Raw genomic sequence first — 56,418 nt, 5'->3', positions numbered from 1 at the left:
GCTAGAGTTTGCCCTAAGCTTGGTTGAGCAACTGTGTGGCGCGTCGACTCGCAAGCAGGTAGCCGAGGCCATGTTGGTTGCTCACTAACTTTGAGCTCGCAGCTTAAGTGCGACCAGCAAAGGCCGATAACAGCAACAGTATTGCGAGTTTAATATCCCGTTTAGCGTTCTCTGCCCCTGGATGAGGTTTTCATGAAGTTATCGCTTGCCCGTTTGATTGGCTTGAGTACAGCCGCCTTAAGCAGCTTGGCTCTGTTGTTGAGCGTGATTGTATATGGGCAGATCAACGACCTGGATGAGCTGGGGCATGAGCTCAAAACCTACGGCAGTGCGATTTTTCGCGCCTCTGAGCTGCGTTACAGCACGGCACAGATTCAACAGTTCTACACCGATGCCAGCTTGACGCTGGATGCAGAGCCTGCGGCTGAGGCCAAGAGTCACTACCAGCAAGCGTTGCAGCTGCTTGATGAGTTGCAGCGCGAAGCACCAGAGTTCGCCACGCAAATATCGGCACTGCGCCCTGCGATTGAGCGGCTGAACCAGGTTGGCGCGCAAATGGTTGATGCCTATCGGGATGCCGGTAAGGCGGGTGGCGACAAGGTGATGGAAGACTTTGATGGCCGTTCGGCTCAGGTTATCGAGTCATTCGGGCTGCTTTTTGCGCCGTTGCAGAAGCGCTATCAGGATATTGAAAACTCAGCCGAGGACACGCGTACCAGTCTGCTGACCAGTAGCCTGATTGCCTGGGGGCTGGTGATCGTGGTGGTGTTGAGCAGCATGGGGCTGATTTATGTGCGGGCGCTACCTCCTCTGCGTCGCCTGCAGCGTTCGTTGCTGGATCTGGGCTCTGGCGGCGGTGATCTTGGCCGGCGCTTGAGAAAAGACCGTGATGATGAACTCGGCTCCGTGGTGGATGCCTTCAATGGCTTTGTGGCCAGCTTGGCTGAGCAAATGAGCACCGTCACCCAGGTTGCGCATAGCCTCAATGGCGCATCTGACTCGTTGGTGCGTGATGCGCAGCTGTCCGAGCGCAATGCCGAGAGCTTGCAGGCGGAAGTTGAGCAGGTGGCCGCAGCGGTCAACCAAATGTCGTCGACCGTGCAAAACGTGGCACAAAACGCGCAGGCCAGCGCCGAGCAAACGCGTGATGCAAATAAACAGTCGGTGGCTGCCCTGGAGATCGTCAATGCCACCATTAGCGATGTTCAGCAACTGGCTGATGAAGTCGGCCGCGCCGCCGGTGTGATTCAGGCGCTAGAAGGCAATACCCAGGAAATCGGCGGGGTGCTTGAGGTGATTCGTACCATTGCCGATCAGACCAACTTACTGGCGCTCAATGCGGCGATTGAGGCGGCCCGTGCAGGTGAGCAGGGGCGTGGTTTTGCGGTTGTTGCCGATGAAGTGCGCACCTTAGCTAACCGTACGCAGCGCTCCACCGAAGAAATTCACAGCATGATTGAGCGCCTGCAAAAGGCTGCGCGTGATGCGGTTGCCGTGATGGAAAGTGGCCGTGCGCATGCCGAGCAGGGCGTGCACAAGTCGCAGGATGCAGGTAGAAGCTTGCAGAGTATTCGCGCGTCCGTTGAGTCTGTGTCGGCCATGAGCCTGCACATTGCCGAAGCAGCGCGTGAGCAAGCGAGCGTTACCGAAGAGATCAATCAGCGCGTGCATAGTGTGTCTCAGGTTGCCCAGCAGAGCCTGCAGCAGGCTCACCAAACCCTTAGCAGTGGCCGCTCGGCCAAGGACAATGCGCAGTTGCTGGATGGCATTGTTGCGCGGTTCAAACTCTGATCGAGTAGCCGTGGCAAGTCGCAATGGGCTCGCTGAAGCCCGTTGCAGCTGTTATCCAGCGTGCGAGTTATCCCTCTTCTTGACTCACCAATAGCGGCTGCCCTCTAGGTGCGGCCCTCTAGTTGCGCCTGCTCAGCCCCTGCCACGCGTGTCAGGCCAGCTCACGTGACAATCAACCACAGCAGAGCTTTCTGGCTAAAGCGCTACTCTTTACTCACCTCTTGATCTGCATCAATACCTTGGGGTTTGGGCTGTGATGGCTCTTTCCTGCCTGGTGATTGTCTGACCAGAACAATAACGTTCTTGAATAACTGCTTGAGGCTGGCATGTGCGCCCGTGGCCGTGCCCCGTACCACCTGACTGAGGAAACGCCATGTTTGGATTGGAGGCTCTTGATCTAGCCAGAATCCAGTTCGGTTTCACTATCTCCTTTCACATCATCTTTCCGGCCATCACTATCGGTCTGGCCAGTTATCTGGCGGTGCTTGAAGGCCTGTGGCTGAAAACCGGACAGGAGGTGTACCGCGATCTGTACCACTTCTGGGCGAAGATATTTGCGGTTAATTTCGGCATGGGTGTGGTCTCCGGCCTGGTTATGGCCTATCAGTTCGGCACTAACTGGAGCGCCTTCTCTGACTTTGCCGGAGCGGTCACGGGGCCGCTGCTGACCTATGAAGTGCTTACTGCATTCTTCCTTGAGGCAGGCTTTCTCGGCGTGATGCTGTTCGGCTGGAACCGCGTCGGCCCGGGCCTGCACTTCTTTTCGACGGTCATGGTCGCCGTCGGCACGTTGATCTCGACCTTCTGGATTCTGGCCTCCAACAGCTGGATGCACACCCCACAGGGCTTCGAGATTATCGATGGTCGGGTGATCCCGGTGGACTGGTTTGCGGTGGTGTTCAACCCATCGTTCCCCTATCGCCTGTTGCACATGGCAACCGCAGCGTTCCTTGCTACCGCGTTCTTCGTCGGTGCCTCGGCCGCTTGGCACTTGCTGCGCGGTCGCGATAACCCAGCGATTCGCAAGATGCTCTCGATGGCCTTATGGATGGCGCTGATCGTGGCACCGATTCAGGCCGTGATCGGCGACTTCCATGGCCTGAACACCCTCAAGTATCAGCCGGCGAAGATCGCCGCGATTGAAGGTCATTGGGAAAACCACGGTGACGAGCCGACCCCGCTGATTTTGTTCGGCTGGCCGGATATGCAGCGCGAGGAAACCCGCTTCAAGATCGAGATTCCGGCACTCGGCAGCCTGATTTTGACCCACAGCCTGGACAAGCAAGTGCCGGCGCTGAAGGAGTTTGCCAAGGAAGATCGGCCAAACTCGACTGTGGTGTTTTGGACCTTCCGCGTCATGGTTGGCCTCGGCATGCTGATGATTCTCACCGGCCTCTGGGGGCTGTGGCTGCGTATGCGCGGCAAGCTGTTCCAGACTCGGCCGTTCCTGCATATGGCTGTGTGGATGGGGCCATCGGGGATCATCGCGATTCTTGCGGGTTGGTATACCACCGAGATCGGTCGTCAGCCCTGGGTTGTTTACGGCCTAATGCGCACCGCCGATGCGTCATCGGGGCACAGCTTTGCGCAGATGAGCCTGACGCTGATCCTGTTCGTAGTGGTGTACTTCGCCCTGTTCGGCGTGGGTATTGGCTACATGATGCGTCTGGTGCGCAAAGGTCCGGTTACCGATGAAGGCAAGGAAGTTGCCGATGGTGGCCCCGGCCAGCAACGTACACCATCGCGGCCCTTGTCAGCGGCCGACGAAAATCTTGATGACGGCGAGACTGATCTGCCGGCAGGGAGGAATTGAACATGGGTATTGATCTCCCACTGATATGGGCGGTGATCATCGCCTTCGGGGTGATGATGTATGTGGTCATGGACGGTTTCGACCTGGGCATCGGCATTCTCTTTCCTTTCATTAAAAGTGAAGGTGAGCGCGATGTGATGATGAACACTGTGGCCCCGGTTTGGGACGGCAACGAAACCTGGCTGGTGCTTGGCGGTGCGGCGCTGTTCGGTGCCTTTCCGCTGGCCTACTCGGTGGTGCTCAGCGCGTTGTACCTGCCGCTGATCTTTATGCTGCTGGGGCTGATCTTCCGGGGCGTGGCATTTGAGTTTCGCTTCAAGGCCAAGGCGGCCAAGCGGCACATCTGGGACAAGGCGTTTATCGGTGGCTCGCTGACGGCGACCTTCTTTCAGGGGGTGGCGTTGGGGGCTTATATCGATGGCTTCGAGGTGGTTAATCGGGTGTATGTCGGCGGCGCACTGGACTGGTTCACGCCGTTCTCGTTGTTCTGTGGCTTGGCGCTGATTGCCGCCTACGCATTGCTCGGCTGCACCTGGCTGATCATGAAAACTGAAGGCCGGCTGCAGCAGCACATGCACGATCTGGCAAAGCCGTTGGTCTTCGTGCTGCTTGGCGTGACTGGCATCGTCAGTTTGTGGACGCCGCTGGCGCACGCCGACATTGCCCAGCGCTGGTTCAGCCTGCCGAATATCTTCTGGTTTATGCCGGTGCCGCTGCTGGTGCTGCTGTGCACCTGGGCGCTGCTGCGCGCCGTCGCGCGTAACGCCAACTATGCGCCGTTCCTGTTGACGCTGACGCTGATCTTCCTCGGCTACAGCGGTCTGGGTATCAGCCTGTGGCCAAATATCATCCCGCCGTCGATCAGCATCTGGGACGCTTCCGCACCGCCGCAAAGTCAGGGCTTTATCCTGGTCGGCGCGCTGTTCATCATCCCCTTCATCCTGATGTACACGGCCTGGAGCTACTACGTGTTCCGCGGCAAGGTGACGGAAGAAGATGGCTACCACTGAGAACTGCAAGATGAGCGAGATCGACGAGAAAAAGCCGTTGTGGCAACGCCTCGGTTGGCTGGTGGCGATCTGGGCCGGTAGCGTGCTGGCCCTCGGGGCGGTGTCCTATCTGCTGCGCCTGTTTATGCACGCAGCGGGAATGGGCACGCCGTAAAGGCTGTGTCGCGTAGCTAGGTGCTTTTGTAGGGTGGGTTAGGCGCGCAGCGGCGTAACCCACCAATGTATCCCAGCCTATTCGGCTGATGGGTATCGCTGCGCTCAACCGATCCTACGGCGATGCTTATTTGATCGCCTTGAGCACCACAAACTTCGGTGTGGCCGCCACTTGTTCGACGCCACGGAACAGCCGCTTTAGCTTGGCGTGGTAGCCCAGGTGGCGGTTGCCGACTATCCACAGCTCGCCACCGGTTACTAAGGCGGCGCGAGCTTGCTGGAACATGCGCCAGGCGAGGAAGTCGCCCACCACCTGCTGCTGGTGGAAGGGCGGGTTGCATAACACCAGGTCCAGCGAATCCTCTGCCTGTTCGGCCAGACCGTCGCCGGCGCGAATCTCTACCGGGCGCTCGCCGAGCGCGGTGCGCCAGTTCGTTTGTGCCGATTGTACGGCCATATACGACTCATCCACCAAGCTCAGTTCAGCCAGTGGGCTGCCCAGGGCATAGGCGATGCCAAGTACGCCGTTGCCGCAACCGAGGTCGGCTACGCGTACGCGGCTCAGGTGTTTGGGTAGGTGTGGGAGAAAGGCCCGGGTGCCGATATCCAAATCTTCACGGCAGAACAGGTTAGCGTGGTTGCACAATTCAATGGCCGGTTTGTCCAGGCGGTAGCGCGTGGGGTAGGGCGATACCGGCGCTGGTTTTGATTCAGGTGTTGTGATTAACAGTCGAGCTTTTTTCACCGCCAGCGAGGCCTGTACCGGGCCAATATATTTCTCCAGCAGATCACCAGCAGCGCGCGGCAGGTGCTTGACCATGGCCGCGGCAATCACCTGTGCGCCCGGGGCGAGCTGGCCGTGCAGGCGAATCAGTTGCTCCTCCAGCAACGCCAACGTCTTGGGTACGCGGATTAGCACCCGATCAAATGGCCCCTGCGCGCTCGCGCTGGCCGGGACAAACTCCACGGCCTCTGTTGGTAGCAGGTTGCGTTGCAGGTTGACCTGCAAGCCCAGGTGGCCGAGGTGCGAGTCGCCACTGCTGCTGACCTGCGCATGGCCAGCCAGGCTGGCCGCTAGCGCGCCGAAGCTGTCATTCAATACCAATACCCGAGCGCTATTCGCCAGCCCTTGCTGGTGCAGATGGTTGAGCAGGTATTCGTCTGCTGCATCGAACGCTTGCAGCGGTTCGTGTGGCTGGTCGGGTTGGCGAATCAGGTCGAGTTGGGCAAATGGCGTAACGAATATAGGCATATAGGCTGCTGGTGTTTGTTCGAGGCGGTTTGCGGGACACTGGGCAGAAGTCACCACAGTGGGAGCCAGTATGACTGTCAGCGAAGACAAGTTCACCCAGCAAACCCTCACCAGCGTTCACGCCTGGTCGCCCAGCCTGTTCAGCCTGCGCTGTAGTCGCGATCCAGGATTTCGTTTTCGCGCCGGGCAGTTTGCTCGCCTGGGCGTGCAGAAGGCCGACGGCACACAGGTGTGGCGCGCCTATTCGATGGCCTCAGCGCCTCATGATGAGTTCCTTGAGTTCTTCTCTATCGTTGTGCCGGGCGGTGAGTTCACCTCTGAGCTGAGCCGGCTGCAGGTCGGCGACAGCCTGTTGGTGGAAAAGCAGGCCATGGGCTTTCTCACCCTTGAGCGTTTTGCTGATGGCCGTGATCTCTGGCTACTGGCAAGCGGTACGGGTTTGGCGCCTTTCCTGTCAATTCTGCAGGGGCTGGAGGTTTGGCAGAGTTTTCAGCGGGTGCTGCTGGTGTACAGCGCGCGTACGGCCAGCGAGCTGGCTTATCAGCCGTTGATTGAGGGGTTGATGCAGCAAGAGCATTTGCAGGAGTACGCCGAGCAGTTTGTCTATCTGCCGCTGGTGACCCGTGAGCAGGTGCCTGGCTGCCTGCATGGGCGCATCACCACATTGCTGGACAGTGGTGAGTTGGAGCGCGCGGCCGGGGTTGATCTTGATCCGCTGCATTCGCGGCTGATGATCTGCGGTAACCCACAGATGATTGATGACACGCGCACGCTGCTCAAGCAGCGCGACTTGCAGCTCAGCCTGACGCGGCGGCCGGGGCAGGTGGCTGTGGAGAATTACTGGTAGCGGTTACTCAGGTAAAAAAGCACCCTAAGGTGCCTTTATCAATACTTGCCAGGTGTTATTCCTTGGCTTGTTGGGCCTTGAGCAAGTCGCGGATCTCGCTGAGCAGCTCTTGGTCCTTGGTCGGCGCGGCAGGTGCTGCCGGGGCGGCTTCTTCTTCGCGTTTGAGTTTGTTGAGCACCTTGATGCCCATAAAGATGGCAAAGGCGACGATCAGAAAGTCGAGCACGGTCTGGATAAACTTGCCATAGGCCAGTACCACAGCGGGCAGGTCACCTTCAGCCGCTTTCAGGGTGATGGCCAGGTCGGTGAAATCTACGCCGCCAATCAGTACGCCTAGCGGTGGCATCACCACATCGCCAACGAAGGACGAGACGATCTTGCCAAAGGCAGCACCGATGATGATACCGACAGCCATGTCGACCACGTTGCCCTTGACGGCAAAGGCTTTGAATTCACTGATTATGCTCATGTTGCATTTCCTGGTAGATGAAGTTGCGCTGAGTGTAATTCAGCGTGCGCCGCTTGCCAGCCAGTTATTAGCTCGGCAGGTGCACATCGGGAAGCGCTTCGAAAGCCGGTTTTGCCAGTAGATAGCCTTGGAATAACTCCACGCCCATGTCTTGTAATGTTCGCAGCTCACCAAGGCTTTCGATGCCTTCGGCAATCACCCGGATATTCAATTTGCGGCACATTTGCAGGGTGGCATCGACCAGAATCTGCCGCACGCTGTCCTGGTCGATGTTGCGGATCAGTTGCATGTCCAGCTTGATCAGGTCGGGCTGGAAGTCGGCCAGTAGATTAAGGCCAGCATAGCCAGCGCCAAAATCATCAATGGCGGTCATAAAACCTTGCTTGCGATAAGCCCGCAGAATGCCGGAAACATGGTCGATATCCAGCACCTGCTCTTGTTCGGTGACTTCGAAGATGATGCGTTGCAGTGGAAAACTGAGCCGTTGTGCGGCCTCCAACGTGGCGCGGATGCAGGTCTCGGCTTTATATACCGCGTTGGGCATAAAGTTGATCGAGACCATGGCCGGCACTTGCAGTTTTGCTGCCCACTCTAGTGCGGCAATTCGGCAGGCTTGGTCGAACGGGTAAAGGTCGTCCTTGCTCAGCCGGCCCAGCAGGCTACCTGCGGACTCGCCTGCCGTGCCGCGCACCAATGCTTCGTGGGCAAAGATAGCGCCAGTACTCAGGTTGACGATGGGCTGAAAGGCCATGCTGATGGGGAAGCTCAGTCCCTTACCGTCACGGCAAGCCGAACATCCTGATGCTGTACTCATAACCTGTTCTCTTGATGGGCGTAGTGCTCGGGCAACGATAGCAGAAGTTACCCGAGCGCTCGTGTTTCAAGGCATTCGGCAGAGCCGTCGCGACTGGGCTAGGCTCTACGCAGGCCCGTCATGAGGATGCCGTTATGCCCTTGGAACATCATCCGCTGCACCGCGAGTTTCCTGAGTTCATTACGCAGTTGCACGCTTTGTTGTCCAGTGACGGACATTTCGCTCGCCTCGCCGAGGAGTACGAAGAACTCGATAAGCGCATCTATGAGGTGGAGAGCGGGCGTGTTGCCATTGATGAAATTCTTCTCCTCGGCCTGAAAATGCAGCGTGTCAGCCTCAAGGACGAGCTCGCGGTATTCCTGAGTAAAGCGCCATAACCTTGTTGGCTTGATCCGGGTCAAGTGCTGAGCCCGGGTCAGGGGATAGTCTGTAGGCAATGATTATCCCTAAGGAGTGCCAGCATGCACGTTGAACATCACCCGTTGGTTAAAGACTTCCCTGAGCTGCGTGGTGCGCTGCATGAGCTGCGCGTCAACGACGCCGACTTCGCCCGCCTAGCCGACAGTTACGAGACGCTGGATAAGCGCATTTGCCGTATTGAGGCAGGCAGTGAGTTATTGGCCGATGATGTGCTGTTGTCGCTCAAACAAGAGCGAGTCGGTCTTAAAGACGAAGTGGCGCGTCGACTCAAGCGGTCTGCTGGGCAGTGTTGTGGATGCGGCAATGGCTGCAAATCCTAAGAACCTGCTTACGCTCTGCTGCGAGGCGGTCCGGTATGGAAAGCAGGTTATAAAGTTCTAGAGCTGTAAATATATCCAGCTATTTCGTATGATCCGGGCTCAGCATTTATAGGAGTCCGGTATGGCCAAGGCCAAGCGCATGTATGGCTGCACCGAGTGCGGCTCGACCTTTCCCAAGTGGGCTGGCCAGTGCGGCGAGTGTGGGGCCTGGAACACCTTGGTCGAGACCCTGCTGGAAGCCAATGCGACAACCCCCAGCGGGCGCGCTGGTTGGGCGGGCGAGCAGGTACAGATCAAAACCCTGGCGGAAGTCAGTGTTGAGGAAGTACCGCGCTTTTCCACTGCGTCCGGTGAGCTTGATCGGGTTCTTGGTGGCGGCTTGGTGGATGGCTCGGTGGTGCTGATCGGCGGCGACCCCGGCATTGGCAAGTCGACCATTCTGCTGCAAACCCTGTGCAATATCGCCACGCGCTTTCCTGCGTTGTATGTCACTGGTGAGGAGTCTCAGCAGCAGGTGGCCATGCGCGCTCGGCGCCTGGGTTTGCCGGAAGACAAGCTTAAGGTGATGACCGAAACCTGCATCGAAAGCATCATCGCCACCGCACGCCTGGAAAAGCCCAAGGTGATGGTGATCGACTCGATCCAGACGATCTTTACCGAGCAACTGCAATCAGCTCCCGGCGGCGTTGCCCAAGTGCGCGAGAGTGCGGCGTTGCTGGTGCGCTTTGCCAAACAGAGTGGCACGGCGATCTTTCTGGTCGGCCATGTAACCAAGGAGGGCGCGTTGGCCGGGCCGCGTGTACTCGAACATATGGTCGACACTGTGCTGTATTTCGAGGGCGAGTCAGATGGTCGCCTGCGTTTGCTGCGCGCGGTGAAGAACCGCTTCGGTGCGATCAACGAGCTGGGCGTTTTTGGCATGACCGATAAGGGCCTGAAAGAGGTGACCAACCCTTCGGCGATCTTCCTCACCCGTGCTCAGGAAGAAGTGCCCGGCAGCGTGGTGATGGCCACCTGGGAAGGCACTCGGCCAATGCTGGTGGAAGTACAGGCGTTGGTCGATACCAGTCATATGGCCAATCCGCGCCGCGTAACTTTGGGGTTGGATCAGAACCGTTTGGCCATGCTCCTGGCCGTACTACACCGCCATGGCGGCATCCCCACCTATGACCAGGACGTGTTCCTTAACGTGGTCGGCGGGGTCAAGGTACTGGAAACCGCCTCAGACTTGGCGCTGATGGCTGCGGTGATTTCTAGCTTGCGCAACAAGCCGCTGCCGCATGATTTGCTGGTTTTCGGCGAGGTGGGGTTGTCTGGGGAAATTCGCCCGGTGCCGAGCGGTCAGGAGCGCTTGAAAGAAGCGGCCAAGCACGGTTTCAAGCGTGCCATCGTGCCTAAAGGCAATGCGCCGAAAGATCCGCCGCCCGGTTTGCAGGTGATTGCGGTAACGCGCCTGGAGCAGGCGCTGGATGCGCTGTTCGAGTAGCGCAGCAGTGGGAATGAAAAAAGGAGGTCTAGGCCTCCTTTTTGTTTACTCGTCTTCGCCGAGTGCGGCGAGCTCACGTTCTAGCAGGCTGTCATCGCCGAGGTTGAGTTCCACTAGGCGACGCAGGTGGCTGATTGAGTCGAGGTCGATATGCCTGCAGACGAAACCGAGCAGGTTGTCCTGGGTGCGGGTCAGTACCACTTCCATGCGCACACGAGTGTCGTCGGCCAGTTGAATGTTGGCTTCGAACGGTTGGTTTGGGTCGCCATTCCAGTCAGTAGGGCGTTTGATCAGTAGACCTTTCAGTGACACGTCATGCAGTTCGACTGTCCAACGCCGTTCGCCTTGGACGATCTCGGTCGGTGCGTCGAAAGCGATGCGGTGAAAGCGCCGACGCTCATTGTCTGTATCGCTCATGCAAAGAAACTCCTGCGAGGTTTCATTCACTATAGCCAAGGCTGCTGCCGATGGCTTGGTTTTATCTAGGCAGCGACCCGGCGGTATGGCCACAAAAAACCCGCCAGAAGGCGGGTTTTCAGTCGCTGATGCTGCTTATCAGTTGCCGTAAACCGGGAACTTGGCGCAGACCGCTTTGACTTGCTCGCGTACGCGAGCTTCAACCGCTTCATCGCCCAGGTTGGCGAGGATTTCGCAGATCCAGCCAGCCAGTGCGCGGCACTCGTCTTCCTTGAAGCCGCGAGTGGTCACGGCTGGGGTGCCGATACGCAGGCCCGAGGTGACGAATGGCGAGCGTGGATCGTTCGGTACGCTGTTCTTGTTCACGGTGATAAAGGCGCGACCCAGGGCGGCGTCAGCGTCTTTACCGGTGATGTCTTGCTTGATCAGCGAGAGCAGGAACAGGTGGTTTTCAGTACCGCCGGAAACCACGTCGTAGCCGTTTTCGATAAACACGCTGGCCATGGCCTGAGCGTTCTTGATCACTTGCTGCTGGTAGGTTTTGAACTCAGGCTGCAGGGCTTCTTTGAAGCACACGGCCTTGGCCGCGATGACGTGTTCCAGCGGGCCGCCTTGGCCACCTGGGAATACTGCGGAGTTGAGTTTCTTCTCCAACGCTTCGTTGGCACGGGCGAGGATCAGGCCGCCGCGTGGACCGCGCAGGGTTTTGTGGGTGGTGGTGGTGACCACGTCAGCGAACGGCACCGGATTCGGGTACACGCCAGCGGCAACCAGGCCGGCTACGTGCGCCATGTCGACGAACAGGTAAGCGCCAACTTTGTCGGCGATGGCGCGGAAGCGTGGGAAGTCCAGAACCTGCGAGTAGGCGCTGAAACCAGCAATGATCATCTTCGGCTTGTGCTCAACAGCCAGGCGCTCGACTTCGTCGTAGTCAATCAGGCCAGCGTCAGTGATGCCGTACTGCACCGCGTTGTACATCTTGCCGGAGAAGCTGACGCTGGCTCCGTGGGTCAGGTGGCCGCCGTGGGCCAGGCTCATGCCCAGTACGGTGTCGCCGGCTTCCAGCAGGGCCATGTAAACGGCGCTGTTGGCTTGGCTACCGGAGTGCGGCTGGACGTTGGCGTAGTCGGCAGCGAACAGTTCCTTGGCACGGTCGATGGCCAACTGCTCGACGATGTCGACGTATTCGCAACCGCCGTAGTAACGCTTGCCTGGGTAGCCTTCAGCGTACTTGTTGGTCAGTACCGAGCCTTGGGCTTCCATCACCGCTGGGCTGGTGTAGTTTTCCGAGGCAATCAGCTCGATGTGATGTTCCTGGCGCTGGGCTTCTTGCTCCATCGCGGCAAACAATTCGGCGTCATAACGGGCAAGAGTCAAATCACGGCTGAACATAGCATTCCCCTGAGAAAATCAGCTGGGCGGTAGAAAGAGGGGGCGAATTCTACCCCATACGCTATGACCTGGCATATGAAGCTTGATCATCTGTCGGACAAACGCGGCTCATGCTCAGGGCGTTTAGCCGAGCATAAATAGCGCGCTACCGGTGAACAGGGCGGTGAATTGCTGCGCGGGCATCGGCCGGCCGAGTAGGAAGCCCTGTACTTCATCGCAGTCATGGCCGCGCAGGAAGTCTAGTTGTGCCAGGGTTTCTACGCCTTCAGCGATAACCGTAAGGTTCAGGCTGTGCGCCATGGCGATGATGGCCCGGGCGATTTGCCCGTCTTGTTCGCCATGCGGCAGGCCGTCGACAAAGCTGCGATCAATCTTCAGCACGTCAATGGGGAATTGCTTGAGGTAGTTCAGCGACGAGTAGCCGGTGCCAAAGTCGTCAATGGCGATAAATACCCCAAGTTTTTTCAGGCGGGTAAGCGTTTGCATCGCGTTGGATACATCCTCCATGAGGATGCTTTCGGTCAGTTCCAGCTCCAGGCAACTGGCAGCAAGCGTGCTTTGTTGGAGAATCTGGGCCACACGCTGATCTAAATCACCTTCAGCGAACTGGCGAGCGGAAAGGTTGACGGAGATCTTCGGTACGCGAATTTTCGCCTGGCGCCATTCCACCATCTGCCGGCAGGACTCACGCAGAGCCCAATCGCCTACCTGAACAATCAGGCCGAGCTCTTCCAGCACCGGGATAAAGTCGGTTGGTGGCACGAGCCCGCGTTGCGGATGCTGCCAGCGTAGCAGCGCCTCGGCGCCCGTTAGGCGTTTGCCATCGCTGGAAAACTGCGGCTGGTAATACAGTTTGAATTCACCCTGCTCTAGGGCGTGGCGCAGGTCGCTTTCCAGTTCCAGGCGTTGCAGGGCGCTGGCGTTCATGTCGGCTTGGTAGAACTGGAAGTTGTTCTTGCCGCGTTCTTTGGCGTGGTACATCGCCGTGTCAGCATTCTTCATCAGTTGACTGAGCTCGTTACCGTCCTGTGGGCTGAGGGCGATACCGATACTGGCTGTGACGAAAAACTCGCGGCCTTCAAGAATAAACGGCTGCGCCATGCTGGCGAGAATCTGTTCGCCGACATGAATAGCACGGGTCATCGCACCACTGCGTTGCGGCTGAGAATTCAGCAGGAGGGTGAACTCATCGCCGCCCATACGCGCCACCGTGTCGTCGCTGTTGACGCAGGCGCTCAGGCGCAAGGCCACTTCCTTGAGCATGCGATCACCAGCAGCATGGCCGAGGGAGTCGTTGATCGGCTTGAAGCGGTCAAGGTCGAGGAACATCAACACCACCCACTCCTGATGCCGTTCACCGTGTAACAGTGCGCTGTGTAGGCGGTCCTGAAACAGGGTGCGGTTAGGCAGTTGGGTCAGGGCGTCGTAGTAGGCCAGCCGATGAATGCGCTGTTCGCTGGCTTTGCGCTCGCTGATGTCGCTAAAGAAGCACACGTAGCTGACCAGGTCACCTTCATCGTCTTTGATCGCGGTGATGCCGACCCAGGCCGGGAATTTCTCGCCGCTTCTGCGCTTGAGCCACACCTCGCCTTCCCAGCTACCTTGCTGGTTGAGTTGCTTGATGACATAGGACAGGTGGCTGGCCTGTTGCGTGTCGGCGGTGAGGGTGTTCGGCAACTGATCAAGGATCTGCTCTGAGGAGTAGCCACTGACTCGGCTGAAGGCATTGTTGACTTGAACGATATAGCCCGCAGGGTCGGTAACCAGAATCGCCGCCGTGGAGTGTTCAAATACTGTGGCGGCCATGCGCAGCTCTTTTTCTGCGCGGCGTTGCAGGCTGATGTCGCGGCCGACTCCGAGTAGGCCCTCGAAGCGTCCGCTGTCGTCCCACATCGGCACCAGGCGCAGTTCCACGGGAATCTTCTTGCCGTCGGCACGTAGCGCGTCAAAGACGAACAGTTGCGGCAAGAACTGCTCGCGCAACTCAGCCATTCGCTGCGGGTCACCCAGGGCGTTGCGTACACGCTCCAGTAGCGCGTAGAAACCTGACAGTTGACGTGGGTTAGTGGCTAGGCTGTGGAAGCCATTGGCCAAGGCCCATTCGCTGTCATAACCCAGTACCGGCATTACCGAGGGACTGACGTAGTTGGGCTGCAGGTGGTTGTTAGTGGAGAAAATTACGTCGCTGATACTTTCAGCCAGCAGGCGATAGCGCTGTTCGCTGGTGCGCAGCGATTCGCTATGGGTGATCTGTTCGGTGATGTCTTTGGCTACGCCAATCAGTCTGCTGACGCGGCCTTTGTCATCGCGCGCCAAGGCCTGTTCGCGAATGTCGAACCAGTGCCAGCTGCCGTCACGGTGCCGCCAGCGCAATTCGAACTGCATCAGTAGACCGTTGCCGACCACCTGTTGAATATTGCGCATGCGCTGATACAGCTCGACATCATCAGGATGCAGGAGCTTTTCCCATAAGCGCTCACCGAACTGATGCATTTCGGCTTTGCTGTAGCCCAGTTGCGGGCCAAGGTGGTTGTTGCTGAACATCACCCGCTTACTGGCAATGTCGTGCACATAAATGGTGTCTGGCACGGCGCTGACCACATCTGACCAGAAGCGCTCGCGCTCAATCAGCGAGGTCTCGGTGCGTTTACGATTGGTGATGTCGCTGATGCTCAGGGTTACAGCTTGTAGGTCGTCGACATTTTCCGGCAGACGCAACAGCAGCCACAGGTGGCGCTCGTCGTCCTGAGGTGTGCTGATTTGGCGCTCCATTTCCAGCAGGCCGCTGCCATTGATCAGGGTGTGGAGCAATTGCATGCGGAAGCCGCCAGGACTTAGCGGGCCGCTGTTGAACAGGTGTTGCCAAGCCTGTTGGTTGGACTCCACACCGAGCAACTGCAGGGCTACCTGATTAGTTTCGGTCAGGCGCATACGCTTGCAGAGCTCGGCGTGCCGCTGTGGCTCTTGGTCCAGCCAGTGCTGCAACTCGGCTGGGTTATGCAGCTGCTGTTGCTGTAAATAATGATGCAGTTCAGCAAGGTCAAGTACGCACAAGGCTGTACCTGTACCGTCGAAGATGTCCTGATAGCGCCGGCGAGTTTCCTGCAGCACGTGCGAGGCATGCTGTTCTTCGGTGACATCACGTAGCACCCAGACAAAGCCAGCGCGCTTGTTGTCTTCACTGAGGTCGCTGCGGCTGATGTCATACAGATGAGGGCGGCCGTTCTGTTGGATTTCTACCAGGTCGGGGCCGAGGTCATTGTGCAGCGCGGTATCGTGCAGCAGCAGGGGGTCGAGGCGAGGTAGCAGCTTGAGCAGGTGCCAGTCGCGTGCGTCATCGCTACGCAGACCGAACATGGCCTCAGCCTGTGGGTTGAGGTACTGCAATTGGCCGCTGCTATCGGTGACCAGTACTCGCTCCTCGATAGCCCCCAGCACGCTGGCGGCTTGTTGCAGGGAACGCCGTGAGGCTGTGTTGAGGGCGTGCAGGGTGCGTTGTTCATGTAATAAGCGATACAGCGCCAGCAGCGTCAGGGTGGCACAGAGGATAAAGAGCAGCAGTTTGCTGGCCTGTTGTGGCAATTGTTCGGCGCGCACCTTGCGCTCGTTGAACAATGCGCGCAGTTGCCAATCGCTACCCTTGAGGGCGATCTCCTGCATGCTTTGATCGAGGTTCTCGGCTGTTACGGGCAGCGCAATGGAGGTGCTGCTTTCGGTGCCGGTTATATTGCTGGCAATTACCCGCTGCACATTGAGGTCTTCCAGCAACCATTGGTATGAGCTTTGATGGTTCTCGTGCAACCAACTACGCAAGGCTTGATTGCTCAGGCGTAGTACCCAGAAGTTACTGTCTGGGCTCTCGGCGTCTTGGCGCAAAAGTAGGTAGATGCGGCCCTTTTCGTTAGCGCTGAATGCGTAGAAAAAACCTTCCCCGCGCCCGCGTTGCACCAGCTCGTGCAGGTACAGCGCGTCCTCTGTGGACGTGTGGCTGTCGGCGGTTACCTCGCCGCGAGCATTTAGCCAGGCCAGGCTGCGCAGTGTCGGGAAAACTCCGCGCAGGGTCTGCAGGAGTTTTTCCTGCTTGTCGGCGCTGGTTGGCGGCTGGCGATGATTTTGCAGAAGGGCCAGGCCGGCGCTGGCCTTGAGTTCCATGTTCAGACTGAGATGGTTAGCCAGCTGCGAACTGTAGGCTTGGCCTAGTTGGCGCTGGTTCTCTAGCAGTTGCTGAGACTCCTGGCGCAGTTGCCAGAGCAGCAATACCAGCATGCTTAGCACCAGAACCACTAGTGCCATACGTGTCGGCCCACGCATCGCTTCAGCCGGCGCAGTGCCGGGTGTGCGCGGTGTGGTTGGGGGCGTGACAGTAGACAACGACTTGCATCCTGAGCTGGGCGGCTATGGGCTGGTCCCCGGATAGGGCGCGTTAGGGGCGGCCACCAGGGGCCGCTAGCATGCCATAACCGTGGCAAAGTGCCAGCGCCGCCGACGAGCGTTGTTTGTCCTGTGTCAGCTATGTCGACAGTTTCTCGAAGGTTATCTCAGTTGCGGTGGGTCTTTTTTATTCGAGAGCATTTCTTTCGATGTGTTTTGTTCAGCGAAGGTTTTTGCCCCTGACGACAATGCCTAGCCAGCACATTCTGCGCGCTAATTTGTTGGGCGCCTGCTGATGCGTGGTGGCGCTCGTCGACTACTCCAGGCAGCAGCTCGGCAGCAGACTAATAGTGTGGGGGAGAGTTCAGGCAGGAGTCGCTAGTGAGGGCGACGAGTGGCATATTTTCTCGATGCAATCTTCGCGCTCAAAGGTTTTGGCTTGCTCTTCCAGCCACGCGCAGAACGTTTGGATAGACGGGTTGTTTGCGAGCTTCTTCAGAAAAACGGCATAGACGCCGTCGTCTTCAACGACATCTTTGAATAGTGGGATCAAGTGTCCGTTGGCAACCTCATCGGCGACCAGAACGTGCCGTCCCAGAGCTACGCCTCGGTCGTTTAAAGCGGCACCGACGATCAAGTCCGCCTGGTTGAAACGGTAACCGCCGCTGCAATCAATGTGGTGAATGCCGCGTTCAGCCAGCCATTTTTGCCAAGACGTGGCGAGCTTGGCTTGTGGCAGTGAGTCGTGCAGAAGTATTGCCCGGCTGAGGTCTGCCGGCTCGCGCAGTTCCAGTGTTTGTTGCAGTGAGGGGCTGATGACTGGGTAGACATAATCGCGAAACAGTAAGCGCTGTTCCGTGCCATGTTGATCGGCAAAGCCATGACAGATGCCGATATCGACGGTTTCGTTATGGAAGTTAGGCTCGTTGAATTCGGCAATCAGGTGCAGATCAATATGCGGGTGCTTGCTGTGAAAGTCCTGCAACCGTGGCATTAGCCAGCGGTTGGCAAACGACGGCATGCAATAAACAGTCAGTTTGTTGCGCTGGGTTAGCGCGCCGATATTACCCAGCGTTTCACTGAGCAGCCCCAGGGCCGAGTGCACTGCCGGGTAGAGCCGCGTGCCAGGGGCGGTCAGCAGCAGGTGGCGCGTGCGGCGCTCGAACAGTTTGTAGCCCAGGCGCTGCTCAAGCTGGATGACCTTCTGACTCACCGCACTTTGCGATATGCACAGTTCGTCAGCGGCCAGAGTAAAGCTCAGGTGGCGCGCAGCGGCTTCAAAGTAGCGCAATGATTCGAGTGGTGGAAGGCGAAGGGACACACAAGCTCCTGGGACACCGGTCAGTCCGTTATCGGTAAGCGTTAAACGAGGCGACCCAACAGCCAAGGCACGCAACGTGCCAATCAGCCATAGCCCACTGTTGTGCGGGCTCAGGTGCTGCTGGCGCTGCTCTTTGATCTGAAATGGTGCATTAGCGCTGCTTATGTGTGCGGATTAGCAAATAGCGTTTGTTGAGCGCTTCGCCGGTTCACACAATGGCTGCAACCCTTAGCCATCAAGCGCGTCGCTGGAGAGCCTGAAGATGACAATCGCACCCGTGCTATATCTGAGAAAACTACTCTGTGTTGCTGGCGTATTGCTGGTTACGCAGGCCCAGGCCCAGGCCGATTTGCTTGATGAAATCAAAGCGCGCGGTGAGATCGTGGTGGCCACGGAAGCGCGCTACGCGCCGTTCGAGATGCTTGAGGACGGCAAGATCGTTGGCTATGGCAAGGATATGCTCGATGAGATTCTCAAGGATCTGCCTGGGGTTCAGCTTAAGCAGCTGGACTTGCCGTTCCAGAGCATCCTGGCTGGCCTGTCAGCCAAGCGTTACGACATCGTCGTTACCTCTCTGATGATCACGCGTCAGCGCCTGGCCGCTTATGCCTTCACCAACCCGATTTCCGATGCCTCGGTAGCCATACTCAAACGTAAGGCGGATGACAGCATCAACAGCCCTGAAGACATGGCCGGCAAGGTCATTGGTGTTCAGGCCGGTTCGGCGCAATACACAGCAGTGCGCAAGTTCGAGAGTGAGGTGCTTGCCGGCAAGGGTCTGAAGGTCAAGGAGATCAAAGAGTTCACTGACTACAACGAGGCATACGCCGCACTGGCCTCGCGTCGCGTCGACATTGTGCCGCAGGCATTGCCCAACCTGTCTTCGGTGGTGAAGTCGCGGCCGGATATGTTCGCCATTGTGCAGCCACCTTTCGGTGACAAGAGTTATTACGCCTGGGCTGCGCGCAAAGATGCGGAGTCGGCTTCCCTGGTGGCCTTCTTCAACGCCGGCATCCTCAAGCTGCAGAAGAGCGGCAAGCTCGCGGAGCTGCAGATGAAGTGGTTCGGTTTCACCATGGATGTGCCAGAAGGCGTTCTGCCTGAACCTGCGAACTAAGCCCGGATTCGCCTGCGCCTTGCGGCGCAGGCACGCTCTCGACTGCTATGCGGCTGCGCCGCTGGAGACACCATGCCTCACGACCCCAAAACCCAGCCGCGTTACACCGGGATTGCCACGTTTATGCGAACCCCTTTCAGCCCGACATTGGCGGATGTGGACATCGCCCTGGTCGGTATTCCCTACGACGGTGGCGTGACCAACCGTCCGGGTGCCCGCCATGGCCCGCGTGAGGTGCGCAATCAATCGAGCCTTATGCGGATTATCAATCAGGCCAGCGGTGTTGCCCCGTTCGATCTGTGTCGTGTGGCTGACGTTGGTGATGCGACGCCGGAAAGCCCGTTTGAACTGACTGCCGCCCATGCCGCCATTCAGGCGTTTTACGAACCGCTATGCGCCGCTGGCATCGTGCCCTTGTCGGTGGGCGGTGATCATTCGGTAACCCTGCCGGTGCTGCGCGCTCTGGCCAAGGATGGCCCAGTGGCGTTGGTGCATTTCGATGCCCACTGCGATACCGGTGATTTCTACCTGGGCTCGCGCTTCCATCACGGCTCGCCCTTCAAGGTTGCGGCCGAGGAGGGGCTTATCGATCCGATGAAAACCATCCAGATTGGTATCCGTGGCAGCGTCACCGACCGCGATATCTGGAAGTTCAGTTATGACAGCGGTATGCGCGTGATTAGCATCGAAGAGTTCTACCAGATGGGCTTGAGCGCGGTGATCGAGGAGATTCATCGGGTGGTTGGCGACAGCCCGGTGTATGTCACGTTCGATGTCGACGGGCTTGATCCGGCCTATGCACCCGGCACGGGGACGCCGGAAATTGGCGGGTTTACCCCCTTTGAAGCGCAACAAATGATTCGCGCGTTGGCCGACCTGGACATTATCGGCGCTGATGTCGTGGAGGTATCCCCGCCGTTCGACCCTAGCGGCAACACGGCTTTGGTCGGCGCCACACTACTGTTCGAGTTGCTCTGCGTCAGCGCTCTGGCTTGGCAGCGCCGGCAGGTGCATCAAGAGGCGTAACGATGCTCGATATGATGGTGGTGCTTGATTACCGTGGTGCGTTGCTCAACGGCCTGTGGATGACGGCCTGGATTTCTGCGCTGGCAATCGCCCTTGGTTTTGTTATCGGCGTACTGGCAGGTATCGCACGGGTGTCATCGCATGCGTTTTGCCGCAGCCTGGCTGCTTTCTATATAAGCGCGCTGCGCGGCACGCCGCTGCTGGTGCAGCTGGCGGTGATCTTTTTCATGTTGCCGATGATTGGCCTGCAGCTGCCCGCGTTGCTGGCAGCCATCATCGCGCTGGCGCTCAACAGTGGTGCTTCGCAGGCGGAGATATTGCGCGGTGGCTTTGACACCCTGCCGCCCGGGCAGACTGAGGCCGCCTGGGATATCGGTTACACCCGCTGGCAGGTGCTGCGTTATGTGCAGCTGCCGCAGGTGATTCGCGCGACCATTCCGGCGCTGGTCAACGAGACCATCGACATCATCAAAAACTCCTCGCTGGTTTCCACCATCGCCGTGACTGAGCTGATGCGTGTGGCGCATACCTATTCCTCCACCACATACCGACCGATCGAGTTCTTTCTGGCTGCCGGGTTGCTGTATCTCTTGCTGACGTCGGTTGTTAGCTATGTGGGCAAGTACCTTGAGCGGCGGTTGAGCAATGGCTAAGGGGCGCTCATGAACCTACATCTGTATGTGGACTATGCGCCTCTGTTGCTACGGGGCGTGCTCTTCACTGTTTATGTCAGCCTTGGGGCGTTGTTGATTGGCGTGCTCGCGGGGCTGCTTCTTTGCTTGCTGGGCCAGATGAGCAATCCCTTGCCTCGACTGTTCTACCAGCTCTATGTCACGTTGTTTCGCGGTACGCCGCTGCTGGTGCAGATCTACCTGGTGTTTTATGGCGGGCCTTTTGTCGGCATCGAGCTCAGTGCATTGCAGGTGGGTATTGGTGGTCTGGGGCTGTATTGCGCGGCCTATTTTGCGGAGATTTTCCGCAGTGGCTTTCTCAGCATTCCCCGTGGGCAGATCGAGGCGGCCCGTGATCTGGGCTTCTCCAACTGGCAGGTACTGACTCAGGTGAAGTTGCCGCAAATGTTAGGGCTGATTTTGCCCGCCTCGGTCAACCAGACCATCTTGCTGGTGAAGGAATCGGCGATCCTGTCGGTGATTACTGTTCCGGAGATGATGAGCGCGGCTAGTCGGATGTCCACCGAGACGTTTACCTTTATTGAGCCTTATCTGTTTCTGGGCCTGAGCTACTGGCTTATCACCTTTGCGTTGGCCCGTGCCGCGCGACTGCTGGAGCGGCGCACACGCCGCTACATCGCTCGAACCTGAGGAGGCATTCGCGAGATGGCGAACCCGATAATTAAGCTGATTGACGTCAAAAAGCGCTTTGGCGATAACGCGGTGCTCAAAGGCATCAGCCTGGAAGTGAATGCCGGTGAGGTGGTCTGCATCATCGGCGGCTCGGGCTCTGGCAAGAGCACGCTGCTGCGCTGTATCGACTTTCTTGAACACTATGACAGTGGCGAGGTGCTGGTGCAGGGCCGCATGATCGGTTACGGCTCAGACCCGAGCGGTAACTTTACCCGGCTGCCCGAGCGCGTGGTGCAGCAGGACCTGGCCAACGTGGTTATGGTGTTTCAACAGTTCAACCTGTGGCCGCACAAAACTGTGCTGGAAAATGTCATGGCACCACTGTGCCTGGTTTCCCATATGGATAAGGGCGCGGCCAAGGAACGCGCATTGGCTGTGCTCGGCAAGGTGGGGATGGCGCATAAGGCCGATGCGTACCCCAATACCTTGTCCGGTGGGCAGCAGCAACGAGTGGCGATTGCCCGGGCGTTGGGGCGCGAGCCGAAGATCATGCTATTTGATGAACCTACCTCAGCCCTTGACCCGGAGCTGGTGGGCGAGGTGCTAAAAGTCATGCGCGCGCTGGCTGACGAGGGCATGACCATGGTGGTGGTCACCCATGAAATGGGCTTTGCGGCGCAGGTTGCCGACAAGGTCATCTTCCTTGCCAACGGACAGATTGAAGAGCAAGGGCCGCCAGCGGCCTTGTTTGGTGCGCCGCAGTCGCCACTGCTAAAGAGTTTTCTCGCCACCTGGTCAGAGCGTAACGCTGGGTTCGTTGGCGTCTAGCTCTGCCGCGAGTGTTGGATAGTCGTGGTTAAGTGCTGTTTGCCCTGTGAAGGCGAATCCGGTAGCTTTGCCGGGATGTACGCTAGGGTTTGCGTACCTTGCGGTGGCGGACTATTTCAACCGTCCGCCCTGCGCCTTCGACCGCCCCTCGCGCTTCATGCGCGACTGCCCGCGGTGACTATCGTCTCTTGTCTAGAACCAAGGTTATCCATGGCTCAATACGTCTACACCATGCATCGGCTCGGCAAAGTAGTGCCGCCGAAGCGGGAAATTCTCAAGAACATCTCCCTGTCGTTCTTCCCAGGCGCGAAGATCGGCGTACTCGGCCTTAACGGCTCGGGTAAATCCACCCTGCTGAAGATCATGGCCGGCGTCGACACCGAGTTCGACGGCGAAGCCCGTCCGATGCCGGAGCTGAATATCGGCTACCTGCCGCAGGAGCCGCAGCTCGACCCGAGCAAGACCGTGCGTGAAGTGGTCGAAGAGGCCGTGAGCCAGATCAAGGACGCCCAAGCGCGTCTGGATCAGGTCTACGCCGCTTACGCCGAGCCGGATGCCGATTTCGACAAGCTGGCCGCCGAACAGGCCAAGTTGGAAGCCATTCTGCAGACCAGCGACGGCCACAACCTGGAGCGTCAGCTGGAAGTTGCCGCCGATGCCCTGCGTCTGCCGGCTTGGGATGCCAAAGTTGCCGTGCTATCTGGTGGTGAGAAGCGCCGCGTGGCCCTGTGCCGCCTGCTGCTGTCGGCCCCGGATATGCTGTTGCTCGACGAACCAACCAACCACTTGGATGCCGATTCGGTGGCCTGGCTGGAGCACTTCCTGCACGATTTCCCGGGCACCGTGGTGGCAATTACCCACGACCGTTACTTCCTGGATAACGTCGCCGGCTGGATTCTCGAACTCGACCGCGGCGCTGGTATTCCGTACGAGGGCAACTACTCGGGTTGGCTGGAAGCCAAGTCCGATCGTCTGGCTGCCGAATCCAAGCAGCAGTCGGCTCACGAAAAAGCCATGAAGGAAGAGCTGGAGTGGGTGCGCAAAGGCGCTAAAGCCCGCCAGTCGAAATCCAAGGCCCGTTTGCAGCGCTTCGAGGAAATGCAGTCGCAGGAATTCCAGAAACGCAGCGAAACCAACGAGATCTATATCCCGGTTGGCCCGCGCTTGGGCGACAAGGTCATCGACTTTGTAGGTGTCAGCAAGGGCTACGGCGACCGCGCGCTGATCGACAACCTGTCATTCAGCATGCCTAAAGGTGCCATCGTCGGCGTGATCGGCGGTAACGGTGCGGGTAAATCGACCCTGTTCCGCATGCTGATGGGCAAGGAACAGCCGGATTCGGGCAGCATCGAGATCGGTGACACCGTGCAAATGGCCTGCGTTGATCAGAGCCGCGACGACCTCGACGGCAGCAAAACTGTGTGGGAGGCCGTTTCCGATGGCTCCGACATGATCAAGATCGGCAACTATGAAGTGCCGTCGCGCACCTATGTAGGTCGCTTCAACTTTAAGGGCGGCGACCAGCAGAAGTTCGTCAAGGACCTCTCCGGTGGTGAGCGTGGCCGCTTGCACCTGGCGTTGACCCTGAAAGAGGGCGCCAACGTGCTGCTGCTCGACGAACCGTCCAACGACCTCGACGTGGAAACCTTGCGTTCGCTGGAAGAGGCGCTGCTCGACTTCCCAGGCGCAGCCATTGTGATCTCTCACGATCGCTGGTTCCTGGATCGCGTGGCGACCCACATCCTGGCGTACGAAGATGACTCGCATATCGAGTTCTTCGAAGGCAACTACACCGAATACGAAGCAGACCGTAAGAAACGCCTGGGCGAGGCTGCTGCACAGCCGCACCGCGTGCGTTACAAGAAGCTGGCGCAGTAAGCCACGCCGTACAACAAAACGGAGCCGCAAGGCTCCGTTTTGCTATGGGGCTGGTCGTGCTCATGCAAGCTAGGTAGTCTTGATAACTCTTATCGATTAGATCTGCCGTGTGCTCTTGTAGGCAGGCACGAGACTTTGTTTATTTGGGGAATGGCATGGCGGCACTAGGACTGCGCGGCAAATCGCTGCTTGCGCTGCTGTTTACCTTTGGTTTGGCAATCCTGCTCGCAGCGCTAGTGGGGTATCAGGCTTTACAAGGCGTGCAGAACCGTTTTGCTGATGCTTATGCACGTAATGTGGTCCAGCTTAATCGCGAGCATCTGTTTGCTCCGGTCATGCGTGAGCTGGCGTTGGCGCAGCGCTTGGCCGAATCACAAATCACCCGTGCGTGGCTGAGCGACGAAGAAAACCCAAGTAAACATGATCTGTTCTTTCGTGAGGCGGCTGGCTACCAGCGCGCCTTTATTGATCATGCTTATTTTGCCGTGTCGGCGCTTAGCAATGCTTACTACTCCAACAGCCCGCTCCAGGATCCCAGCGAAGCGCCACGCTACCGGTTAAGCCCGGACGGCGAGCGGGATGAGTGGTTCTACGCCATCTTGAACTCGGATGTGCCTTACCACTTGAACGTTGACCGTTCGGAGGTGACCCAGGACATCAAGGTCTGGTTCAACATCGCCGTTCGCGATGGCGCGCAGGTGCTGGGCGTTGTGGGCTCTGGCATCAGCCTGAATGCGTTTATTAATGACTTCATCAAGGTTGATAAAGCAGGCGTTGAATCAATGGTGCTGGATAGCGCGGGCGCCATTCTGGTTCACCCCGATCCCAATCTGGTAACCCTGAACGCGGAGACCCAGCAAGGTCGCTCGCTGGGGACCAATATTTTTGGTCTGCTGGGCAATGTTAATGATTCAACGGCCTTGCGCCAGTTGATGGCGCAGAGTCGTGAGCAACCGGGCAGTGTGGCCACCATGTCGGTCATGTTGGACGGCGAGCCGCGCCTGCTGGCATTGACCTGGATCGATGAGTTGAAATGGTTTGTGGTCAGCTCGGTGGATCTGCGCACGGCTCAGGTGGTTGATTTCACATCACTGTTACCGGTCATCGTGTCTGTGGTGGTGTTGTTCGTGCTGCTGATTCTCGCGGGCGCCTGGATGGTCGACCTGCGCGTGCTCAAGCCGCTGCGTCAACTGCGCAAGAGCGCCCAAGCCATCGCTGCAGGCCAGTATGGTGTGCAGTTGCCTGTCGAGCGCGATGATGAAATTGGTGAGTTGAGTGCCGCTTTTGGCGTTATGGCGCAGAAGGTGCACAACCATACGAGCGAGCTGGAAGACCGGGTTCGCGAGCGAACTCAGGCGCTGGAGCAAGCCAATAGCGAAATGGCGGCCGCGCACAAGAAAATTGATGACTCAATCGATTACGCGAGCTTGATTCAGCATGCCATTTTGCCGCAGCGGCAGTTGGTCAGTGCGTTAAGCGAGCGCCATGCCGTGCTCTGGCGTCCGCGTGATGTGGTCGGTGGCGACTTCTATGTGTACCGGGCAGGTGAGGGCGGTTGCCTGCTGGGGGTGGTCGACTGCGCTGGGCACGGTGTGCCGGGTGCGTTGATGACCATGCTTGCCCATGCCGCTATTGATCAGGCGATCAGCGAAACTGGCCTGGCCGACCCTGCCAGTGTGCTCAGTCGCACCGATCGCATCGTCCGCACTATGCTGCGCGATGACAGCAACCGCCAAGTACTGGCCACTAATATGGATATTGGCCTGGCCTACGTCGATTTTGCGCGCCGTGATGTCACCTTTTCCGGGGCCAAGATTGCGCTCTATTACAGCGATGGCGAGCGCGTTGAGGAGTTGCCGGGCGGGCGCCGTGCGATTGGCGATAAGCGCGTTGGTGAGTACGCCAATGCCCAGGTTGCGCTGCAGGCTGGACGTACCTTCTATCTCACCACCGACGGATTCCTTGACCAGGCGGGTGGCGAATTGGGTTATGGTTTTGGCAATAGCCGCTTTGCCGAGATGATCCGTCAGCATGCTCGGCGACCACTTGCCGAGCAGGGCGAGGCGTTCAGCAAGGTCTTGGCGGACTACCAGGGTGACTACGCCCAGCGAGATGACATTACGATGCTGTGTTTCCGTTTTGACTAATACCGACTTCACCTACCTGGGAGCTGCGATGGAACCCCTTGACCTGTTCGGCATGCGCGAGAGCTACAACCGACAGCAGATCATGCTGTGCTTCAATGGTCCGATTTCTCGCAGCCTGATCGAAGAGATCGGCAATGCCCTGCGCAATTATCTGACCTCCGAGAATGCGCCGGCCACTGCGGCCATGGATGTTTTTGCCGTCTATATCGAGATGACTCAGAACATTCGGCACTACACGCGGCAGAAGGATTGGAGCGATCAGGAAGCGGGCGCCACCGTAGTGGTTGCCCGTGATGAGCAGGGCCGTTATGTGGTTTCGGCTGGCAATCTGATTGAGACGGCCGATGGCGAGAAGTTGCAAGCCAGTGTGCTGGCGCTCGCCGGGCTGGATAAAGCCGAGCTTAAGGCACGCTATAAAGAGCAGCTGCGTAAGCCTCGCGATGAGCAGGCCGCCAGCGGTGCCGGCTTGGGTTTAATTGACATCGCCCGTAAGGCTAGCGAGCCGCTTGAAGCCACCTTGCGCCAGGTTGACAGCTCACGCTCGTTCATCAGCCTGCGCGCCGTTATCTGAATAACTTCACGAGCCACTACACCATGAATGATTTCTCCATTACCGGTACCCAGTCTTCTCCCACCATCCGTGGCGATTGGGCGCAAGGCGTTCTCGCCATGCAGGGTGATTCCTACCCGGAAAACTCCTACGAACTCTTTCACCAGGTTTTCACCTGGATCGAAACCTACCTGGCTGATGCTCAGCGGCCGCTGCACCTCGAATTGCGCCTGCTGTATCTCAACACCAGCAGCATCAAGGCGATGATGGATATCTTCGACCTGCTTGAGGCTGCACACCAAGCTGGCCAAGCCGTCTCGGTGAGCTGGATCTACGATCAGCGCAACGAGCGGGTGGTTGAGTTGGCCGAGGAATTCAAGGAAGACTGCACCTTCCCCTTTGATGTTGTCAGCCAAGACTGAGTGAGCCTGCCATGATCCTCGATCGCATTGCTCTTGAGGAGCGCATCGCTAAATTGCTGGCTGAGCCTGAGCAGGCCGGCAACCCCTTGCATGCGCCTTTGCGTGAGCTATGGGAGGCGCACCACGAGCTGATGCGGCGCATTGACCGGATCAGCCGGATTTCCGACGCCTACCAGAGCATCGCCAAACAGCGTGAGATGAGCTTGGTCGAACGTCTGGACAAGCAGTTGCGTCAATTGGAAAAAGTGGCGCGGATTTCCGATCGCTACCAGCAAATGATGCACGACCTCAATAAAGCGCTACGTCAGGCTTCAACCTACGACGCCCTGACGGGGATCGCCAATCGTCGACTGTTGGGCGAGCGGCTCAAGGAAGAGGCTGAGCGCAATAAGCGCTATGGCCGGGTCTTCAGTATCGCCATGCTCGATGTCGATTATTTCAAGCGGGTCAACGATCAATATGGCCATGAAGTGGGTGATCGCATGCTCGTCGAAGTGGCCGCTGCGCTGGAGGCTGAAGTTCGCGAGCATGACCTGTGCGGGCGCTGGGGCGGTGAGGAGTTCCTTATCCTGCTGCCGGAAACTGAACTGGATGCGGCGCAGCAAGTGATTGAGCGGGTGCGCTTGCATATCCGTGAACTGGCCGTGCGCGTTGATACTGATCTGCTGACCGTTACTGTCAGCGCCGGTATTGCCCAGCAGCTACCCGATGAGCCCTACGCCCGCACTATCAACCGTGCCGACCTGGCTCTGCTGCAGGCCAAACGCCAAGGGCGAGACCGTTGTGAGTTGGCCAGTGAAACGCTCTGAGTAGAACTAGGTCGTTTCACAAGTTGGCCCTAACGTTAGTGTCCGCCGCATCACCAATTAAGTTGGTGCCGCTCTTGTCACCACCATGCATGCCCTGAACCGCCTGAAGCAGCCTGCGCTGACGAATCTGCGATGGTTTGCAGCGTGCGGCGTTTTGCTTGGGCGCAATCACGTTGTACTTTAGGCACAAGGAAACGCTCGCCCAGTATTGCGTGCCGCACTTCTCGATTATGGCCATGTATGTTCGGCCTTTGCCCTGTCCCAAGGATTTCCGATGCCCGATACCCTTGCTGCCCATTTGCGGTTGAAACCCGAAGCCCTAACCCGTCCTTTCTCCCCTGAGCAGTTCAATTTCACCAGTACCGAAGACCTGGAACCATTTCGTGGCGTATTGGGCCAGGAGCGCGCCGTTGAAGCGCTGCAATTTGGCGTAGCGATGCCACGCCCCGGGTACAACGTGTTCGTCATGGGCGAGCCAGGCACCGGGCGTTTCTCTTTTGTTAAGCGCTACCTGAAGGCCGAAGCCAAGCGCCTGGAAACACCGGCTGACCGGTTTTATATCAACCACTTCGATGAACCCCGTGAGCCCCGCTCGCTGGAGCTGCCATCAGGCACCTCGGCGGAGTTTCTTGCGGACATTAATGGTTTGATCGACAACCTGCTGGCGACCTTCCCTGCGGTGTTTGAGCACCCCTCGTTCCAGCAAAAAAAGAACGCCATCGACCGTGCCTTCAACAAGCGCTACGACCAGGCGCTGGACGTGATCGAACGCTTGTCGCTGGAAAAGAGCATTGCCCTGTACCGCGACAGCAGCAATATTGCCTTCACCCCGATGCTGGAAGGCAAGGCGTTGGACGAGGCCGAGTTTGCCCAATTGCCAGAAGCCGATCGCGAGCGTTTCCATGCCGATATCGCCACGCTGGAGGAGCGCCTCAACGAGGAGCTGGCCAGCCTGCCGCAGTGGAAACGTGAGTCGAGCAACCTGCTGCGTCAGCTCAATGAAGAGACCATTACCGTAGCGTTGCAGCCTTTACTGGCTCCGCTCTCGGAGAAGTACGCCGAAAACGCCGGGGTTTGTGCCTACCTGCAAGCGGTGCAGGTTAACCTGCTGAAAACCGTGGTTGAGCAGTTGGTCGAAGTGGACAAGATCGATGCGCAAACGCGCAAGCTGCTTGAAGAGCAGTACTGCCCGAGCCTCGTTGTTGGCCATCACGCCCAAGGCGGTGCGCCGGTTGTGTTTGAGCCGCACCCGACCTACGACAACCTGTTCGGCCGCATTGAGTACAACACCGACCAGGGCGCGCTCTACACCAGCTACCGCCAGTTGCGCCCCGGTGCACTGCACCGGGCCAACGGCGGCTTCCTGATTCTCGAAGCAGAAAAAATGCTTGGCGAGCCGTTTGTCTGGGATGCGCTCAAACGCGCCCTGCAATCACGTCAGCTGAAGATGGAGTCGCCGCTCGGTGATCTCGGCCGTATCGCCACCGTGACCCTGACCCCGCAGATGATTCCGCTGCACCTCAAGGTGGTGATCATCGGCTCGCGCCAGCTGTATTACACGCTGCAGGACCTCGATCCGGACTTCCAGGAGATGTTCCGCGTTCTGGTCGACTTTGATGAAGACATCCCGCTGGCCAATGACAGCCTGGAGCAATTCGCCCAGCTGATGAAAACCCGCACCTCGGAAGAGGGCATGGCGCCGCTGACTGCCGCTGCCGTAGCACGGGTGGCCACCTACAGCGCGCGCCTGGCCGAACACCAGGGGCGTTTATCGGCGCGTATCGGCGATCTATTCCAGCTGGTCAGCGAAGCCGACTTTATCCGCAGCCTGGCCGGTGATGAAGTGACTGACGCCGGGCATATCGAGCGCGCACTCAAGGCTAAGGCCACCCGCACTGGGCGCGTCTCGGCGCGGATCATCGACGACATGCTGGCCGGGATTATCCTGATCGACACCGCCGGTGCTGCCGTAGGCAAGTGCAACGGCCTGACCGTGCTGGAAGTCGGTGACTCAGCCTTCGGCGTGCCCGCGCGGATTTCTGCCACTGTCTATCCCGGTGGCAGCGGCATCGTCGACATCGAGCGTGAAGTCAATCTCGGCCAGCCGATCCACTCCAAAGGGGTGATGATCCTCACTGGTTATCTCGGCAGTCGTTATGCCCAGGAATTCCCTCTGGAAATCTCCGCGAGTATCGCCCTGGAGCAGTCTTACGGTTACGTCGATGGTGACAGTGCGTCTTTGGGTGAGGTGTGTACCTTGATCTCGGCCCTGTCGCGCACGCCGCTCAAGCAATGTTTCGCCATCACTGGCTCGATCAACCAGTTCGGTGAGGTGCAGGCGGTTGGTGGAGTCAACGAGAAGATCGAAGGCTTCTTCCGTCTCTGCGAGGCCCGTGGCCTGACTGGCGAGCAGGGCGCAATCATCCCGCACTCCAATGTCACCACCCTGATGCTTGACGAGCGCGTGCTGCAGGCCGTGCGTGCCGGGCAGTTCCATATCTACGCCGTGCGTCAGGTTGACGAGGCCTTGAGCCTGCTGGTCGGCGCGGATGCCGGCACGCCCAATGAGCAGGGGCAGTTCCCGGCGGGCAGCGTCAATGCGCGGGTGGTTGAGCGCCTGCGCGATATCGCTGCTATGGGTATGGAAGACGACGACAAGGATGAGCCGAAGAAGGAAGAGCCTGTCGCGGCGGTCAAAGAGAAGAAGCCTCGGGCGAAAAAGCCAGCGGCTGAGTGACCGTTCGGTTGCGGCAGTTCGTTCAGTGGTTGGTCAGTCATTGAGCGAATTGCCCCGTCGGCCAGTGCGTCTGGCTCTGGCCGGCTTTTGCGCAATTCATCCACACAGTTATCCACAGTATATGGGGGTAGCTGTTGGCTTCCCTCCGGCGCTTGCGCGGGTGTAGGCTGAAGACCGCTTCCGAGAGGGTCGTCGCTATGTCGCGCAACCTTAATCTCACTCGTCACTGTTTGGGTCTGGACACCCGTATCGAATGCGCGGTGTTGCCTCTGGCTGGCAATAATGGCCTTTGGGCGCTGATCTGCGCCGCCGGCATGGCTGGTGCTCATCCCTCTGCAATCAAGGCGCAAGGCCCTTTCCACGGGGCTCTAGCCGCAGAAAGCATACTTGTTGATATTGCTGAGAGCCTGCACGGCATGGGCTATGAGCCGTGTACCGACGTGCCCATCTGGCGCCTGCATATCCAGGCCGAGTTACGCCGCTTGAATGCTGAGCGTGGCCATCCACTAAGCAGTTGCGAGTTCCGCCCGGAAACCTAAGCCGGCACATGGGCAATCTTTGATCAGTTGCGGAAAGTCTTAGTCCAGCTAGCGCTTAGCGATTAATCCTAAAGCTGCACACAAGGTTATCCACAGTTTCTGGGGATAGCTTGGCTTGTCATTTATTGACTTACAGGCGGGGTTGTTTGAGCGGAGCTGCTGAGTATACTCGCCGGCAGTTTTGAACCCTGAGTGAGCCCCAATGGAACGCTTTATCGAAAACGCTATGTACGCCTCGCGTTGGCTGCTGGCACCTATCTACTTTGGCCTGTCGTTGGCGTTGCTGGCATTGGCGCTGAAGTTCTTCCAGGAAGTCTTTCATATCCTGCCCAATGTATTTTCCCTGGCCGAGGCGGATCTGATACTGGTACTGCTGTCGCTGATCGACATGGCCCTAGTTGGCGGCCTACTGGTGATGGTGATGATTTCCGGTTACGAGAACTTCGTTTCTCAGCTGGATATTGCCGAGGGCACCGAAAAGCTCAGCTGGCTGGGCAAGATGGACTCCAGTTCGCTGAAGATGAAAGTAGCAGCGTCTATCGTGGCGATCTCCTCGATCCACCTGCTCAAGGTGTTTATGAATGCGCAGAACATCGATGACAGCAAGCTGATGTGGTACGTGATCATCCATATGGCCTTTGTGGTTTCGGCTTTCGCCATGGGGTATCTGGATAAGCTGACTAAACACTGATCCTTTGTGCTGTTACCCACCGCCCGGCCGTTGCAAAACGGACGGGCGGTTTGCTTTCTGCCTTGTGCTTTTCTGTTGTTGTACAAGAATTGTATTTGTATAGATTTTTGTATAACTTTAGCCGCCCGAGGTAATCACCATGAATCTGCACGATCTTTCACAGCACGCCCATGCCGGGCATATCGACGCGCTCAATCTGATTTCCATCGAGGGTGGTATTTACCTGTTGGAAGCCCATATGGATGGTCGACCTCATCCGCTCCGCGACAGTGAGGGTAAAACCTTGCACCTGCGCTCGGTCGAGCATGCCCGCGATTTGCTCCATGACCTGCCACGCATGCCCTTCCACTTGGTGCATGCCGTGGTGCATGACGAGATGTGCGGTATGCAAGACGGTACTCAAGACACCTTGCGTGTACCCATTTCTCTAAATTCTTCCTGGTAACCATATCTGCCTATGTCGACTCGCCGGCTTGCCCTGGTGCTGGGCGATCAGCTGTCTTTTGATCTGCCCAGCCTGCAGGCGCTAGACCCGCAGCAGGATGCCGTGTTGCTCGCCGAAGTGGCAGCCGAAACTGATTACGTACCGCATCATCCGCAGAAGATCGCGCTTATATTCAGTGCCATGCGCCACTTCGCCGAGGCTCTGCGCGAGCGCGGCTGGCGCGTGCATTACGTCAAGCTGGATGATGCTCAGAACAGCGGTTCGTTGTCTGGCGAGGTGCAGCGTTGGGCGACGCAGCTGCAGGCAGCCGAGGTGCACCTGACTGAGTGCGGTGAGTGGCGCCTGGAAGATCAGCTGAAGCGAAGCGGCTTGCCGATCATCTGGCATGCCGATAGCCGCTTTATCTGCGGGCGTGGCGAATTCGCGCGTTGGGCCGAGGGGCGCAAGCAGTTGCGCATGGAGTTCTTCTACCGCGAGATGCGCCGTAAGACCGGATTGTTGATCAATGGTGATGGCACGCCGGTGGGCGGCGCCTGGAACTTCGATGCAGAAAACCGCAAGGCGCTGCCCAAGCAGATCAAAGCACCGATGACGGCGCGCTTTCCGGCGGATGGAATTACCCAGGAGGTGCTTGCGTTGGTGGCCGAGCGCTTCAGTCATCACTATGGCAGCCTCGCGTCCTTCGATTACCCGGTTACACACGCTGAAGCCGAGGCTTTGTGGCAGCATTTTCTCGATTTCGCTCTGCCGGCCTTTGGCGACTATCAGGACGCCATGGCAGTCGGCGAACCCTTTCTATTCCATGCGCGAATCAGTGTGGCGCTGAACATCGGCCTGCTGGATGTGCGCCGCCTGTGTGCGGATGTCGAAGCCGCCTATTGGCGCGGCCAGGTACCGCTGAACGCTGCCGAGGGCTTTATCCGTCAGTTGATCGGCTGGCGTGAATATGTGCGCGGCATCTATTGGCTGCACATGCCCGAGTACGCCGAGCGCAATGGTTTCGGCAATACCCGGCCGCTGCCCGAGTTCTACTGGACCGGTAAAACTCGAATGAAGTGCATGAGCCAGGCCATCGGTCAGACTCTGGAGCACGCCTATGCCCACCATATCCAGCGACTGATGGTCACCGGCAACTTCGCCCTGCTGGCCGGTATCCAGCCCAGTCAGGTCTGCGGCTGGTATCTGGCGGTGTATATGGATGCCTTCGACTGGGTCGAGTTGCCCAACACCCTCGGTATGGTTATGCACGCCGATGGCGGCTACCTGGGCTCCAAGCCCTATTGCGCCAGTGGCCAGTACATCAAGCGGATGTCCAACTACTGCGGTGATTGCGCCTATAAGGTGAGTGAGAGCGTCGGCGAGCGGGCATGCCCGTTCAATGCGTTGTATTGGCACTTTCTGATGCGCCATCGCGATCAGCTGTCCGGCAACCATCGGCTGGGCATGATCTATCGCGGTTTGGACAAGATGAGTGACGCCAAGCAGCAGGGCTTGTGGGCGCGGGGCGAGCAGTTACTGGCGCAGCTGGATGCCGGTGAGGCGCTGTGAAAAAGGCTGAGCTGCCGGTGAAGACCTGTCTGGTGTGTGGTTTGCCTTTCGCGTGGCGCAAGAAATGGGCGCGCTGCTGGGATGAGGTCAAGTACTGCTCCGAGCGCTGCCGGCGCAATCGCCAAGGTGCGGCAGGCGGGTAGGGCGGGTAAGTGGTTTGTGCTAGGCTGGCCGACCTTTTTTAGCCCCTAGCGGAGCAGTGTTATGTCCGAAATCAATCTCTCGACTGACGAAACTCGCGTCAGCTACGGCATCGGCCGTCAACTGGGCGGTCAATTGAGCGACAACCCGCCGCCGGGTGTGAGCCTGGACGCCATTCTGGCTGGTCTGACCGACGCATTTAACGGTCAGCCAAGCCGCGTAAGCGAAGCCGAGATGACTGCCAGCTTCAAGGTGATCCGCGAGATCATGCAAGCTGAAGCAGCTGCCAAGGCTGAGGCCGCTGCTGGTGCTGGCCTGGCATTCCTGGCGGAAAACGCCAAGCGCGATGGCATTACCGTATTGGCTTCTGGCCTGCAGTACGAAGTGCTGAATAGCGGTGCTGGCGCGATGCCGACCCGCGAAGACACCATTCGCGCTCATTACCACGGCACCCTGATCGACGGCACTGTGTTCGACAGTTCTTACGATCGTGGTCAGCCTGCCGAATTCCCCGTTGGTGGCGTGATCGCTGGCTGGACCGAAGCCCTGCAACTGATGAATGCCGGCAGCAAGTGGCGCTTGTATGTGCCGAGCGAGCTGGCTTACGGCGAGCAAGGCGTTGGCAGCATCCCGCCGCATAGCGTGCTGGTGTTTGATGTGGAACTGCTGGACGTTCTGTAACGTTCAATAGGTTTTCCTTCGCGGGCATGTCCCGCTCCCACGAGGTTCCAGCAAGTCTGGTGTAGGAGCGGCGGGGACGCCTAGTCCATGCCCGCGATGCTTTTCAGCCCAGATATTCAGGGGCGCAACGCCCGGGCGTAGCAGTACAGAAACAGATTGCGTACCAGCTCCTTGAGCACCAGCGGTTCGCTGGAGTTTAGTTCATGCAGATCCAGGTCGCCCTGGTCGCGTAGCTCATCCAGAGCGTCTTCCTTGAGCAATGCACACACCTCACCGGTATTGCGATTGAGTATGCGTAGGTACGGTTGTGGGCGGTCTAGCCAAGCGTCGATTAGGTAGGTCATGACTCATCTCCCTTAAATGGTTTGATGAGAATAATTCCTATTCAATATATAGCAAGTATTAATTGTGCTTTCCGTGATGCCGGTGGTCGGCATGATGCGCGGCATAAAAAAGCCCGTCGCAGGGACGGGCTTGGTGTTCGCGGTTGGGCTTAGTGCGTGCGGGCTACAGCGAAGCGGCAGAGTTCGATTAGCGCATCGCGGTACTCGTTGGCAGGTAGCACGTCCAGGCAGGCAATGGCGCGGTCAGCATAATCGCGCGCTAGCTGGGCGGTGTAGTCCAGCGCGCCGGCCGCTTCAACGGCATTGCGGATGCTTTCGAGGTCCTCAATACCGCCTTTCTGGATCGCTTGGCGCACCAGGGCTGCTTGCTCAGTAGTGCCTTCGCGCATGGTGTAGATCAGCGGCAGGGTTGGCTTGCCTTCAGCCAGGTCGTCACCGACGTTCTTGCCCAGGGTTGTGGCGTCACCGCGGTAGTCGAGCAGGTCATCGACCAGTTGGAAGGCGACACCTAGATGATCGCCAAAGGTACGCAATGCTTCAGTTTGTTCGGCATTGGCTTCGGCCAGAGCGGCGGCGCTGTGGGTCGAGGCCTCGAAGAGCATCGCGGTCTTGCCGCGGATGACTTCCATGTAGGTTTCTTCGCTGGTGCTCGCGTCACGAATCTTCGACAGTTGCAGCACTTCGCCTTCGGCAATGACGCGGGTCGCCTTGGAAAGGATCTTCATGACTGGCATGGAGCCGAGTTCGACCATCATTTCGAAGGAGCGCGAATAAAGGAAGTCGCCAACTAGAACGCTGGGCGCATTGCCCCATTGGGCATTGGCAGTGCTGCGGCCACGGCGCATATCGGACATGTCGACCACGTCGTCGTGCAGCAAGGTGGCGGTGTGCAGGAATTCGATGGTGGCGGCGAGCAGGCGCAGGTTGTCGCCGTCCAGGCCGAGCGCTTTGCCGCTGAGTAATACCAGCAATGGACGCAGGCGTTTGCCACCAGCCGAGATAATATAGTCGCCGATCTTTTCTACCAGCGGTACGCGCGACACCACTTGGGCGCGGATGATACCGTCGACGGCGGTGAAATCATCCGCCACCACGCGGTAGAAAGCCTGGGGTTGCATCGCTTATACCTGCTACTCATGGGTTGCGCGGCATGCTAGGTGGCGGACTAGGGGCTGTCAAGGCAAGTGGCTTGTGGGTATGTGTCAGGGCCTTGCGTCGCGTTGCCTGCTTGCGTACAATCGCGCACCCTGAACTTCCCCCTGGGTATTTCCCTGCCTTACGCAATTGCAAGGGTGTCCTTGAAGGCCCCAAGCAGCCATGCCAGCCGACACTTATTCCTATAAAGCGCTGGGTGAGCAGGATTAACGGAGATTTACCATGTACGCAGTAATTGTTACTGGTGGCAAGCAATACAAAGTCACCGAAGGCGAATTCCTCAAGATCGAAAAACTCGAGCTGGCCACTGGCGAAGCCGTGACTTTTGATCGTGTTCTGCTGGTCGGCAATGGCGACGACGTGCAAATCGGCGCTCCGGTTGTTGAAGGTGCCAAGGTTGTAGCTGAAGTGATCGCTCAAGGCCGTCACGACAAGGTCACCATCATCAAGTTCCGTCGTCGTAAGCACCACATGAAGCGTCAGGGCCACCGTCAGTGGTACACCGAGATCAAAATCACTGGTATCCAGGCCTAATTCGTTTCGGCCTGATCCACTTATAGGAGTATTGAACTCATGGCACACAAAAAAGCTGGCGGTAGTACCCGCAACGGTCGCGACTCAGAAGCTAAACGCCTTGGCGTGAAGATGTATGGCGGCCAGAAAATCATTCCTGGCAACATCATCGTGCGTCAGCGCGGCACCCAATTCCACGCTGGTTACGGCGTTGGCATGGGTAAAGATCACACCCTCTTCGCGAAAATCGAAGGCGTGATCAAGTTTGAAGTAAAAGGCGCGTTCAACCGCCGTTACGTGAGCGTCGTTGCGGCTTAATTGCGCGACTGCTGGGAAAGCCCCGTCCTTGCGACGGGGCTTTTTTATTGGCTCGCCATCCATGGCGGCAACCCTGCGGGCCGTCGCAAGCGACGTTAGAAAACGCTCCGGGCGTTTTTTTTGTTTCTGTATTCTTGGGGTTCTTGCCAAACTGTCCTGGGTGTTAGCGTTCGATTTGAATGCAGGTCAATTTTGCAAGAACCTGGTGTTTCTCGTTTTAGATAACCCGCCTTGTTGCGGGAGGCGTACCCATGAAATTCGTCGATGAAGTATCGATTTTTGTAAAAGCCGGCGACGGCGGTAACGGCATGATGGCTTTTCGTCGTGAAAAGTTCATCGAGAAAGGCGGCCCTAACGGTGGTGATGGTGGTGACGGTGGCTCGGTGTATATCGAGGCTCAAGAGAACCTTAATACCCTGGTGGACTACCGCTATACCCGTCGTTTCCAGGCGCAGAATGGTGAAAAGGGCGGTAGTACCGACTGTACCGGCGCTAAAGGCGAAGATTTAATCCTGCCTGTGCCGATTGGTACTACGGTGATCGACGCCGGCACCCAGGAAGTGATTGGTGATTTGACCAAGGCTGGTCAGCGCCTGCTGGTTGCACAAGGTGGTTGGCATGGCCTGGGAAATACTCGCTTCAAGTCCAGTACTAACCGCGCGCCTCGACAGACTACGCCGGGTAAGCCGGGTGACGCGCGCGACCTTAAGTTGGAATTGAAGGTGTTGGCTGATGTTGGCTTGCTGGGCTTGCCTAATGCCGGTAAGAGCACCTTTATTCGCTCGGTGTCGGCTGCCAAGCCGAAGGTTGCCGACTACCCCTTCACCACTCTGGTACCGAACCTGGGTGTGGTCAGTGTTGATCGTTACAAGAGCTTCGTGGTCGCCGATATTCCGGGGTTGATCGAGGGTGCTTCTCACGGTGCGGGCCTTGGTATTCGCTTCCTCAAGCACTTGTCGCGTACCCGTTTGCTGCTGCACCTTGTTGATATGGCGCCGCTGGATTTGACCGACCCGGCTGAGTCGGCCGCTACCATTATTGATGAGCTGACCAAGTTCAGCCCGTCGCTGGCTGAGCGTGAGCGTTGGCTGGTGCTGAACAAGGCCGACCAGATCCTCACAGAGGAGCAGGAGGCGCGCATCGCTGAGATCGTTGAGCGAATCGAGTGGGATGGTCCGTTGTATGTGATTTCTGCCCTGGCGCGCGAGGGTACTGACAAGCTCTGTTATGACATTATGGACTTCCTTGAAGCGCGCGCTGAGCGCATTCAGGAAAACCCAGAGTATGCGGCTGAGTTGGCTGAGTTGAATACACGCATTGAAGATGAGGCGCGTGCCCAGTTGCAGGCGCTGGATGACAAGCGTGCGCTGCGTCGTTCTGGGGTTAAGGCTGTTGGTGATGTCGATGAAGACGACAGCTTCTGGGACGAGGAAGACGAAGAGGATGGCCCGGAAATCATTTACGTCCGGGATTAAGCAACTACAAAACGCCGCTTAATTGCGGCGTTTTTCTAATCACAGGTCGCGGCTAAGGTTGGAAGATCATGCGTGACAAGGTAACCGGTGCGCAGCGCTGGGTGGTGAAGATTGGCAGTGCGCTGCTGACCGCTGATGGTCGCGGTCTGGATCGTGCCGCCATGGCGGTGTGGGTCGAGCAGATGGTCGCGCTGCGTGAGCAGGGCGTCGAGCTGGTGCTGGTGTCGTCTGGAGCGGTGGCGGCGGGCATGAGCAAGCTGGGCTGGCGTGCGCGGCCGAGTGCCATGCATGAGTTGCAGGCGGCAGCGGCGATTGGTCAGATGGTGTTGATTCAGGCGTGGGAGTCGAGCTTTGCCGAGCATGGCCGGCGCACCGCGCAGATTCTACTGACCCATGATGATCTGTCGGATCGCAAGCGCTACCTGAATGCGCGCAGCACGTTGCGCACGCTGGTCGATTTGGATGTGGTGCCGGTGATCAATGAAAACGACACCGTGGTCACTGATGAAATCCGCTTTGGCGACAATGACACCCTGGCGGCGCTGGTGGCTAATCTGGTCGAGGCAGATTTGCTGGTGATTCTCACGGATCGTGACGGCATGTATAACGCCGATCCACGGCATAACCCCGATGCTGAGCTGATTTTCGAGGCGCGCGCCGATGATCCGGCGTTGGATGCTGTAGCCGGTGGTGTTGGCGGTGCACTTGGGCGTGGCGGTATGCAAACGAAGCTGCGTGCGGCGCGTCTTGCGGCGCGCTCTGGTGCGCATACGGTGATTGTTGGTGGCGCTATCGAGCAGGTGCTGGCGCGGCTCAAGGCGGGTGAGCGTCTGGGTACGTTGCTTGCGCCTGAGCGCTGCATGTTGGCGGCGCGCAAGCAGTGGCTGGCTGGGCACCTGCAGACCCGTGGAACGTTGGTGTTGGATGATGGTGCGGTCAAGGCGCTGGCGAGCGGCACCAAAAGCTTATTGCCTGTTGGTGTGAAGGCTGTGCAGGGTAGTTTTCGGCGCGGTGAAATGGTGGTCTGTGTGGCGGCTGATGGGCGAGAGATTGCCCGTGGCCTGGCCAACTACAGTGCGCTTGAGGCGCAGAAGATCATCGGCCAGTCATCGGAAGCTATTGAGAGGCTGCTAGGTTATGTTGATGAGCCTGAGTTGGTGCATCGGGATAATTTGATTCTGGTCTGAGGAGCGGCTGATGCGGATCGTAAAAGGATTGTTGGGTGTGCTTGCGTTGCTGCCTGTGTTGGCGGTGGCGGAGCAGGTTGGCGAAGTGTCGACGGTTTTCAAATTCATGGGGCCGAATGACAAGATTGTTGTCGAGGCCTTTGATGATCCTAAGGTTGAGGGGGTGACCTGCTATTTGTCGCGGGCCAAAACCGGTGGCGTCAAAGGTGGTCTGGGGCTGGCTGAAGACCGTGCGGAGGCCTCGATTGCCTGTCGCCAAGTTGGTCCGATCAGCTTTCTCGACAAGCTCAAGGAAGGCGAGGAGGTGTTTCGTGAACGTACCTCGCTGGTGTTTAAGACCATGCAAGTGGTGCGGTTCTTTGATCAGAAGCGCAATACCTTGGTTTACCTGGTCTATAGCGATCGGGTGATTGAGGGGAGCCCGCAGAATGCGGTGACCGCTATTCCAATTCTGCCTTGGCCGCAAAAGTCTTAAGAAAAAGCCCGAAGTGATTCGGGCTTTTTCTGGTCAGTTATTTGCGGGTTGTCTGTAGGTGTGTTCGTGGGTGTTGCGGGTGGCTTTTCTCAGGCAATAAAAAACCGGCTATTAAGCCGGTTTTTCAAGATCTAACAGCGTGTAGCTAGCAGCTTATGCAGCTGCAGCTTCGCCCAGGGCCTTGATGTGGCCATTCAGGCGGCTCTTATGGCGAGCTGCTTTGTTCTTATGGATGATGCCTTTATCGGCCATGCGGTCGATAACTGGCACAGCCAGGGTGTATGCGGTGGTAGCAAGAGCGACATCTTTGGCTTCGATAGCCTTGACAACGTTCTTGATGTAAGTGCGGACCATCGAGCGCTGGCTGGCGTTTTGGCTACGACGCTTCTCAGCCTGTTTTGCGCGTTTTTTGGCAGAAGGTGTATTGGCCACCGTCAAGCTCCTCGAAAAAATTCTGGGGGTTACAAACAAATAAGGCCGCGAATCATGCCGATATGAGGGCGTGCTGTCAAGCCTGCTGGCTTTTCTATGTGCTGGCCTGACCAGTGGCAGACCGCTACACTCGTTGCCTTTGCGCGCCGGCGGATTGTCCGAGGCTGCGCTTGTTTGCGGAAATTGAATTATTACATGAATTTGCTCAAGTCGTTGGCTGCTGTCAGCTCCATGACCATGCTCTCTCGGGTGCTGGGCTTTGTGCGCGATACCATCATCGCCCGTACCTTCGGAGCTGGCGTGGCCTCTGATGCCTTTGTGGTGGCGTTCAAGCTGCCCAATCTATTGCGCCGTATTTTTGCCGAAGGGGCGTTTTCCCAGGCTTTTGTACCGATTTTGGCCGAGTACAAGACCCAGCAAGGCGATGAGGCCGCGCGCACGTTTCTCGCTTATGTAACAGGTTTGCTAACCCTGGTGCTGGCGCTGGTTACCTTTGTTGGCATTCTGGCCGCGCCGTGGATCGTTTGGGCGTCTGCGCCGGGGTTTGCTGATGAGGTGGAGCGTTTTGCGCTAACAACCGATCTGCTGCGCATCACCTTCCCTTATATCTTGCTGATTTCCCTGTCGTCCCTTGCTGGGGCGGTGCTCAATACATGGAACCGGTTCTCGGTGCCGGCCTTTGTGCCGACCTTGCTGAATCTCAGCATGATTGTGTTTGCATTGTTCTTAACGCCCTATTTCAATCCGCCGATTATGGCGTTGGGTTGGGCGGTATTGGTGGGCGGGCTGTTGCAACTACTGTTTCAGCTGCCGCACCTGCGCAAGATCGGCATGCTCGTCTTGCCGCGGTTGAACCTGAAAGATACTGGGGTTTGGCGAGTGGTAAGGCAGATGGGGCCGGCGATCTTCGGGGTGTCGGTCAGTCAGATTTCGCTGATCATCAATACCGTGTTTGCCTCTTTTCTGGTCGCGGGCTCGGTGTCGTGGATGTATTACGCCGACCGATTGATGGAGTTGCCGGCCGGTGTATTGGGCGTTGCGCTGGGTACGATCCTGTTGCCGGCCCTGTCGAAAACCTATTCTGCGGCGAATCGTGATGAGTACTCCAGGCTGCTCGATTGGGGGTTGCGTCTGTGCTTTGTTCTCGCCCTGCCGAGTGCTGTTGCGTTGGCTTTATTGTCCGAACCGTTGACTGTTTCGCTATTCCAGTACGGCAAATTCTCTGCCAACGATGCGCTGATGACTCAGCAGGCGCTGATGGCCTACTCGGTGGGTTTGCTCGGGATCATTTTGGTGAAAATCCTGGCGCCTGGCTTTTATGCCCAGCAGAACATCCGGACCCCGGTGCGTATTGCCATGGTGACGCTGGCCGCGACCCAGGTGATGAACGTGCTGTTTATATTCGTGATCCCCTTGGCGCATGCCGGGCTGGCGCTGGCAATCGGTCTTGCCGCTTGCCTCAACGCTGCGCTGCTGTATTGGCAGTTGCGCAAAGCCGATATGTTTCGCCCGCAGGCTGGCTGGGCTGCTTTTTTGGGCAGGTTGCTGCTGGCGGTGTTGAGTATGTCGGCTGTGCTGCTGGCGGCAATGCACTACATGCCGGATTGGGCCGAGGGTGACATGTTCTGGCGGTTGTCGCGGCTTGCAGGTCTGGTGGTGTTGGGCTTGCTGAGCTACTTCGGGGTTTTGTTGTTGCTGGGCTTTCGTTTGCGCGACTTTGCCCGCAGCTCAGCGTCTTGATTGGCTAGGCGGCTGATTTGCTGCCTGTTGTCTGCTGCTTGGTGTGCGTATAATCGGCCACTTTATGAGCAAGAAGCGCGTTATGCAGCTGGTTCGCGGTCTACACAACTTGCGGCCCCAGCATCGGGGCTGTGTTGCCACCATTGGTAATTTCGACGGCGTCCATCGTGGCCATCAGGCCATTTTGGCGCGTTTGCGTGAGCGCTCCGCCGAGCTTGGGGTGCCAAGTTGTGTGTTGATTTTCGAGCCGCAGCCCCGTGAATTCTTTACCCCGGATTCCGCTCCAGCGCGTCTAGCGCGCCTGCGTGACAAGCTGGCGCTGTTAGCCGCAGAAGGTGTTGACCAGGTTGTTTGCCTGAGTTTCAACCGCCGCCTGCGTGAGCTGAGTGCCGCTGAGTTTGTCCACCGCGTGCTGGTAGAGGGGCTCGGTGTACAGCACCTGGAAGTCGGCGATGACTTCCGTTTTGGCTGTGACCGTGCCGGTGATTTCGCCTTTCTGGCAGAAGCCGGTGCTCGTGAGGGTTTCACTGTTGAAGCGGCGAGCACGGTTGAGTTAGACGGTATTCGCGTTAGTAGTACCCGGGTGCGTGAAGCCCTGGCTGCCGGTGACTTCGCTTTAGCGCAGCACATGCTCGGGCGACCATTTCAGATCGCTGGGCGCGTTTTGCATGGGCAGAAGTTGGGACGTCAGCTAAATGCGCCGACTGCCAATGTGCAGCTCAAGCGCCGGCGGGTACCGCTCAAGGGTGTGTATTTGGTTAGCACCGAGATCGACGGCCAGACATGGCCAGGGGTTGCCAATATTGGCGTGCGACCGAGTGTTGCAGGTGATGGCAGTGCCCACCTGGAAGTGCATTTGCTGGACTTTGCCGGTGATTTATATGGCCGGCGTTTGACGGTGGCTTTCCACCACAAGCTGCGTGATGAGCAGCGTTTTGCCTCCCTCGAGGCACTGAAAACGGCAATTGCTGCCGATATTGCCGCCGCCCGTGCCCACTGGCGCACTTAAATAAATGAGTGCCAACCGCTTAGAAGAGCCTGACATGACCGATTACAAAGCCACGCTAAATCTGCCTGATACCCCGTTTCCGATGAAGGCCGGCCTGCCGCAGCGCGAACCGCAGATTCTGCAGCGCTGGAATGATATTGGCCTGTATCAGAAGCTGCGTGAGATTGGCGCAGATCGGCCGAAGTTCGTCCTGCACGACGGCCCGCCCTATGCGAACGGCAGCATTCATATCGGTCATGCGCTGAACAAGATTCTCAAGGACATCATCACCCGCTCCAAGACCATCGCCGGTTACGACGCCCCTTATGTGCCAGGCTGGGATTGTCATGGCCTGCCGATTGAGCACAAGGTCGAAACCACCTTCGGCAAAAACCAGCCGGCCGATTTGACCCGCGAGCGCTGCCGCACGTATGCCGGCGAGCAGGTTGAAGAGCAGAAGGGCAACTTCATCCGTTTGGGCGTACTGGGCGAGTGGGATAACCCTTACCTGACCATGAACTTCGCCAACGAAGCCGGTGAAATCCGCGCGCTGGCAGAGATCGTCAAGAAGGGCTTCGTGTTTAAGGGCCTGAAGCCGGTCAACTTCTGCTTCGATTGCGGCTCGGCACTGGCCGAGGCCGAGGTCGAGTATCAGGATAAGAAGTCCGATGCCATCGACGTTGCCTTCCCTGTCGAAGACGCCGACAAACTGGCCGCCGCGTTCGGTTTGGCCAGCCTGAGCAAACCAACGAGCATCGTCATCTGGACCACCACACCCTGGACGATTCCAGCCAACCAGGCGCTGAACGTGCACCCGGAGTTCAACTACGCGCTGGTGGATGTCGGTGATCGGCTGTTGTTGCTGGCCGAGGAAATGGTCGAAAGCAGCCTGCAACGTTATGGCCTGCAGGGTGAGGTGATCGCCACTGCGCCGGGCGCCGCGCTGGAGCTGATCAACTTCCGTCATCCGTTCTACGATCGTCTGTCGCCGGTTTACCTGGCTGAGTATGTCGAGTTGGGTGCTGGCACTGGCGTGGTTCACTCGGCCCCGGCCTACGGTGAGGACGACTTCCGTACCTGCAAGCAGTACGGCATGAGCAACGATGACATCTTCAATCCGGTACAGAGCAACGGTGTGTATGTTGACTCGCTGCCGTTCTTCGGTGGTCAGTTCATCTGGAAGGCCAACCCGAATATCGTCGCCAAGCTCGAAGAAGTCGGCGCGCTGCTCAAGCATGAAGCGATCAACCACAGCTACATGCACTGCTGGCGTCACAAAACCCCACTGATCTACCGCGCTACCGCGCAGTGGTTTATTGGCATGGATAAGCAGCCGAATGAGGGCGCGACCCTGCGTGAGCGTTCGCTGGCGGCCATTGAAGAAACTCAGTTTGTACCGGCTTGGGGCCAGGCGCGTTTGCACAGCATGATCGCCGGCCGTCCCGACTGGTGCATCTCGCGTCAGCGCAACTGGGGTGTGCCGATCCCGTTCTTTACCCATAAAGAAAGCGGTGAGTTGCACCCGCGTACCGTCGAACTGATGGAGCAAGTAGCGCAACGTGTTGAGCAAGAGGGCATCGAGGCCTGGTTCAAGCTCGATACCGCCGAACTGCTGGGCGACGAAGCGGACCAGTACGACAAGAGCCGCGACACCCTCGATGTGTGGTTTGACTCAGGCACCACCCATTGGCACGTATTGCGTGGCTCCCACGCTGAGCTGGCACATTCCAATGGCCCGGTTGCCGATTTGTACCTGGAAGGGTCCGACCAGCACCGTGGCTGGTTCCATTCGTCGCTGCTGACCGGCTGCGCCATCGATGGCCATGCGCCGTACAAAGAGCTGCTGACTCACGGCTTTACCGTTGACGAGCAGGGCCGTAAACAATCCAAGTCGCTGGGTAACGTGGTCGCGCCGCAGAAAGTCATCGACAGCTTGGGTGCCGATATCCTGCGTCTCTGGGTCTCGTCCACTGACTATTCGGGGGAGATGGCTGTTTCTGACCAGATCCTGCAGCGCAGCGCTGACGCCTACCGGCGTATCCGCAACACCGCGCGCTTCCTGCTTTCCAACCTCAGCGGTTTTGATCCGGCGCAGCACCTGCTTGCCCCCGAAGACATGTTGGCATTGGATCGTTGGGCGGTAGACCGTGCTCTGCTGCTGCAGCGTGAAATCGAAGAGGCTTACGACAGCTACCGCTTCTGGAATGTCTATCAAAAGGTGCACAACTTCTGCGTGCAGGAGCTGGGTGGTTTCTACCTCGACATCATCAAGGACCGTCAATACACCACCGCTGCCGATAGCGTGGCGCGGCGCTCCTGCCAGACCGCCATGTTCCATATCGTCGAAGCGCTGGTGCGCTGGGTTGCGCCGATCCTGTCGTTCACTGCTGACGAGATCTGGCAGTACCTGCCAGGTGAGCGTAACGAGTCGGTGATGCTCAACACCTATTACCAAGGGCTGAGCGAACTACCGGCTGATTTCGAGCTGGGTCGCGCCTTCTGGGATCGTGTCATGGCGGTCAAGGTTGCGGTCAACAAGGAGCTTGAGAATCAGCGCAACGCCAAACTGATTGGTGGCAACCTGCAAGCTGAAGTAACGCTTTACGCTGAAGAAGCGCTGATTGCCGACCTGGCACGCCTTGGCGACGAATTGCGCTTTGTTCTGATCACCTCCGGCGCGAGCCTGGCGCCGTTGGCCAGCGCACCTGCGGATGTGGTGCAGACCGAAGTGAGCGGGCTGAAGTTGAAAATCGTCAAGTCTGGCCTGACCAAGTGCACCCGCTGCTGGCACTTCTGCGCGGATGTCGGTAGTCACGCGGCGCACCCGGAAATCTGTGGTCGCTGTGTAGACAACATCGACGGCGCAGGCGAGGTTCGCCACTATGCCTAAGGCCAGTCGCTTTGGTCGCTTGGCCTGGTTGTGGCTGAGCTTGCTGGTATTTGTGATTGATCAGGCGAGCAAGTTCTATTTCGATGGCAGCCTGAGCATGTACCAGCAGATCGTGATCATCCCGGATTACTTCAGTTGGACCTTGGCCTACAACACCGGCGCAGCGTTCAGTTTCCTGGCTGACGCGGCTGGTTGGCAACGCTGGTTCTTCGCCGCAATCGCCCTCGTGGTGAGTGTGGTGTTGGTTGTCTGGCTCAAACGCCTCAAGCCAGATGAAACCTGGCTTGCTGTGGCTTTGGCGCTGGTGCTTGGCGGGGCGCTGGGTAACTTGGTGGACCGTATGGTGTTTGGCCATGTGGTCGACTTCATCCTGTTCCATTGGCGTCATCAGTGGTATTTCCCGGCTTTCAACGCGGCCGATATGGCGATTACTGGCGGTGCCATCTTGCTGGCGCTGGATATGTTCAAAAGTAAGAAGTCGGAAGAAGAGGTGACGCGTGACTGATGTACGTATCGGCCCTAATCATCAAGTAACCCTGCATTTTGCGCTGAGGTTGGATAACGGCGATGTGGTCGACAGCACCTTCGAGAAAAAGCCCGCCACTTTCAAAGTTGGCGATGGCAACTTGTTGCCCGGCTTTGAGCAGGCCATCTATGGTCTGAAGGCGGGTGACAAGCGCAGCATGTCGATCAGCCCGGAGCAGGGCTTTGGTCAGGGTAATCCGCAAAATATCCAGGTGATGTCACGCAGTCAGTTCCAGGACATGGAGTTGTCCGAAGGCTTGTTGGTGATCTTCAACGATGCCGCCAATGCCGAGCTGCCTGGCGTGGTTAAAGCCTTTGATGACAACCAGGTAACCATCGACTTCAACCATCCGTTGGCCGGCAAGGCGCTGAGCTTTGAGGTTGAAATCATCGAGGTTGTAGCGCTCTGATTGGTTGCCCGGATCAACTCCGGGAAACGCGAATATCCCCTCCCGGATTTCATCCGGGCTATGCCGCGCGGGAGCGCCGTCTGCTCCCGCGTTAAACTTGCCCCGAACGACCGCGTGCTGAGGCTCCCATGCATATCAAACTCGCCAATCCCCGTGGTTTCTGTGCTGGCGTTGATCGCGCCATTGAAATCGTCAACCGTGCCCTTGAGGTCTTTGGTCCGCCGATTTATGTGCGCCATGAAGTGGTGCATAACAAGTTTGTGGTGGAAGACCTGCGCTCCCGTGGTGCGATATTCGTCGAAGAGCTGGATCAGGTGCCCGATGACGTTATCGTTATCTTCAGCGCCCACGGCGTATCCCAAGCCGTGCGCAGCGAAGCTGAGCGCCGCGGCCTGAAGGTGTTCGACGCCACCTGCCCATTGGTGACCAAGGTGCATATGGAGGTAGTTCGCTACAGCCGCGAAGGGCGTGAATGCATCCTGATCGGCCACGAAGGCCACCCGGAAGTTGAAGGCACTATGGGCCAATACAATGCGAGCAACGGTGGCAGCATCTATCTGGTAGAGGATGAGGCTGACGTGGCCGAACTGCAGGTACGCAATCCTGAGGCGCTGGCGTTTGTCACGCAAACCACGCTATCGATGGATGACACCAGCAAGGTCATCGACGCTTTGCGCAGCAAATTCCCGGCTATTGGCGGCCCGCGTAAGGACGACATCTGCTATGCCACGCAGAACCGTCAGGACGCCGTTAAACAGCTCGCCTCCGAATGCGACGTGCTGCTGGTCGTCGGTAGCCCCAACAGCTCCAACTCCAACCGTCTGCGTGAACTGGCCGAGCGCATGGGTACGCCTGCCTATCTGATCGATGGGGCCGAAGACCTTAAGCAAGAGTGGTTTGCGGGCGTTGCCGGTATTGGTATTACTGCCGGTGCATCAGCTCCAGAAGTGCTGGTGAAAGGCGTTATTCAGCAGCTTGGGGCGTGGGGCGCGACGAATGCTCAAGAGCTGGAAGGGCGTCCGGAGAATGTGACGTTCTCGATGCCGAAGGAGTTGCGGGTAATCGTTAAGCAATAGTTTTCATTTAGTGTGTTACCCAAAAGGCCGATTTTCCGGCCTTTTGGGTTTACAAACATATCGTTACAGCCCTCTACAGCCACTATTCCATACGTCAGCGGTTAGGAGTCCTGGGGCTGTTGCGCCGTCGGTGGCGCCTCTGAGGCCGGCCGAGGTTAGCGTTAGGGTTCCTCTGTCAGTTAGACGTCCTGCTGCAACTGGGGTTGCGGTTAACAGGTAGCTAGTAGGTGTTAGGTTTCCTGCCACTATGTTGAATTGTGCTGCGCCATCAACTGGGCTTTTGTCATAGCCACTGGCGGCTAAAGCCGCGCCTACATAGGTGTTGTTTTGTGAGCGGAAACGTTCCATTACGTTAGCCGCTCCAACCAGTGTGGCTTTCGCATCTTCACAAACCGCACGCCTGAGATAGCTTTGGTAGTTTGGAATGGCGATGGCTGCGAGGATGCCGATGATTACGACCACAATCATCATCTCTATCAGCGTGAAACCACGTGCTGTTTTTTTCATAGTTAAAGCTCGTCAATCCAGTAAGTGGGTCCAACAGTTATGTCAACATCCAGGTCTTCGCACTCAGTACCTGTGCACTTAGTTGCTTTTTCTCTGTCTTCACCAAACAGCAGCACGTCCTTCGGCGGGATGCCGGCCGTATTAAGGATGATGCTCCGATCACTGCGGTCCGGTGAACCCGTGATTCGTTGTATTGGCGGTGTTGCGTCGAACAGGTTCACTGCATAAGACCGGCCTGTGCCTTGTACAGCTTTGCAGGAGTTATTGGCAGAGTTTGAGTTCGGCTCATAAGTGTTGAAAAATATCTGTCCAGCAAAGGTGGTGGCTTCTGAAAGCACTTTCTCTCCGCTGTTTTCCATACGGATATACCATCCGCCGGTATTACTGGAAAACGCAGTACCAGCAGCAGCCTTTTGAGTGGCTGTGCCCTCTTGGACAAGGTTCAGTGTAGCGTCGTACATGGCCGATTCGGTTAGGATTGTGTGGCTGTCATTGTTAGCAATGATTGGTGTCCGGAAAGAATAGAACCGATCTTCAGCTCCAGTATCCAGTGGGTGGCCGCGATAGCCTGAGCCGATATTTACAACCAGTGCCTTACCGGTATTTACGGTAAGCAGAGCAATATCGGGCTCGTTGTAGAAGCGGCGCAGCTTGGCTTTCTTCTGCGCGGCGGTTTCGCTGCCGGTATCAGCTGGGATTACACTAGCAAAAACGCCGTCCCCGGTAGTGCCGCTCGCACTGTCGACAGGGCTTATAAGGCTGCTAGCAGGGTTGCCATTTTGGATAAAAAAGCGCCAAACCTGGCCACCCATGTCCCCGACGAAGAATTGGTCGGCCACACCATCACGATCGATATCGATTGCCCGTAGGCTGCTTGGCATGCTGTAGCGCATTTTGGTCAGTTGTTGATGTGCCTGTGCGCCAGGATTAGTTGCTTGGTTGCTGCCGGACCAGATCAGGGCGCCCGTTGTTGCGTTGACAATATAGATTGCGTTGCCGTACGCCTCAGTGCGTGGGTTGCCAGATTTGTCTTGGTCAAGGATGGACACATCATCCTGGCCTTCGTCATAGCCACCAGCAAACATCAGAACTTTGGTCTTTGCTCCATTGATATTAATGGTGGTTACTACTGGCGTGGACCACGTCTGGCCTAGACGGGAAAAGCCTGGTGTTGATGGCGTGATAAACCAGCGTAGTTTAGGGCTTGATGTATCGGTTACATCCAATGAGTAGAGGTTGCGTCCGCCTCGGCCCATGGTGGCGTAGGCGTAGACAAACTCATCAGTGTTAAGGCCAGTGATAAGTGCTGGAGGCGATGCCATCGGCTTTTTGCCACCATAGATAACACCATTACCATTAAGGTCGTTAACCCAGAGTGCTACGGTATTATCCATACCGTATGCGCGCGGTACTGCAGTTGTAGAGCGCTCGTTGGCTTTTAGCTCTTTAATGTTGCTTAGCAACTCTTGCGGCATAAAGGCCATTTGTTCATCACCAGTGCTGGTGTTGAATGCATGGACGAAACCTTCATTAGTACCAATAAAGGCACTTTGTTCCTCGCTCGCACAGTTGGAATAAGTACTGTCAGTAAAGGTGTTGCACTTATACGTTACCAAGCGTGGTACTGAGTGCAGTGGATCACCCATGGCCTTGCGGGCCGAGCCATCATCATTTAACCCGCGGATCCAGTTGATTAGCGCTGTACGCTCTGTGGCATCGCTTGCACCCAGTATCGTTTGAGTGATGGCTGCGTTGCCGTTCTGGAGTAAGTAGGCGCTATTTGTCAGGGTAGCTGGCGATGTCGGGGACGTGGCACCAATGTAGGTATAGGCTTTGCGGTTTGTATAAGTTGGTAGTCTGGTTGCTGCACCGCCTTGAGCTGTGTTATTGCCATCAGCAACAGGGGTCCAGAAGCTGCGGGACGTGTTTTTGAAGAAGCCTGTGCCTTCGTCAATCGCACCGACATTGTCGGCGTCGACAATGATGTCGGTGCCACTACCAAGGGCATAACGCTTTAAATTACCTACCCAGCGGTTGGACTCCGAGGGTTTGAATAATGCGAAGTACACTTCGTTCTTATTGCTCTGGCGGTTGAACTGGTTGACCGTCGCGCCAGGGCTGACGAAGGTGGTGTCTGTGCTCAGCACATCTTGAAGGATTTGGCTGAATGCCGCGCTCAGTTCAGAGGCGTTCTCTGCTGTATATGCTTTACCTTTACCGTTATTCGCAAGCGCAGACAGGAAAGTTTGTGGCTGAGTATTAGGCGCCATTGCATTTAAGGCAAAACCAATAGTATGGGTGGTAATGAAGTTGTCGCCGGTAATACCTGACTGGTCTATGTTCGCCATCCAGGTTGCAAGGCTACGACCGCATTGTTCGTTAGAGTCTGAGGCATCTCCTGAACAGCTGCTTCCAATTAAGCTGCCAATAGAGCTTTGTGCGCCATTGCCGTTTGCCTGGCCGTCAGTCAATACGACGAGGTGAGTCGATTGGCAGGCGCTGGTTATTGGGCTTGCATAGCCAGAGCGAGTACCTCGCAGATAGCGAGCGGCTTCGTTCATCGTGGGCACTATCGGCGTGCCGTTGTTGGCGGTCATGGATTGAACCAGGGAGTTGAGGTGCTTACGGACAGTGTTTGCGCTGTTTGCGAGACCGCCGTTGGCAAGCTTGATTCGGAGCTTAATAGACTGGGCCGGATTGCTTTCGTAGGCTTGAACGTCAAGATTGGTGTCGCTGGATTGCACCGCCATGATGCTTACCGCGTTGCCTGGCTGCCAGCCGTTACGGTTAACAATGTTTTGCAAACCGCTACGCAGTTCGGAGCCGTTGCAAATAACTGGAACACCAGCGCTCCACTCGGTGATAGTGCAAGTGCTGTTGGCTTCGTCGTTACGGTCAGTAATATCCGAGTTGTTTGTAGTGAAAGGGGCTGCGTTATCTGCACTTTCGAAGCGCACAGTCGAGCTAGTATTGGGTGCTGTGACAGTATTTGCAGGCGTTAAAATTACCTGGGCGTCAAGAATGGTTGCCCCGCGGTTGATGGGCATACCTTCATAGCGTGCGCCAAAACGGCTGCGGTCGACTGGTAGGGTGTTGTCGCCTAGGGTCATGTAGCCATTGCTGTATTCGAATGCATCATTTTTTGGGTTGGTGATGCTTGCTTCGATGATGGGGTTAAGGCATCCGCCGGTGCCGCCGCTGTAAGTGACGGTAAGTGTCGGCTGCAGGCCTGGAGCGCCATCAATGCTATGGGCTATGCGAGAGCCTGTTTCGCCGGGCTGCAGGTTAGGTGTCAGGTAGAAGGCCATTGAGTTGTTGCCGCACCAGTTGGAGCGGTTAACAACTTCTTGTACCAGGGGTAAAACATTCGGTCCGGCGACTGCAACGGGAGGGTTGTCATTGATCCACTCGGGAGCGCTCCAGTTGACAGTGGCAGACGTCTTGCTGCGAGCGCCTAGGTTGGAGGCGGTAAACACGTTCGCATCATCGGTGCTTTCCGCTTTTACGGAAAAAGTAATCGGGTCGCTGTTAGAGGCTGCAGGTGTAAAGCTAAGAACGGCTGTTTCAATGGTTGCACCACGTGGGATGCCAACATTTTGAAAGCGCAGCGCGCCCATGCGTTGCTCGGTTTGTGTACTAGGCGCGGAGTAATTAATCACGATACGCGGCATTACACTTGCGGAGGCACCTTGGGCGCTGAAGTTGTAATCTCTGTTCTCTTGTGCGCGAAACGCGATGATCATATCGCCGATTGGGTCACCGTCGTCGTTCAGTAAATCTTGCAGTGAGTTGGTGATATCGAACTGGGCGGTTTGCCCCGATTGCCAGCTTGAGGCACGTGCAGACGAATTGATGAAGCTTCTCGTGTTGCCTGGAGGGCTGAGAAGGTTGCTGTCATTTAATGCTGCTGGCGTTTTTGAACGCTGGATTGCTATGTCGAGTGTTGGGCGCTGACTGTTGCTTCGGTTGTTGGTGGGAGTCAGCTCTAAATAGGCACTGGTAATGGTGTAGTTGGCCGGATGGTTTATTGCGGGAATTTGTAGAAGTGCTGTGTCGCCTGCGCTCGAACTTCTTAGGTTAAGCGTTGTGAGCGCCGAGTTGTTGTCACATTGAGTTTTTGGGCGACCTGCTGGTGGTGTTAGAGACGCCGGAGCTAGGGCGCATGAGTAACCCGAGCTAGTCAGAAAGAAGGAGCCATTATTAGGCAGTGTTTTGCTATTAGTGCCAGGGACCTGGGTCGCTACAGATAAGGCGCCCATGGTCAGTGAAGAGCTGGAAATATCTGCGTTTTGCAATGTAGGAGCCACGCTTTGTGTGGCGTCGTCACCGCTGACTTCAATCCTTGGTGTGCTGGCTACAACTTGAGTGGTCGTCGGCAGCTCGGCATCAATGTTCGTAACAGGGTAGACCATGCGCGTGTTGTCATACTCACTACGTGAATTCAGCACCATGATGCCAGCGTTGATTGCGCCGGCATTGTTGATGATGTCTGCAAAGGAATCTTTAAGCACCTGCATACGCGACTTCTGGCTGCCAGACGGATTGCTGTTGCTGTCGGTTCGCCAAGCCATGGAGCCAGAGTTATCGAGAATAAATAGGACGTTTGGCCGAACGCTGTCGTCGATGGCTGGGCCACCGAAGAAGATTTCAGTGTCGTCGGCGTAGCTGACTGCGCTGTGCAGTACCACGAGGCTGGCAAGTGTGCTGAGTGCCAAGCGATTAAATGCTATGAGGCGCTTGTTCATGATGAAATCCTCGGGGTACTTCACTGAATTATGCGGTCGCGATAGCCCTGCAGGTGTCGGGCATTGGTGTTGCTATCGGTGATTTGTCCAGCGCTGGTTGCCGTCGGGTCAAGGGTGGCGCTGCTGGTGAAGTCATAGATGACTATCTGCGGCGTACCGCTACCCTCTTCGGCATCTAGACTACTGCCATCGGCAAATCTAGAGGTTGATTGCATGCGTGCGCGAATGGTGCGTGTTGGGTAGTCCACAGACAGCACGCTATCAGCGGCTGGTGCTGTGCCGCCGCGAATTTGGCTGGTCATGTTGGCAAGTGCGCTTTCGGATGCTTGGAATGCGATATTACTTTCTTGAGCATTTCCAGCCATTCGCTCTTGGAGTGAGGCGCTAGTAGACGCTGTGATGGCCAGAATCGTCAGCAGTAGTAGCAGGATCAGACTAACGGCTAGTACCACGCCGCGCTCTTTGTGGGGCGTATTGAAACATTTCATGGCCGATTCCTTACATCGACAACGGTATTGAGCACTCGCCGTAAACGGCGGTCTGCTATTGCTGCTAGTTGTGTATTGGCACCGATATTCGCAATGGGGAGTGCCTGGGTATTGGCTTGATCAGCAACCTCATCGGGGCTGCTCATGACCAGACTTATTTGTAAGCGACTTACTCGCTGGCGCAGATCGTCATCCAGATTGGCTGCATTCACCCAGCTAGTCTGGCCGCCAGTTTCAACCCCGTAAAGCACTTGAAAATTATCGACATCCGCAATCATGGCCTCTGCGTTTTTGTACAGCGTAGGGCGGTTGTTATTGGTGGCGTCATTGCGAATGTCGAAACTATTTTCTACTAGCCGCAGAAACTGTGAGCCTTGCCCGGTAGGAATGCCGGCGAAGTTTGGTGGAGCGCCGTTATTAGCGCCCTGCAAACTGGTCAAGGTGTATTGGTTTGGCATCGACACTTTAGTCGCTGGATCGGGGTTGACGACAGGCGCTGAGGCGAGTCCTGTGAATACGGCAACGTCTTCACAATTTGTCAGAATGAATTCGTAGCGATTGTTGGCTACGAACGAAATGTTGGCTCCGCTTATGAACGTTATCTGGGCTTGACTGATATTGGTTGTGCGCATCATCGCCGGTGATGCATGGCGGATTACAAGGCTGTCATTTGCGGTGCCGGCTCCCTCGTTTAGATCCACGTTCTGAACGCCCATTGCTTCTAAAGGGAAGATTTTGCTCGAGTTTGGTCTGCTTTCCACTGTGGGAGAGGCACAGCCCTGATAGCCGGTTCTGCGCAGGTCTTGCTTAAGCATGTCCAGTGCGATTCGGCCATTTTCCTGCAGGCGAGCAAGAGACGAGTTGGTTCTATCTGCGCTGTTGGAGTTAATGAACAGCTGCAATACGCCCAGAAGCAGAAAGGAGCTAAGTAGAATCGTGATCATCAGCTCAACGATGGTAAGCCCGCGCTGTCTGGGCAACGAAGTTTTCAGGACGGTGCTCATAGATCTGCCCTTAGTGTGAAGGAGCACTGGGGGACCCCATTAACTGGCGCACATGCAGTCGAACTGTCCTCTTGCCAGAAAATTGAAATAGTGTATGCGTTAGTCGCTGCGCGGGTTACGGCACCTGTAAGGTTGGCCTGGGTCAATTGGGTTTTCCATTCACGCAGATCAAGGTTGGCGACATTCACATTGCTGCAGCCGCCTGCTTTGCAGTTGGGGTCCGCGGGTGCGTTGTCGGCAGCTGCAATCAAGTAGCTGCCTGTTTGTGTCGCTGTGTCAGCGTTTAAGCGCATGCGCTCAATGATGTCATAGGCAAGCCAGCTAGCTTGGCTGCGCATGGATGCGCTTTGGTTGGACTTCATGCTGGTCATCATTAGGCTGGCCATACCGAACAAGCCTACAGCCAAAACCAGAAGAGCAATCAGCAGTTCAATCATGCTGAAGCCTTTTTGCGTCTTGCACCCTACGGACATACGACATCCCCCTGTGCGTTACCTCTGCTGATACGACTTTGCCCTGATGTGTTGAGCCGAACTTGCCGAGAGTTATCCGCGCCCCGCTCATCGCAGATGCGCAACATCGCGCCGCCTGCAAGGGTCCCGTCGGTCAGAAAGCTGATGGCGCCAATGGCGCCGCGTACAGTATTGCCATTACTAGCGCTAGGCATTATACGAACGAGCTCAGCGGCTGATGCGCTGCCATTCCCGTCTTGGTCGCGAAAGACAATGGCCCCTAACTCCCATTCATCAGTGTCGCAGTTGGTTTGATCCGTGCTGCCGCAAACGCGTGTGATCACTCGGTTTGTCACTGCTTCGCTACGGGCTAATTGCATCAGTCCCTGTAGCTCGTTGACTTGAGTAGAGAGGCGACCGTTTTGCACCATTGAGCTAAAGCGCGGTATGCCATAGCTGGCGATTAATGCCACGATGGCGATAACAATCATTAGCTCGATTAGAGTGAATCCATTTTGCCGGCGCATTGCTGATTTTCCACAGGAACCCATACCAATCCTAATCCGCCGGTGTGGTTGGTGTCGCGCTTGATGGACAGGCGAGCCGAAAGGGCGACGAACTGTTGCTTAATTGCATAGTGCGTCTTTGTTGGGAGGTTGGGCTCGTGTCCTGCCGGCTAGGTTGATTACAACCTGCTTGATAGGTGTGTTCTCGATGCAAAGAGTAAGCGTGCCATTTAGTGCTCGCGTCGTTCCGTCGGCGGTAAACTGTAAGAAAGTGCGTCTGCGAAAATTTGACCAGTACCAGCTGTGGTCGTTAGGGAAACTCTGAAAAAGACTTCCTGATTTTGGCAAAATACCCAGACTCCACCCGCTGAGTTTTCCGATGAAGCAGATGACCTTCGCCGACGCCGAGTACGCCGGTAAGCGCAAGCAGACCCGCAAAGAGTTGTTCC

At 57.3% G+C, this 56,418-nt stretch carries 53 protein-coding genes and 1 pseudogene (1 of these 54 only partly in view); 38 read left to right on the top strand and 16 right to left on the bottom strand.

Features of this window, described 5'->3' with window-relative positions; translation table 11 throughout:
- From VCA57_RS07650 to VCA57_RS07625, 6 genes and pseudogenes are all read left to right on the top strand, one after another.
- Positions 1-88, top strand: partial view of a DJ-1 family glyoxalase III gene (locus VCA57_RS07650; protein ID WP_411184376.1) — the end only. It extends 470 nt beyond the left edge of the window; 88 of the gene's 558 nt are visible here — the last part of the coding sequence; the start codon falls outside the window, past its left edge; the stop codon is at positions 86-88.
- Positions 89-192: 104 nt separating this feature from the next.
- Positions 193-933: pseudogene (locus VCA57_RS07645) on the top strand (HAMP domain-containing protein); the annotation flags it as partial.
- 18 nt (positions 934-951) lie between these two features.
- The gene (locus VCA57_RS07640; RefSeq protein WP_411184409.1) at positions 952-1,791 is read left to right on the top strand and encodes a methyl-accepting chemotaxis protein; all 840 of its coding nucleotides are present in this window, start codon (positions 952-954) and stop codon (positions 1,789-1,791) included.
- Between the two features lie 373 nt (positions 1,792-2,164).
- Positions 2,165-3,604, top strand: a complete 1,440-nt coding sequence (locus tag VCA57_RS07635) for a cytochrome ubiquinol oxidase subunit I (protein WP_411184375.1) — start codon at positions 2,165-2,167, stop codon at positions 3,602-3,604.
- 2 nt (positions 3,605-3,606) lie between these two features.
- Positions 3,607-4,614, top strand: a complete 1,008-nt coding sequence (cydB, locus tag VCA57_RS07630) for a cytochrome d ubiquinol oxidase subunit II (RefSeq protein WP_411184374.1) — start codon at positions 3,607-3,609, stop codon at positions 4,612-4,614.
- Positions 4,615-4,624: 10 nt separating this feature from the next.
- A complete protein-coding gene (locus VCA57_RS07625) occupies positions 4,625-4,768 on the top strand; it encodes a DUF2474 domain-containing protein (protein WP_411184408.1) in 144 nt (47 codons plus the stop codon).
- 126 nt (positions 4,769-4,894) lie between these two features.
- Here VCA57_RS07625 and VCA57_RS07620 read toward each other — a convergent pair whose 3' ends face one another.
- The gene (locus tag VCA57_RS07620) at positions 4,895-6,019 is read right to left on the bottom strand and encodes a methyltransferase (RefSeq protein WP_411184373.1); all 1,125 of its coding nucleotides are present in this window, start codon (positions 6,017-6,019) and stop codon (positions 4,895-4,897) included.
- Between the two features lie 70 nt (positions 6,020-6,089).
- Here VCA57_RS07620 and VCA57_RS07615 point away from each other — a divergent pair, with 70 nt between their 5' ends.
- Positions 6,090-6,866 carry a ferredoxin--NADP reductase gene (locus VCA57_RS07615; protein WP_411184372.1) on the top strand — a complete coding sequence of 259 codons (777 nt, stop codon included), beginning with the start codon at positions 6,090-6,092 and terminating at the stop codon, positions 6,864-6,866.
- 55 nt (positions 6,867-6,921) lie between these two features.
- On the opposite strand, the gene mscL is transcribed toward VCA57_RS07615, so the two are convergent.
- Together mscL and VCA57_RS07605 are read right to left on the bottom strand one after the other, a co-directional pair.
- Positions 6,922-7,335: a large-conductance mechanosensitive channel protein MscL gene (gene mscL, locus VCA57_RS07610; protein WP_411184371.1), complete on the bottom strand. Its 414-nt coding sequence runs from the start codon at positions 7,333-7,335 to the stop codon at positions 6,922-6,924.
- Between the two features lie 67 nt (positions 7,336-7,402).
- Positions 7,403-8,149 (bottom strand): EAL domain-containing protein, encoded by a 747-nt coding sequence (locus VCA57_RS07605; protein ID WP_411184370.1) that lies wholly within the window; start codon positions 8,147-8,149, stop codon positions 7,403-7,405.
- 134 nt (positions 8,150-8,283) lie between these two features.
- On the opposite strand from VCA57_RS07605, the gene VCA57_RS07600 reads away from it, so the two are divergent.
- The 3 genes from VCA57_RS07600 (at position 8,284) to radA (ending at position 10,375) form a co-directional block, all read left to right on the top strand.
- On the top strand, positions 8,284-8,526 hold the full coding sequence (locus VCA57_RS07600) for a YdcH family protein (protein ID WP_411184369.1): 243 nt from the start codon (positions 8,284-8,286) through the stop codon (positions 8,524-8,526).
- 84 nt (positions 8,527-8,610) lie between these two features.
- Positions 8,611-8,889 carry a YdcH family protein gene (locus tag VCA57_RS07595; RefSeq protein WP_411184368.1) on the top strand — a complete coding sequence of 93 codons (279 nt, stop codon included), beginning with the start codon at positions 8,611-8,613 and terminating at the stop codon, positions 8,887-8,889.
- A 121-nt stretch (positions 8,890-9,010) separates the two neighbouring features.
- The gene (radA, locus tag VCA57_RS07590) at positions 9,011-10,375 is read left to right on the top strand and encodes a DNA repair protein RadA (RefSeq protein ID WP_411184367.1); all 1,365 of its coding nucleotides are present in this window, start codon (positions 9,011-9,013) and stop codon (positions 10,373-10,375) included.
- Positions 10,376-10,420: 45 nt separating this feature from the next.
- On the opposite strand, the gene VCA57_RS07585 is transcribed toward radA, so the two are convergent.
- The 4 genes from VCA57_RS07585 to VCA57_RS07570 all read right to left on the bottom strand — a co-directional run bounded on the left by VCA57_RS07585 (position 10,421) and on the right by VCA57_RS07570 (position 17,876).
- Positions 10,421-10,792 (bottom strand): PilZ domain-containing protein, encoded by a 372-nt coding sequence (locus tag VCA57_RS07585; RefSeq protein ID WP_411184366.1) that lies wholly within the window; start codon positions 10,790-10,792, stop codon positions 10,421-10,423.
- 138 nt (positions 10,793-10,930) lie between these two features.
- Positions 10,931-12,184, bottom strand: coding sequence for a serine hydroxymethyltransferase (glyA, locus tag VCA57_RS07580; protein ID WP_411184365.1), 1,254 nt, complete (start codon positions 12,182-12,184; stop codon positions 10,931-10,933).
- Positions 12,185-12,307: 123 nt separating this feature from the next.
- Complete coding sequence (locus tag VCA57_RS07575) at positions 12,308-16,495, bottom strand: EAL domain-containing protein (protein WP_411184407.1); 4,188 nt, start codon at positions 16,493-16,495, stop codon at positions 12,308-12,310.
- A 424-nt stretch (positions 16,496-16,919) separates the two neighbouring features.
- Positions 16,920-17,876 carry a LysR substrate-binding domain-containing protein gene (locus VCA57_RS07570; RefSeq protein WP_411184364.1) on the bottom strand — a complete coding sequence of 319 codons (957 nt, stop codon included), beginning with the start codon at positions 17,874-17,876 and terminating at the stop codon, positions 16,920-16,922.
- 262 nt (positions 17,877-18,138) lie between these two features.
- Between VCA57_RS07570 and VCA57_RS07565 the strand changes: the two genes are divergently transcribed.
- From VCA57_RS07565 to VCA57_RS07485, 17 genes are all read left to right on the top strand, one after another.
- A complete protein-coding gene (locus VCA57_RS07565; protein WP_411184363.1) occupies positions 18,139-18,993 on the top strand; it encodes a transporter substrate-binding domain-containing protein in 855 nt (284 codons plus the stop codon).
- A gap of 72 nt (positions 18,994-19,065) precedes the next feature.
- Entirely contained in the window at positions 19,066-20,019 is a 954-nt protein-coding gene (speB, locus tag VCA57_RS07560) for an agmatinase (protein ID WP_411184362.1), read from the top strand.
- Positions 20,020-20,021: 2 nt separating this feature from the next.
- Complete coding sequence (locus VCA57_RS07555) at positions 20,022-20,672, top strand: amino acid ABC transporter permease (RefSeq protein WP_411184361.1); 651 nt, start codon at positions 20,022-20,024, stop codon at positions 20,670-20,672.
- Positions 20,673-20,681: 9 nt separating this feature from the next.
- Positions 20,682-21,341 (top strand): amino acid ABC transporter permease, encoded by a 660-nt coding sequence (locus VCA57_RS07550; protein WP_411184360.1) that lies wholly within the window; start codon positions 20,682-20,684, stop codon positions 21,339-21,341.
- 15 nt (positions 21,342-21,356) lie between these two features.
- Positions 21,357-22,151, top strand: a complete 795-nt coding sequence (locus tag VCA57_RS07545) for an amino acid ABC transporter ATP-binding protein (protein ID WP_411184359.1) — start codon at positions 21,357-21,359, stop codon at positions 22,149-22,151.
- Between the two features lie 210 nt (positions 22,152-22,361).
- Positions 22,362-24,029, top strand: coding sequence for an energy-dependent translational throttle protein EttA (gene ettA / locus VCA57_RS07540; protein ID WP_411184358.1), 1,668 nt, complete (start codon positions 22,362-22,364; stop codon positions 24,027-24,029).
- Positions 24,030-24,184: 155 nt separating this feature from the next.
- A complete protein-coding gene (siaA, locus tag VCA57_RS07535; RefSeq protein ID WP_411184357.1) occupies positions 24,185-26,176 on the top strand; it encodes a biofilm regulation protein phosphatase SiaA in 1,992 nt (663 codons plus the stop codon).
- A 28-nt stretch (positions 26,177-26,204) separates the two neighbouring features.
- Complete coding sequence (siaB, locus tag VCA57_RS07530) at positions 26,205-26,747, top strand: biofilm regulation protein kinase SiaB (RefSeq protein ID WP_411184355.1); 543 nt, start codon at positions 26,205-26,207, stop codon at positions 26,745-26,747.
- 23 nt (positions 26,748-26,770) lie between these two features.
- Positions 26,771-27,148, top strand: a complete 378-nt coding sequence (gene siaC, locus VCA57_RS07525; protein ID WP_411184353.1) for a biofilm regulation phosphoprotein SiaC — start codon at positions 26,771-26,773, stop codon at positions 27,146-27,148.
- A gap of 11 nt (positions 27,149-27,159) precedes the next feature.
- Positions 27,160-27,957, top strand: a complete 798-nt coding sequence (siaD, locus tag VCA57_RS07520; protein WP_411184352.1) for a biofilm regulation diguanylate cyclase SiaD — start codon at positions 27,160-27,162, stop codon at positions 27,955-27,957.
- Between the two features lie 274 nt (positions 27,958-28,231).
- The gene (locus tag VCA57_RS07515) at positions 28,232-30,694 is read left to right on the top strand and encodes a Lon protease family protein (protein WP_411184351.1); all 2,463 of its coding nucleotides are present in this window, start codon (positions 28,232-28,234) and stop codon (positions 30,692-30,694) included.
- Between the two features lie 197 nt (positions 30,695-30,891).
- Positions 30,892-31,233, top strand: a complete 342-nt coding sequence (locus tag VCA57_RS07510) for a hypothetical protein (RefSeq protein ID WP_411184350.1) — start codon at positions 30,892-30,894, stop codon at positions 31,231-31,233.
- Positions 31,234-31,435: 202 nt separating this feature from the next.
- Entirely contained in the window at positions 31,436-31,924 is a 489-nt protein-coding gene (locus VCA57_RS07505) for a TIGR00645 family protein (protein WP_411184349.1), read from the top strand.
- Positions 31,925-32,063: 139 nt separating this feature from the next.
- Positions 32,064-32,369: a DUF6482 family protein gene (locus VCA57_RS07500; RefSeq protein ID WP_411184348.1), complete on the top strand. Its 306-nt coding sequence runs from the start codon at positions 32,064-32,066 to the stop codon at positions 32,367-32,369.
- 12 nt (positions 32,370-32,381) lie between these two features.
- Positions 32,382-33,917 carry a cryptochrome/photolyase family protein gene (locus VCA57_RS07495; RefSeq protein WP_411184347.1) on the top strand — a complete coding sequence of 512 codons (1,536 nt, stop codon included), beginning with the start codon at positions 32,382-32,384 and terminating at the stop codon, positions 33,915-33,917.
- A complete protein-coding gene (locus VCA57_RS07490) occupies positions 33,914-34,060 on the top strand; it encodes a DUF2256 domain-containing protein (RefSeq protein ID WP_411184346.1) in 147 nt (48 codons plus the stop codon). Before VCA57_RS07495 ends, VCA57_RS07490 begins: the two co-directional genes overlap by 4 nt.
- Before the next feature lie 61 nt (positions 34,061-34,121).
- Positions 34,122-34,739: an FKBP-type peptidyl-prolyl cis-trans isomerase gene (locus tag VCA57_RS07485; RefSeq protein WP_411184345.1), complete on the top strand. Its 618-nt coding sequence runs from the start codon at positions 34,122-34,124 to the stop codon at positions 34,737-34,739.
- Between the two features lie 116 nt (positions 34,740-34,855).
- On the opposite strand, the gene VCA57_RS07480 is transcribed toward VCA57_RS07485, so the two are convergent.
- On the bottom strand, positions 34,856-35,083 hold the full coding sequence (locus VCA57_RS07480) for a hypothetical protein (RefSeq protein WP_090249418.1): 228 nt from the start codon (positions 35,081-35,083) through the stop codon (positions 34,856-34,858).
- Positions 35,084-35,232: 149 nt separating this feature from the next.
- Positions 35,233-36,201: a polyprenyl synthetase family protein gene (locus tag VCA57_RS07475; RefSeq protein ID WP_411184344.1), complete on the bottom strand. Its 969-nt coding sequence runs from the start codon at positions 36,199-36,201 to the stop codon at positions 35,233-35,235.
- Between the two features lie 259 nt (positions 36,202-36,460).
- On the opposite strand from VCA57_RS07475, the gene rplU reads away from it, so the two are divergent.
- The 5 genes from rplU to VCA57_RS07450 all read left to right on the top strand — a co-directional run bounded on the left by rplU (position 36,461) and on the right by VCA57_RS07450 (position 40,206).
- Entirely contained in the window at positions 36,461-36,772 is a 312-nt protein-coding gene (gene rplU / locus VCA57_RS07470) for a 50S ribosomal protein L21 (protein WP_411179714.1), read from the top strand.
- Positions 36,773-36,811: 39 nt separating this feature from the next.
- A complete protein-coding gene (gene rpmA, locus VCA57_RS07465) occupies positions 36,812-37,069 on the top strand; it encodes a 50S ribosomal protein L27 (RefSeq protein WP_003176049.1) in 258 nt (85 codons plus the stop codon).
- A 251-nt stretch (positions 37,070-37,320) separates the two neighbouring features.
- On the top strand, positions 37,321-38,544 hold the full coding sequence (gene cgtA / locus VCA57_RS07460) for an Obg family GTPase CgtA (RefSeq protein ID WP_411184343.1): 1,224 nt from the start codon (positions 37,321-37,323) through the stop codon (positions 38,542-38,544).
- 68 nt (positions 38,545-38,612) lie between these two features.
- The gene (gene proB / locus VCA57_RS07455) at positions 38,613-39,731 is read left to right on the top strand and encodes a glutamate 5-kinase (protein ID WP_411184342.1); all 1,119 of its coding nucleotides are present in this window, start codon (positions 38,613-38,615) and stop codon (positions 39,729-39,731) included.
- Positions 39,732-39,741: 10 nt separating this feature from the next.
- A complete protein-coding gene (locus VCA57_RS07450; RefSeq protein ID WP_411184340.1) occupies positions 39,742-40,206 on the top strand; it encodes a CreA family protein in 465 nt (154 codons plus the stop codon).
- Positions 40,207-40,359: 153 nt separating this feature from the next.
- On the opposite strand, the gene rpsT is transcribed toward VCA57_RS07450, so the two are convergent.
- A complete protein-coding gene (rpsT, locus tag VCA57_RS07445; protein ID WP_411184339.1) occupies positions 40,360-40,638 on the bottom strand; it encodes a 30S ribosomal protein S20 in 279 nt (92 codons plus the stop codon).
- 195 nt (positions 40,639-40,833) lie between these two features.
- Between rpsT and murJ the strand changes: the two genes are divergently transcribed.
- The 6 genes from murJ (at position 40,834) to ispH (ending at position 48,267) form a co-directional block, all read left to right on the top strand.
- The gene (gene murJ, locus VCA57_RS07440) at positions 40,834-42,378 is read left to right on the top strand and encodes a murein biosynthesis integral membrane protein MurJ (protein ID WP_411184338.1); all 1,545 of its coding nucleotides are present in this window, start codon (positions 40,834-40,836) and stop codon (positions 42,376-42,378) included.
- 82 nt (positions 42,379-42,460) lie between these two features.
- The gene (gene ribF / locus VCA57_RS07435; RefSeq protein ID WP_411184337.1) at positions 42,461-43,387 is read left to right on the top strand and encodes a bifunctional riboflavin kinase/FAD synthetase; all 927 of its coding nucleotides are present in this window, start codon (positions 42,461-42,463) and stop codon (positions 43,385-43,387) included.
- A 34-nt stretch (positions 43,388-43,421) separates the two neighbouring features.
- Positions 43,422-46,256 (top strand): isoleucine--tRNA ligase, encoded by a 2,835-nt coding sequence (gene ileS, locus VCA57_RS07430; RefSeq protein ID WP_411184336.1) that lies wholly within the window; start codon positions 43,422-43,424, stop codon positions 46,254-46,256.
- Complete coding sequence (lspA, locus tag VCA57_RS07425) at positions 46,249-46,761, top strand: signal peptidase II (RefSeq protein ID WP_411184335.1); 513 nt, start codon at positions 46,249-46,251, stop codon at positions 46,759-46,761. Before ileS ends, lspA begins: the two co-directional genes overlap by 8 nt.
- Positions 46,754-47,191, top strand: a complete 438-nt coding sequence (gene fkpB, locus VCA57_RS07420; RefSeq protein ID WP_411184334.1) for an FKBP-type peptidyl-prolyl cis-trans isomerase — start codon at positions 46,754-46,756, stop codon at positions 47,189-47,191. Before lspA ends, fkpB begins: the two co-directional genes overlap by 8 nt.
- Before the next feature lie 128 nt (positions 47,192-47,319).
- Positions 47,320-48,267 (top strand): 4-hydroxy-3-methylbut-2-enyl diphosphate reductase, encoded by a 948-nt coding sequence (ispH, locus tag VCA57_RS07415; protein ID WP_411184333.1) that lies wholly within the window; start codon positions 47,320-47,322, stop codon positions 48,265-48,267.
- A gap of 63 nt (positions 48,268-48,330) precedes the next feature.
- Here ispH and VCA57_RS07410 read toward each other — a convergent pair whose 3' ends face one another.
- From VCA57_RS07410 to VCA57_RS07385, 6 genes are read right to left on the bottom strand one after another with little or no spacing between them, the layout of a single operon-like run.
- Positions 48,331-48,774: a type IV pilin protein gene (locus VCA57_RS07410; protein ID WP_411184332.1), complete on the bottom strand. Its 444-nt coding sequence runs from the start codon at positions 48,772-48,774 to the stop codon at positions 48,331-48,333.
- A 2-nt stretch (positions 48,775-48,776) separates the two neighbouring features.
- Complete coding sequence (locus tag VCA57_RS07405) at positions 48,777-53,519, bottom strand: pilus assembly protein (RefSeq protein WP_411184331.1); 4,743 nt, start codon at positions 53,517-53,519, stop codon at positions 48,777-48,779.
- A 20-nt stretch (positions 53,520-53,539) separates the two neighbouring features.
- The gene (locus tag VCA57_RS07400) at positions 53,540-54,007 is read right to left on the bottom strand and encodes a PilX N-terminal domain-containing pilus assembly protein (protein ID WP_411184330.1); all 468 of its coding nucleotides are present in this window, start codon (positions 54,005-54,007) and stop codon (positions 53,540-53,542) included.
- Positions 54,004-55,011, bottom strand: a complete 1,008-nt coding sequence (locus tag VCA57_RS07395; RefSeq protein WP_411184329.1) for a PilW family protein — start codon at positions 55,009-55,011, stop codon at positions 54,004-54,006. The genes VCA57_RS07400 and VCA57_RS07395 overlap by 4 nt, the downstream gene beginning before the upstream one ends.
- Complete coding sequence (pilV, locus tag VCA57_RS07390; protein WP_411184328.1) at positions 55,008-55,484, bottom strand: type IV pilus modification protein PilV; 477 nt, start codon at positions 55,482-55,484, stop codon at positions 55,008-55,010. The genes VCA57_RS07395 and pilV overlap by 4 nt, the downstream gene beginning before the upstream one ends.
- Complete coding sequence (locus tag VCA57_RS07385; protein WP_411184327.1) at positions 55,475-55,990, bottom strand: GspH/FimT family pseudopilin; 516 nt, start codon at positions 55,988-55,990, stop codon at positions 55,475-55,477. The genes pilV and VCA57_RS07385 overlap by 10 nt, the downstream gene beginning before the upstream one ends.
- Positions 55,991-56,418: the final 428 nt, after the last annotated feature.

Origin of the sequence: Pseudomonas sp. (assembly GCF_046581935.1) — a bacterium.
Lineage (GTDB): Bacteria > Pseudomonadota > Gammaproteobacteria > Pseudomonadales > Pseudomonadaceae > Aquipseudomonas.
Note: the sequence above shows the minus strand (reverse complement) of the source record. Positions and strands in the feature narration are given on the sequence as shown.

What these genes read in the sequence shown, in the direction of transcription:
- VCA57_RS07500 (WP_411184348.1), top strand. Translation starts at nt 32,064, where the DNA reads ATGAATCTGCACGATCTTTCACAGCACGCCCATGCCGGGCATATCGAC.
- VCA57_RS07625 (WP_411184408.1), top strand. Translation starts at nt 4,625, where the DNA reads ATGAGCGAGATCGACGAGAAAAAGCCGTTGTGGCAACGCCTCGGTTGG.
- siaC (WP_411184353.1), top strand. Translation starts at nt 26,771, where the DNA reads ATGAATGATTTCTCCATTACCGGTACCCAGTCTTCTCCCACCATCCGT.
- mscL (WP_411184371.1), bottom strand. Translation starts at nt 7,335, where the DNA reads ATGAGCATAATCAGTGAATTCAAAGCCTTTGCCGTCAAGGGCAACGTG.
- proB (WP_411184342.1), top strand. Translation starts at nt 38,613, where the DNA reads ATGCGTGACAAGGTAACCGGTGCGCAGCGCTGGGTGGTGAAGATTGGC.
- ribF (WP_411184337.1), top strand. Translation starts at nt 42,461, where the DNA reads ATGCAGCTGGTTCGCGGTCTACACAACTTGCGGCCCCAGCATCGGGGC.
- rplU (WP_411179714.1), top strand. Translation starts at nt 36,461, where the DNA reads ATGTACGCAGTAATTGTTACTGGTGGCAAGCAATACAAAGTCACCGAA.
- siaB (WP_411184355.1), top strand. Translation starts at nt 26,205, where the DNA reads ATGGAACCCCTTGACCTGTTCGGCATGCGCGAGAGCTACAACCGACAG.
- VCA57_RS07620 (WP_411184373.1), bottom strand. Translation starts at nt 6,019, where the DNA reads ATGCCTATATTCGTTACGCCATTTGCCCAACTCGACCTGATTCGCCAA.
- VCA57_RS07575 (WP_411184407.1), bottom strand. Translation starts at nt 16,495, where the DNA reads ATGCGTGGGCCGACACGTATGGCACTAGTGGTTCTGGTGCTAAGCATG.
- VCA57_RS07495 (WP_411184347.1), top strand. Translation starts at nt 32,382, where the DNA reads ATGTCGACTCGCCGGCTTGCCCTGGTGCTGGGCGATCAGCTGTCTTTT.
- VCA57_RS07635 (WP_411184375.1), top strand. Translation starts at nt 2,165, where the DNA reads ATGTTTGGATTGGAGGCTCTTGATCTAGCCAGAATCCAGTTCGGTTTC.
- lspA (WP_411184335.1), top strand. Translation starts at nt 46,249, where the DNA reads ATGCCTAAGGCCAGTCGCTTTGGTCGCTTGGCCTGGTTGTGGCTGAGC.
- murJ (WP_411184338.1), top strand. Translation starts at nt 40,834, where the DNA reads ATGAATTTGCTCAAGTCGTTGGCTGCTGTCAGCTCCATGACCATGCTC.
- VCA57_RS07565 (WP_411184363.1), top strand. Translation starts at nt 18,139, where the DNA reads ATGACAATCGCACCCGTGCTATATCTGAGAAAACTACTCTGTGTTGCT.
- VCA57_RS07485 (WP_411184345.1), top strand. Translation starts at nt 34,122, where the DNA reads ATGTCCGAAATCAATCTCTCGACTGACGAAACTCGCGTCAGCTACGGC.
- VCA57_RS07545 (WP_411184359.1), top strand. Translation starts at nt 21,357, where the DNA reads ATGGCGAACCCGATAATTAAGCTGATTGACGTCAAAAAGCGCTTTGGC.
- VCA57_RS07405 (WP_411184331.1), bottom strand. Translation starts at nt 53,519, where the DNA reads ATGAACAAGCGCCTCATAGCATTTAATCGCTTGGCACTCAGCACACTT.
- VCA57_RS07585 (WP_411184366.1), bottom strand. Translation starts at nt 10,792, where the DNA reads ATGAGCGATACAGACAATGAGCGTCGGCGCTTTCACCGCATCGCTTTC.
- VCA57_RS07395 (WP_411184329.1), bottom strand. Translation starts at nt 55,011, where the DNA reads ATGAGCACCGTCCTGAAAACTTCGTTGCCCAGACAGCGCGGGCTTACC.
- rpmA (WP_003176049.1), top strand. Translation starts at nt 36,812, where the DNA reads ATGGCACACAAAAAAGCTGGCGGTAGTACCCGCAACGGTCGCGACTCA.
- VCA57_RS07555 (WP_411184361.1), top strand. Translation starts at nt 20,022, where the DNA reads ATGCTCGATATGATGGTGGTGCTTGATTACCGTGGTGCGTTGCTCAAC.
- radA (WP_411184367.1), top strand. Translation starts at nt 9,011, where the DNA reads ATGGCCAAGGCCAAGCGCATGTATGGCTGCACCGAGTGCGGCTCGACC.
- VCA57_RS07550 (WP_411184360.1), top strand. Translation starts at nt 20,682, where the DNA reads ATGAACCTACATCTGTATGTGGACTATGCGCCTCTGTTGCTACGGGGC.
- VCA57_RS07605 (WP_411184370.1), bottom strand. Translation starts at nt 8,149, where the DNA reads ATGAGTACAGCATCAGGATGTTCGGCTTGCCGTGACGGTAAGGGACTG.
- VCA57_RS07615 (WP_411184372.1), top strand. Translation starts at nt 6,090, where the DNA reads ATGACTGTCAGCGAAGACAAGTTCACCCAGCAAACCCTCACCAGCGTT.
- VCA57_RS07475 (WP_411184344.1), bottom strand. Translation starts at nt 36,201, where the DNA reads ATGCAACCCCAGGCTTTCTACCGCGTGGTGGCGGATGATTTCACCGCC.
- VCA57_RS07640 (WP_411184409.1), top strand. Translation starts at nt 952, where the DNA reads ATGAGCACCGTCACCCAGGTTGCGCATAGCCTCAATGGCGCATCTGAC.
- ettA (WP_411184358.1), top strand. Translation starts at nt 22,362, where the DNA reads ATGGCTCAATACGTCTACACCATGCATCGGCTCGGCAAAGTAGTGCCG.
- VCA57_RS07400 (WP_411184330.1), bottom strand. Translation starts at nt 54,007, where the DNA reads ATGAAATGTTTCAATACGCCCCACAAAGAGCGCGGCGTGGTACTAGCC.
- VCA57_RS07450 (WP_411184340.1), top strand. Translation starts at nt 39,742, where the DNA reads ATGCGGATCGTAAAAGGATTGTTGGGTGTGCTTGCGTTGCTGCCTGTG.
- siaD (WP_411184352.1), top strand. Translation starts at nt 27,160, where the DNA reads ATGATCCTCGATCGCATTGCTCTTGAGGAGCGCATCGCTAAATTGCTG.
- ispH (WP_411184333.1), top strand. Translation starts at nt 47,320, where the DNA reads ATGCATATCAAACTCGCCAATCCCCGTGGTTTCTGTGCTGGCGTTGAT.
- VCA57_RS07385 (WP_411184327.1), bottom strand. Translation starts at nt 55,990, where the DNA reads ATGCGCCGGCAAAATGGATTCACTCTAATCGAGCTAATGATTGTTATC.
- siaA (WP_411184357.1), top strand. Translation starts at nt 24,185, where the DNA reads ATGGCGGCACTAGGACTGCGCGGCAAATCGCTGCTTGCGCTGCTGTTT.
- VCA57_RS07505 (WP_411184349.1), top strand. Translation starts at nt 31,436, where the DNA reads ATGGAACGCTTTATCGAAAACGCTATGTACGCCTCGCGTTGGCTGCTG.
- VCA57_RS07600 (WP_411184369.1), top strand. Translation starts at nt 8,284, where the DNA reads ATGCCCTTGGAACATCATCCGCTGCACCGCGAGTTTCCTGAGTTCATT.
- VCA57_RS07510 (WP_411184350.1), top strand. Translation starts at nt 30,892, where the DNA reads ATGTCGCGCAACCTTAATCTCACTCGTCACTGTTTGGGTCTGGACACC.
- pilV (WP_411184328.1), bottom strand. Translation starts at nt 55,484, where the DNA reads ATGTCCGTAGGGTGCAAGACGCAAAAAGGCTTCAGCATGATTGAACTG.
- ileS (WP_411184336.1), top strand. Translation starts at nt 43,422, where the DNA reads ATGACCGATTACAAAGCCACGCTAAATCTGCCTGATACCCCGTTTCCG.
- VCA57_RS07515 (WP_411184351.1), top strand. Translation starts at nt 28,232, where the DNA reads ATGCCCGATACCCTTGCTGCCCATTTGCGGTTGAAACCCGAAGCCCTA.
- VCA57_RS07595 (WP_411184368.1), top strand. Translation starts at nt 8,611, where the DNA reads ATGCACGTTGAACATCACCCGTTGGTTAAAGACTTCCCTGAGCTGCGT.
- cgtA (WP_411184343.1), top strand. Translation starts at nt 37,321, where the DNA reads ATGAAATTCGTCGATGAAGTATCGATTTTTGTAAAAGCCGGCGACGGC.
- cydB (WP_411184374.1), top strand. Translation starts at nt 3,607, where the DNA reads ATGGGTATTGATCTCCCACTGATATGGGCGGTGATCATCGCCTTCGGG.
- VCA57_RS07410 (WP_411184332.1), bottom strand. Translation starts at nt 48,774, where the DNA reads ATGAAAAAAACAGCACGTGGTTTCACGCTGATAGAGATGATGATTGTG.
- glyA (WP_411184365.1), bottom strand. Translation starts at nt 12,184, where the DNA reads ATGTTCAGCCGTGATTTGACTCTTGCCCGTTATGACGCCGAATTGTTT.
- speB (WP_411184362.1), top strand. Translation starts at nt 19,066, where the DNA reads ATGCCTCACGACCCCAAAACCCAGCCGCGTTACACCGGGATTGCCACG.
- VCA57_RS07480 (WP_090249418.1), bottom strand. Translation starts at nt 35,083, where the DNA reads ATGACCTACCTAATCGACGCTTGGCTAGACCGCCCACAACCGTACCTA.